The sequence below is a fragment of the Escherichia sp. WS1265 genome, from assembly GCF_046487585.1.
Lineage (GTDB): Bacteria > Pseudomonadota > Gammaproteobacteria > Enterobacterales > Enterobacteriaceae > Escherichia > Escherichia coli.
In genome coordinates, this window is sequence record NZ_JBJQJE010000006.1 from 1 (window position 1) to 57284 (window position 57284).

Genomic DNA, 57284 nt, shown 5'->3' on the forward strand with positions numbered 1-57284 from the left:
TCCGGTTTTTCAACAGCTGTTACAGTCGTTTCATGAGTGCTCTGGATGATGCTTCCAGCTCGGGTTGCCAATATTTACTTGTGGAAGAGATAAAGACAAAAAAGGCCGCAGACTGTTACCCCTGCGGCCGGTTTCGGGCGCATATTGCCATCACGGCAGCCTGACGCCCGTTTTCACCTTACTTCCGGTTACGCCACCAGCTGACAATCGCTGCGGTAATAATTCCCGCCAGGATCGGTGCTGCCAGGTCGTGCCAGAAAATCATGGCAAACTGCGCGAGCGTCATATAGCCGCCTTGTTGTAATGACAACATTTTGCGGCTATTCTTGAATTGTTGATGGTTCAAGATTAGCCCCCGTTCTGTTGTCAGGTTTTACCTCTCAACGTGCGGGGGTTTTCTCTTTCCAGCAACCAATGCCACCAGGGATAAAGCCCCCGCAACATTGCGCCTCACCGGATAACGCCGGCTTGGTGTGGATACTACGTCTCAATTCATCTTCACTTCATCCCTGAAATGTTTGCAATAAAGAGTACATTCCGGCTTTTCAACAGCTGTTGCAGTGGTTTCGTGCAGGTTCTGGTACAGGCTCGCAATTCTGATTAACAACCTGTTCAGGTAGTATGAAGAAATACAATAAGCAGGAATTTATATTATCTCCCCCGATTTCTGTCATCGGAGGAGATATAACTGTCAGGCAAATATCGTCATCAAATAGGCGGCAAACAGTGCGAGATGCGCTGCGCCATTGAGCACGTTAGTACGTCCGGTGGAGAAGGAGATATGGCACAGCACTAAAGAGGCCACCATCACCACCATTTCTGGCGCACCAAGTGCAAACTGCAATTCGTTACCCGTCATAAAGGCAATTAGCGTGACGACAGGTACGGTAAGCGAAATGGTTGCTAACACTGAACCAAAGAACAGATTCATCGCGCGCTGGACCTGGTTGTTCAACACTGCTTTTAACGCACCTAAACCTTCCGGCGACAGAATCAACAGAGCCACCAGGAAGCCAGTAAAGGCGACAGGGGCATTCATGCTGTCGAGCAATGTCTCCAGCGGGCTGGCGTTCATTTTGGTCACCGCAATAACGGCAATCAGATGGACAATCAACCAGATAGCATGCCACAGGCTGCTATGGGCAGACGGTTTACCGTGGTGCGGGTCGTCATCATCACTGTCATCTTCGTGCTCGTAGACAAATAAACTTTGATGCGTTTTGGTCTGGATCAGCAAAAATACGCCATACATTGCCGCAGAAATTAATGCTACCAGTAACGCCTGACCGGTTGAAAAATTCGCCGCAGGCAGAGCCATTGGAAATACCAGTACGATTATCGCCAGGGGGAACAGCGCAATTAAATACTGCTTGATACCAAACAGATTCATATATTGGGTGGCAAACTTGCGTCCGCCCAACAATAATGAAAAGCCAACCAGCCCACCGGTAACAATCATAATGATTGAATAGAGCGTATCACGCATTAGCGTTGGCGCGGCGTCGCCGGTTGCCATTAAAGCTGAAATCAAACTGACTTCAAGAATAACCACTGAAAGGCTAAGAATAAGCGAACCGTAAGGTTCTCCCAGGCGATGGGCTAATACGTCCGCATGACGGACAACACTAAAGGCGCTACTTAAAATACCAATAAGAGCAAGAAGATTGATGGCAATGACCACTGGTAGTGTCTGGCTGCTTCCCCACAGGAACAGCACTACCAGCGCCAGAACCGGGAAAATAAGCGAAGTCTCCTTGTGGCGGGTTTTTACCGCCTCTTGAGCATTTGACATTATGGTTATCCCTTTGCAGATGAATTTATCGAAAATGTAAAAAATAGGTAGGAAAAATAACAGAAAGTGTCTGGATATCGGTAACATTTTACGAATTTTTACCCCGCTGTCGATTTTTTACTCATCTGGCCATAAAAATAAGCAATGCGTTTAGACAATGTTTGTTTTAGCGTTTCTTAAGAAGAGTCTGACATGAAAATTCTTATGTTTTGGCAAGAGTGGATATTGTTGACCACACTTAATGTTCAACTTTGTAAAAGGAGTCAACGATGCCGTATAAAACGAAAAGCGATCTGCCGGAAAGCGTAAAGCACGTTCTACCGTCTCATGCCCAGGATATCTATAAAGAAGCGTTCAACAGCGCATGGGATCAATATAAAGATAAAGAAGATCGGCGTGATGACGCCAGTCGCGAAGAAACCGCGCATAAAGTGGCCTGGGCTGCTGTGAAGCATGAATATGCCAAAGGGGATGATGATAAATGGCATAAAAAGTCGTAAAACCGGCAGCTTAGTTAAAGCTATTCGTGCGGTGTTGCCTTGCAAGTGGTCCGTGGATTGCATATTGTCCCGTTAGTGGTTTCCAAATGAGCAGTAAAAATGTCCGGAAGACACCAAATAGTTGTCGCAGGGAAGTATGCAGTGGCGGAGGTGTAAGGTGATAACGCGTGATTTCTTGATGAATGCCGATTGTAAAACGGCATTTGGTGCCATTGAAGAATCACTCTTATGGTCAGCAGAACAACGGGCGGCTTCGCTGGCGGCGACGCTGGCTTGTCGACCTGATGAGGGACCGGTGTGGATCTTCGGTTATGGATCGTTGATGTGGAATCCGGCACTGGAGTTTACCGAGTCGTGCACCGGTACACTGGTTGGATGGCATCGCGCGTTTTGCCTGCGCCTGACCGCCGGGCGCGGGACTGCGCACCAGCCGGGACGGATGCTTGCACTGAAAGAGGGCGGACGCACCACAGGCGTCGCCTATCGACTGCCAGAAGAGACGCTGGAGCAGGAACTAACCCTGCTGTGGAAGCGTGAGATGATTACCGGTTGTTATCTGCCAACCTGGTGTCAGCTTGATCTTGATGATGGACGCACAGTAAACGCCATTGTGTTTATTATGGACCCGCGACATCCAGAATATGAATCTGACACTCGCGCTCAGGTCATAGCGCCGTTGATTGCGGCGGCGAGCGGTCCGCTGGGAACCAATGCACAATACCTGTTTTCACTGGAACAGGAGCTTATCAAACTGGGAATGCAGGACGATGGGCTGAATGATTTGCTGGTATCGGTAAAAAAACTGCTGGCGGAGAATTATCCGGATGGTGTGTTACGGCCAGGATTCGCCTGAGTAAACTTCCCTCATAGTGGGGCGTCGGACGCCCCCTCAAACATTAAAATGTGAGCACTTTATCGGCTGACAGCGTCCATTGCGCCAGTTCCACAAGCGTACCGATTTCCACCCCATCAATCAGAGGAAGTGTGCTAATCCCGCGCCCGTCGGTACAGGTTTTGCACAATTTCACCGGTACATTCTGAGCGGTAAGGATCTCCAGCATTTGCTGAATGTTGTAGCCTTCCCCTGGTTTTTGCCCGCGCAACCCGGCTGTGACCGCATCAGACATCAGGAACAGGCGCAGATCCAGATTGCTCTCCTGCTCTCGTAACGCAATGGCCAGCCGCAAGCTGTTAAACAAGGATTCGCTCCCGTAAGGTGCGCCATTGGCAACGATCACGATTTTTTGCATTATTTACTCCTGTATTCAGGGAATTAGACACTCATCTTCTATCTTACTGCTTCTGCAGCGTCTGACCAATCGGTCACATTTTTAAGGATTTTCCTGAAAGCGCGAGAAAATACGACAAAAGTTACCAGTAATCGTTATTCTTTAGGGCTATGGTTTTTCATTTTTTACCGGAAGTTACCGACGTTTTGAGCCGTTTCGTTCCTCGCATTATTCCGTTTTATTTACTCTTGCTGGCGGCAGGCGGTACCGCTAACGCACAATCTACCTTCGAGCAAAAAGCGGCAAATCCCTTTGATAATAACAATGATGGTCTGCCGGATTTAGGCATGGCACCTGAAAATCATGATGGGGAAAAACACTTTGCTGAAATTGTGAAAGATTTCGGCGAAACCAGTATGAATGATAACGGGCTGGATACTGGCGAGCAGGCAAAAGCTTTCGCATTGGGAAAAGTCCGCGACGCGCTTAGTCAACAGGTTAATCAGCACGTAGAGTCCTGGCTATCACCGTGGGGAAATGCCAGTGTTGACGTCAAAGTGGATAACGAAGGACATTTCACCGGCAGTCGTGGAAGCTGGTTTGTGCCGTTACAAGATAATGATCGTTATCTCACCTGGAGCCAGCTTGGTCTTACTCAGCAGGATGATGGGTTGGTGAGCAATGTGGGCGTTGGACAACGCTGGGCGCGCGGCAACTGGCTGGTGGGTTATAACACTTTTTATGACAACTTGCTGGACGAAAATCTTCAGCGAGCGGGCTTTGGTGCCGAAGCGTGGGGCGAATATTTGCGACTATCGGCAAACTTTTATCAGCCGTTTGCTGCATGGCATGAACAGACAGCCACGCAGGAACAACGGATGGCGCGCGGGTACGACCTGACAGCCCGGATGCGCATGCCGTTCTATCAACACCTCAATACCAGTGTCAGCGTAGAACAGTATTTTGGTGATCGTGTTGATTTGTTTAACTCTGGTACGGGTTATCACAATCCCGTCGCGTTGAGTCTGGGATTAAATTACACCCCTGTGCCATTAGTCACTGTGACGGCCCAGCATAAACAGGGTGAAAGTGGCGAAAATCAAAATAACCTCGGGCTGAATCTTAACTACCGCTTTGGTGTACCGCTCAAAAAACAACTTTCTGCGGGCGAGGTTGCCGAAAGTCAGTCATTACGTGGTAGTCGCTATGACAATCCGCAGCGAAATAATCTACCGACTCTTGAGTACCGACAGCGAAAAACGTTAACGGTGTTTCTGGCGACACCGCCGTGGGATCTAAAACCTGGCGAAACAGTGCCACTCAAATTACAAATCCGCAGTCGTTACGGTATTCGGCAACTGATTTGGCAGGGCGATACGCAGATATTAAGTTTAACGCCAGGCGCACAAGCCAACAGCGCGGAGGGCTGGACGCTGATCATGCCTGACTGGCAGAACGGGGAAAGGGCGAGCAATCACTGGCGATTGTCGGTGGTGGTGGAAGATAACCAGGGGCAGCGTGTCTCCTCCAATGAGATCACGCTAACGCTTGTCGAACCGTTCGACGCATTGTCAAACGACGAACTGCGCTGGGAACCGTAATCAGAAAATGCGCTCCTGATGCACCCATACCGCTGCTTCCACGCGAGACTTGAGCTTCATTTTCTTCAGCATGTGCTTGACGTGCACTTTTACTGTGCTTTCGGTGATGTCCAGGCGGCGGGCAATCATCTTGTTCGGCAAACCCTGGGCAATCAGCTTGAGAATATCGCGCTCGCGTGGGGTTAACTGGTTAACATCGCGTTCAGTAGTGGCACGGTTAGCGCGCAAGCTGGCGGCCAGAACCGGCGTTAATGCTTCGCTTAATACCATTTCGCCAGCAGCAGCCTGATGCAATGCTTTCAGCAGATCTTCCGGTTCCATATCTTTTAACAGATAGCCATCCGCGCCGCGTTTCAGTGCGGTGACCACATCTTCTTCATGGTTAGAGACGCTGAATACCACAATGCGCCCGGAGAGGGACTTTTCGCGCAGTTTATCCAGCGTTTCCAGACCGTTCATGCCGGGCATATTGAGATCTAACAGGATCAGATCGGGATCAAGAGACTCCGCCAGTTCAATACCCTGTTCGCCATTACTCGCTTCGCCAACCACGGTGATATCTGGTGCCATACTGATAAGCTGTTTTACGCCAGTTCGCAGCATCGGGTGATCGTCGATCAGCAGGATAGTAGCCGGTTCCTGATTACTCATGGGTATCTCCTTGGACGTCTGTGAAAGTTTTTTCGGGAATAAAGGTGACAACCACTTCGGTGCCACCTGATTCACGACGGCGGACGCGGCAATCGCCTCGTAAACTTTGCGCACGGTCGCGCATTATTATCATGCCGTAGTGATTGCTGCGGATGGCATTTTCAGGCACGCCGCAGCCGTTATCCTGGACGGTCAGTTTGACCTGATTATCGTTTTGCGCCACCGTCACCAAGACCTCACTCGCTTGCGAATGTTTGAGGGCGTTACTTAATGCCTCACGGGCAATTTGCAACAAGTGGATTGCCTGATGCGAAGGCACCAGACGAGGCGGCAATTGATAATCCAGCTTCACCGGGAAGCCAAATTTGGCGCTGTACTCTTCGCAACTCGCCTCCAGCGCCGGACGTAATCCAGGCTCGGTGAGCTGCAAACGGAATGTGGTGAGCAATTCACGCAACTGCGCCCAGGATGCATTCAGTTCGTTACGGATCTGACTTAACAGTTCGCGGCTGCTTTCTGGCAGCGCATCGCCCTGCATCTGTAAACAACTCACCTGCATCTTCATGCAAGAGAGAGATTGGGCAATAGAATCATGCAGTTCGCGCGCAATGGTGGCACGCTCTTCCATCACGATCAACTGTTGCTGACGTTCCTGATGGCGATCCAGCGCCAGCGTGGCGGTGAGTTGTTCAACCAGGGTATCCACCAGTTGTTGTTGATCATGGCTAAGATGACGCCCCTGCGGCAGAGTCGCCAGCAAAATACCGTACTGCGTATGAGAGTCAGCCAGCCGCCACTTCAGGGTTGTGCCGCGATCGCCAACGGGTAATACGCCGCGTGGGCAGAGCTGGCAGCCTTTATCATCACAAGTCATATCTGGCTGGCAGGTAAACTCCTGATGATTCTCTTCATCATCAGTGTCATACACCCGCAGTTCGATATCACGTAGCAGGGTCAAATTCTGTAAACCGTTGAGTACAGGTGACAGGCGTTCACACAGCGGGGCGCGGGAATGCAATCGGCGGTTGGCCTGCCATAAAAAAGAGAGGATCTGATTTTTATGCTCCAGCCCGGCGGTTTTCTCCTGAACCCGCTGCTCAAGTACGGCATAACTTTCGGCCAATTCTGCAGACATATTGTTCAACGCAGTTCCAAGCATCGCCATTTCGTTGCGCCCGCTGATGTTTGCGCGTTGGGTAAAATCGCGATGACTGACGGCACTCGCCATTGCCAGCAGTTGCCGCCACGGTTGTAGCAATCGCGCCCGCAACCAGATAATAGTGAACACCAGTAAAAGTGCCATAAATACCGCCATTACCCGATGGACCAGCACCACTGTTTCAATGCGCATTTCCGTGGTGCGGTCAAAACCAGATACCAGCTGATCAAGCCCGGCAACAAACTGGCTGACATCCGCTGACACCGTTTCGCGGTTTTGTGCACGCATCAGCGCAGGGATCAGTTCATTACGCCAGTAATCTTGTAAACCCTGTAATTGCGCCAGTTGTCCGTCTCGTTCCGCTGCTCGAGTCAACTCGGCGCTAAATGCCGTTTGTTCCATTTCTTTAATTAAGGGCTTGTCTTTCTCGCTTAATGGCACTGCTGCCAACAGACGGTAACTTTGCATGCGCAGCGATCCCGCTTTGTTGATCGCATGGGCGCTACCCTGAACGCCTTGCACCAGCCAGCCAGAAACCGCCATCCCTGCCAGTCCAATAGCAGTAGAAAGCAACACAATAAGCGCAACCTGATTAACCAGGGTGAGCGGAGAGAGACAACGTTTAAGCATGCAAACCTCTTCCTTCAGGCTTTAAATGAGCAATAACCTTAATGAATGTGACGATACATTCTGGAATGGCAGTATTCTCGGCTATTGGCTGAAGTATACCCATACCCGGAAAGAGTTACTCCTTATTTGCCGTGTGGTTAGTCGCTTTACATCGGTAAGGGTAGGGATTTTACAGCACCGTGAAAAATCTAATAATTTTTATGAAATCACTGTACTCACTATGGGTAATGATAAATATCAATGATAGATAAAGTTATCTTATCGTTTGATTTACATCAAATTGCCTTTAGCTACAGACACTAAGGTGGCAGACATCGAAACGAGTATCAGAGGTGTCTATGAGTCACTCATCCGCCCCCGAAAGGGCTACTGGAGCTGTCATTACAGATTGGCGACCGGAAGATCCTGCGTTCTGGCAACAACGCGGTCAACGTATTGCCAGCCGCAACCTGTGGATTTCCGTTCCCTGTCTGCTGCTGGCGTTTTGCGTATGGATGTTGTTCAGCGCTGTTGCGGTGAACTTACCGAAAGTCGGTTTTAATTTTACGACCGATCAGCTATTTATGTTGACTGCGCTGCCTTCGGTTTCTGGCGCGTTATTACGTGTCCCATACTCCTTTATGGTTCCTATCTTCGGTGGTCGTCGCTGGACGGCGTTCAGCACCGGTATTCTGATTATTCCTTGCGTCTGGCTGGGTTTTGCCGTGCAGGATACCTCCACGCCTTATAGCGTCTTCATCATCATCTCTCTGCTGTGCGGCTTTGCTGGCGCGAACTTCGCATCCAGTATGGCAAACATCAGCTTCTTCTTTCCGAAACAGAAGCAGGGTGGCGCGCTGGGTCTGAATGGTGGTCTGGGCAACATGGGCGTCAGCGTCATGCAGTTGGTTGCTCCGCTGGTGGTATCACTGTCGATTTTCGCAGTATTTGGTAGCCAGGGTGTCAAACAGCCGGATGGGACTGAGCTGTATCTGGCGAATGCGTCCTGGGTATGGGTGCCGTTCCTTGCCATCTTCACCATTGCGGCGTGGTTTGGCATGAACGATCTTGCTACCTCGAAAGCCTCCATCAAGGAGCAGTTGCCGGTACTCAAACGGGGTCATCTGTGGATTATGAGCCTGCTGTATCTGGCAACCTTCGGCTCCTTCATCGGCTTCTCCGCGGGCTTTGCGATGCTGTCAAAAACGCAGTTCCCGGATGTTCAGATTCTGCAATACGCTTTCTTCGGGCCGTTTATTGGTGCGCTGGCGCGTTCTGCAGGTGGTGCATTATCTGACCGTCTGGGCGGAACTCGTGTCACACTGGTGAACTTTATCCTGATGGCGATTTTCAGCGGCCTGCTGTTCCTGACCTTACCGACTGACGGACAGGGCGGAAGCTTCATGGCGTTCTTCGCAGTCTTCCTGGCGCTGTTCCTGACAGCTGGGCTGGGTAGTGGTTCCACTTTCCAGATGATTTCCGTGATCTTCCGTAAACTGACAATGGATCGCGTGAAAGCAGAAGGGGGTTCTGACGAACGTGCGATGCGTGAAGCGGCAACCGACACGGCGGCGGCGCTGGGTTTCATCTCTGCGATTGGCGCGATTGGTGGCTTCTTTATCCCGAAAGCGTTCGGTAGCTCGCTGGCATTAACGGGTTCGCCAGTCGGCGCAATGAAAGTATTTTTGATTTTCTATATCGCCTGCGTAGTGATTACCTGGGCGGTATATGGTCGGCATTCTAAAAAATAAATCTTAATATTTGATTATCCTTTGCGCGGCATGATGTCGCGCTTTTTTTTATCTGTCGTTTAGTTACAACATACTTATGTGTGAGTGGCTTATTTCGCCGGATTTCATTAAGAGCCATTAATATGTTACCCATGGGGAATACTCCTTAATACCCATCTGCATAAAAATCTTAATAGTTTAAATAACTACAGGTATAAAACGTCTTAATTTACAGTCTGTTATGTGGTGGCTGTTGATTATCCTAAAGGGGTATCTTAGGAATTTACTTTATTTTTCATCCCCATCACTCTTGATCGTTATCAATTCTCACGCTGTTTCAGAGCGTTACCTTGCCCTTAAACATTAGCAATGTCGATTTATCAGAGGGCCGACAGGCTCCCACAGGAGAAAACCGATGAGTAAATTCCTGGACCGGTTTCGCTACTTCAAACAGAAGGGTGAAACCTTTGCCGATGGGCATGGCCAGCTTCTCAATACCAACCGTGACTGGGAGGATGGATATCGCCAGCGTTGGCAGCATGACAAAATCGTCCGCTCTACCCACGGGGTAAACTGCACCGGCTCCTGCAGCTGGAAAATCTACGTCAAAAACGGTCTGGTGACCTGGGAAACCCAGCAGACTGACTATCCGCGTACTCGCCCGGACCTGCCAAACCATGAACCTCGCGGCTGCCCGCGCGGTGCCAGCTACTCCTGGTATCTTTACAGCGCCAACCGCCTGAAATACCCAATGATGCGCAAACGCCTGATGAAAATGTGGCGTGAAGCGAAGGCGCTGCATAGCGATCCGGTTGAGGCATGGGCTTCTATCATTGAAGACGCCGATAAAGCGAAAAGCTTTAAGCAGGCGCGTGGACGCGGTGGTTTTGTTCGTTCTTCCTGGCAGGAAGTGAATGAACTGATCGCCGCCTCTAACGTTTACACCATCAAAAACTACGGCCCAGACCGCGTCGCTGGCTTCTCGCCAATTCCGGCAATGTCGATGGTTTCTTACGCTTCCGGCGCGCGTTATCTCTCGCTGCTTGGCGGTACTTGCTTAAGCTTCTACGACTGGTACTGCGACCTGCCTCCTGCGTCTCCGCAAACCTGGGGCGAGCAGACTGACGTACCGGAATCTGCTGACTGGTACAACTCCAGCTACATCATCGCCTGGGGTTCAAACGTGCCGCAGACGCGTACCCCGGATGCTCACTTCTTTACTGAAGTGCGTTACAAAGGCACCAAAACTGTTGCCGTCACGCCAGACTACGCTGAAATCGCCAAACTGTGCGATCTATGGCTGGCACCGAAACAGGGCACCGATGCGGCAATGGCGCTGGCGATGGGCCACGTAATGCTGCGTGAATTCCACCTCGACAACCCAAGCCAGTATTTCACCGACTATGTGCGTCGCTACACCGACATGCCGATGCTGGTGATGCTGGAAGAACGCGACGGTTACTACGCTGCGGGTCGTATGCTGCGCGCTGCTGATCTGGTGGATGCGCTGGGCCAGGAAAACAATCCGGAATGGAAAACTGTCGCCTTTAATACCAATGGCGAAATGGTTGCGCCGAACGGTTCTATCGGCTTCCGCTGGGGCGAGAAGGGCAAATGGAATCTTGAACAGCGCGACGGCAAAACTGGCGAAGAAACCGAGCTGCAACTAAGCCTGCTGGGTAGCCAGGATGAGATCGCTGAGGTTGGCTTCCCGTACTTTGGTGGCGACGGTACTGAACACTTCAACAAAGTGGAACTGGAAAACGTGCTGCTGCACAAACTGCCGGTGAAACGCCTGCAACTGGCTGATGGCAGCACCGCCCTGGTGACCACCGTTTATGATCTGACGCTGGCAAACTACGGTCTGGAACGTGGCCTGAACGACGTTAATTGTGCAACCAGCTATGACGATGTGAAAGCTTACACCCCTGCCTGGGCCGAGCAGATTACCGGCGTTTCTCGCAGCCAGATTATTCGCATCGCCCGTGAATTTGCCGATAACGCTGATAAAACCCACGGTCGTTCGATGATTATCGTCGGTGCGGGGCTGAACCACTGGTATCACCTCGATATGAACTATCGTGGTCTGATCAACATGCTGATTTTCTGCGGCTGTGTAGGTCAGAGCGGTGGTGGCTGGGCGCACTATGTAGGTCAGGAAAAACTGCGTCCGCAAACCGGCTGGCAGCCGCTGGCGTTTGCTCTTGACTGGCAGCGTCCGGCGCGTCACATGAACAGCACCTCTTATTTCTATAACCACTCCAGCCAGTGGCGTTATGAAACCGTGACCGCAGAAGAGTTGTTGTCGCCGATGGCGGATAAATCCCGTTATACCGGACATCTGATCGACTTTAACGTCCGTGCAGAACGTATGGGCTGGCTGCCGTCTGCGCCGCAGTTAGGCACTAACCCGCTAACTATCGCTCGCGAAGCGGAAAAAGCGGGCATGAATCCGGTGGATTACACCGTGAAATCCCTGAAAGAGGGTTCTATCCGTTTTGCGGCAGAACAGCCGGAAAACGGTAAAAACCACCCGCGTAACCTGTTCATCTGGCGTTCTAACCTGCTTGGTTCTTCCGGTAAAGGTCATGAGTTTATGCTCAAGTACCTGCTGGGGACGGAGCACGGTATCCAGGGCAAAGACCTGGGGCAGCAAGGCGGCGTGAAGCCGGAAGAAGTGGACTGGCAGGACAACGGTCTGGAAGGCAAGCTGGATCTGGTGGTGACGCTGGACTTCCGTCTGTCGAGCACCTGTCTCTATTCCGACATCATTTTGCCGACGGCGACCTGGTACGAAAAAGACGACATGAATACTTCGGATATGCATCCGTTTATTCACCCGCTGTCTGCGGCGGTCGATCCGGCCTGGGAAGCGAAAAGCGACTGGGAAATCTACAAAGCCATCGCGAAGAAATTCTCCGAAGTGTGCGTTGGTCATCTGGGTAAAGAAACTGACATCGTCACGCTGCCTATCCAGCACGACTCTGCCGCTGAACTGGCGCAGCCGCTGGATGTGAAAGACTGGAAAAAAGGCGAATGCGACCTGATCCCAGGTAAAACTGCACCGCACATTATGGTCGTAGAGCGCGATTATCCGGCAACTTACGAACGCTTTACCTCTATCGGCCCGCTGATGGAGAAAATCGGTAACGGCGGTAAAGGGATTGCCTGGAACACCCAGAGCGAGATGGATCTGCTGCGTAAGCTCAACTACACCAAAGCGGAAGGTCCGGCGAAAGGCCAGCCGATGCTGAACACCGCAATTGATGCGGCAGAGATGATCCTGACACTGGCACCAGAAACCAACGGTCAGGTAGCCGTGAAAGCCTGGGCTGCCCTGAGCGAGTTTACCGGTCGTGACCATACGCATCTGGCGCTGAATAAAGAAGATGAGAAGATTCGCTTCCGCGATATTCAGGCACAGCCGCGCAAAATCATCTCCAGCCCGACCTGGTCTGGCCTTGAAGATGAACACGTTTCATACAACGCCGGTTATACCAACGTTCACGAGCTGATCCCGTGGCGTACGCTCTCTGGCCGTCAACAGCTGTATCAGGATCATCAGTGGATGCGTGATTTCGGTGAAAGCCTGCTGGTTTATCGTCCGCCGATCGACACCCGTTCGGTGAAAGAAGTGATGGGCCAGAAATCCAATGGCAACCCGGAAAAAGCGCTCAACTTCCTGACGCCGCACCAGAAGTGGGGTATCCACTCCACCTACAGCGACAACCTGCTGATGCTGACTTTAGGTCGCGGTGGTCCGGTGGTCTGGTTGAGTGAAGCCGATGCTAAAGAGCTGGGTATCGCCGATAACGACTGGATTGAAGTCTTCAACAGCAACGGTGCACTGACTGCCCGTGCGGTTGTCAGCCAGCGTGTTCCGGCAGGGATGACCATGATGTACCACGCGCAGGAACGTATCGTTAACCTGCCGGGTTCGGAAATTACCCAACAGCGTGGTGGTATCCATAACTCGGTCACCCGTATCACGCCGAAACCGACGCATATGATCGGCGGCTATGCCCATCTGGCATACGGCTTTAACTACTACGGCACCGTAGGTTCTAACCGCGATGAGTTTGTTGTGGTGCGTAAGATGAAGAACATTGACTGGTTAGATGGCGAAGGCAATGACCAGGTACAGGAGAGCGTAAAATGAAAATTCGTTCACAAGTCGGCATGGTGCTGAATCTCGATAAGTGCATCGGCTGCCACACCTGTTCAGTTACCTGTAAAAACGTCTGGACCAGCCGTGAAGGCGTGGAATACGCGTGGTTCAACAACGTGGAAACCAAGCCGGGCCAGGGCTTCCCGACTGACTGGGAAAACCAGGAAAAATACAAAGGCGGCTGGATCCGTAAAATAAACGGCAAACTGCAGCCGCGCATGGGTAACCGTGCCATGCTGCTGGGTAAAATCTTCGCTAACCCGCATCTGCCGGGGATCGACGATTATTACGAGCCGTTCGATTTTGACTATCAGAACCTGCATACCGCGCCGGAAGGCAGCAAGTCGCAGCCGATTGCCCGTCCGCGTTCACTGATTACCGGCGAACGGATGGCGAAAATCGAAAAAGGGCCGAACTGGGAAGATGACCTGGGCGGTGAGTTCGACAAGCTGGCGAAAGACAAGAACTTCGACAACATCCAGAAGGCGATGTATAGCCAGTTCGAAAACACCTTCATGATGTATTTGCCGCGCCTGTGCGAACACTGCCTGAACCCGGCATGTGTGGCGACCTGCCCGAGCGGTGCGATTTACAAGCGTGAAGAAGATGGCATCGTCCTGATCGACCAGGATAAATGCCGTGGCTGGCGTATGTGCATCACCGGATGCCCATACAAAAAAATCTACTTCAACTGGAAGAGCGGTAAGTCTGAGAAGTGCATCTTCTGCTATCCGCGTATTGAAGCCGGTCAGCCGACGGTGTGCTCTGAAACCTGTGTCGGTCGTATCCGTTATCTCGGCGTGCTGTTGTACGATGCGGACGCCATTGAACGTGCAGCCAGCACCGAGAACGAGAAAGATCTCTACCAGCGTCAGCTGGAGGTGTTCCTCGATCCGAACGATCCGAAAGTCATCGAGCAGGCAATTAAAGACGGTATTCCGCTGAGCGTTATTGAAGCCGCACAGCAGTCGCCGGTTTATAAAATGGCGATGGAATGGAAACTGGCGCTGCCGCTGCATCCGGAATATCGCACACTGCCGATGGTCTGGTACGTGCCGCCTCTGTCTCCGATTCAGTCTGCAGCAGACGCGGGTGAGCTGGGTAGCAACGGCATTCTGCCAGACGTCGAAAGCCTGCGTATTCCGGTACAGTATCTGGCGAATCTGCTGACCGCCGGTGATACCAAACCGGTACTGCGCGCGCTGAAACGTATGCTGGCGATGCGTCATTACAAACGTGCTGAAACCGTTGACGGTAAAGTTGATACCCGTGCGCTGGAAGAGGTCGGTCTGACCGAAGCCCAGGCACAGGAGATGTACCGTTATCTGGCGATTGCTAACTACGAAGATCGCTTTGTGGTGCCGAGTAGTCATCGTGAACTGGCACGGGAAGCCTTCCCGGAGAAAAATGGCTGCGGCTTTACCTTTGGTGATGGCTGCCACGGTTCAGATACCAAATTCAATCTGTTCAACAGCCGTCGTATCGATGCCATCGATGTGACCAGCAAAACGGAGCCGCATCCATGATCGAACTCGTGATTGTATCGCGTCTCCTTGAATATCCGGATGCTGCCTTATGGCAGCATCAACAAGAGATGTTTGAGGCGATTGCCGCGTCGAAAAATCTGCCAAAAGAGGATGCCCATGCGCTGGGCATTTTCCTGCGCGATTTAACGGCGATGGATCCGCTTGATGCTCAGGCCCAGTACAGCGAACTGTTCGACCGTGGTCGTGCCACGTCACTGTTGCTGTTTGAACATGTGCACGGTGAATCCCGCGACCGCGGTCAGGCGATGGTGGACCTGCTGGCACAGTACGAGCAGCACGGTTTGCAGTTAAACAGCCGCGAATTGCCGGACCACCTGCCGCTGTATCTGGAGTATCTGGCGCAGCTTCCGCAAAGCGAAGCCGTGGAGGGTTTGAAAGATATTGCGCCGATTCTGGCATTGCTGAGCGCGCGTCTGCAACAGCGTGAAAGCCGTTATGCCGTGCTGTTTGATCTGCTGCTGAAACTGGCCAATACCGCTATCGACAGTAACAAAGTGGCGGAAAAAATTGCCGACGAAGCGCGCGACGATACGCCGCAGGCGCTGGATGCTGTCTGGGAAGAAGAGCAGGTTAAATTCTTTGCTGACAAAGGCTGCGGTGATTCAGCCATCACTGCCCATCAACGTCGCTTTGCCGGTGCCGTCGCACCGCAATATCTGAATATCACCACCGGAGGACAGCACTAATGCAATTCCTGAATATGTTCTTCTTTGATATCTACCCGTACATAGCCGGGGCGGTCTTCCTGATTGGTAGCTGGCTGCGTTATGACTACGGGCAGTACACCTGGCGCGCGGCGTCCAGCCAGATGCTGGATCGCAAAGGGATGAACCTGGCGTCGAACCTGTTCCATATCGGTATTCTGGGGATTTTTGTCGGCCACTTTTTCGGTATGTTGACGCCGCACTGGATGTATGAAGCCTGGCTGCCGATTGAAGTGAAACAAAAAATGGCGATGTTTGCTGGTGGTGCCAGCGGCGTGCTGTGTCTGATTGGCGGCGTGCTGTTGCTGAAACGTCGTCTGTTCAGCCCACGCGTGCGTGCAACGACTACCGGAGCGGATATCCTGATCCTGTCGCTGCTCGTTATCCAGTGCGCGCTGGGCCTGTTGACCATTCCGTTCTCCGCCCAACATATGGACGGTAGCGAGATGATGAAACTGGTTGGCTGGGCGCAGTCGGTAGTGACCTTCCACGGTGGCGCTTCTCAACACCTTGATGGTGTGGCGTTTATCTTCCGTCTGCACCTGGTCCTGGGGATGACGTTATTCTTGCTGTTCCCGTTCTCACGTCTGGTACACATCTGGAGCGTACCGGTGGAGTATCTGACACGTAAGTATCAGCTGGTGCGCGCTCGTCACTAAGCGAATTTTAGTTTGCATAGACCCCGCTTCGGCGGGGTTTTTTTATGGGCACGGTACGGGGTGAGTTGTCGGATGCGCTTCGCTTATCCGACCTACAGGGGAGGATATTGTAGGTCCGGTAAACGCGGTGCCATCGGGCAGAATTAGCTCGGAGTAACAGGTTTTGAGTATTTCAGGAAGTAATGGTGGTGGGGGAAGGATTACTCAGCGCTGCGCGCTTCGCCCTTCGGGTCGTTGCCTGCGGCAACGCTCTCTCGCTGGCGCTCGAGTCGCACCTTGGTCGAAGCTTCTCATCCTTCCCCGCATGGGCAGAATATTTAATTGCGGATTCGTTTGAGAGTTCACGGACTTTTGAAAAGTGATGGTGGTGGGGGAAGGATTACTCAGCGCTGCGCGCTTCGCCCTTCGGGTCGTTGCCTGCGGCAACGCTCTCTCGCTGGCGCTCGAGTCGAACCTTGGTCGACGCTTCTCATCCTTCCCCGCATGGGCAGAATATTTAACCGCGGATTCGTTTGAGAGTTTACGGGCTTTTGAAAGTGATGGTGGTGGGGGAAGGATTCGAACCTTCGAAGTCGATGACGGCAGATTTACAGTCTGCTCCCTTTGGCCGCTCGGGAACCCCACCAGGGGTAATTCAAATTTTGAGGTAATGCTTGAGATGGTGGTGGGGGAAGGATTCGAACCTTCGAAGTCGATGACGGCAGATTTACAGTCTGCTCCCTTTGGCCGCTCGGGAACCCCACCACGGGGTAATGCTTTTTACTGGCCTGCTCCCTTATCGGGAAGCGGGGCGCATCATATCAAATGACGCGCCGCTGTAAAGTGTTACGTTGAGAAAAATGAACTGGTTGCGTAATTTTCATCCGTAACGGATTAAAGGTAACCAGTTATTTTTGCTGGCGATTAAAGAATAATCGTCCGATTACCGTAAACAAAGACGCGCTGCGCCAGTACTTTGTAGAGTGCGCGACTTAAGACGTTTTTCTCGACGTCACGACCTGCGCGCATCATATCTTCAGCTGTGTAGGTATGATCGACATGAATAACGTCCTGCATGATGATTGGACCTTCGTCCAGATTGTCATTCACATAGTGAGCGGTTGCGCCAATAATCTTCACGCCACGTTCATAGGCCTGGTGATAAGGACGTGCGCCGATAAACGCTGGCAGGAATGAATGGTGAATATTGATGATCTTATTCGGGAAGCGTGCCACAAATTCTGGCGTTAATACCCGCATATACTTCGCCAGCACCACGTAGTCAGGCTGATAAGCATCAATGGCATCCGCCATCTTTTGATCGTGCTCGTTGCGGCTTAATCCTTCATGACTTACCAGCTCAAACGGAATATCAAAACGCTCAACCAGAGAACGTAAAGTATCGTGGTTACCAATAACTGCCGCGATTTCGACATCCAGGCCGCCGTAATTGGCTTTCATCAACAAATCGCCAAGGCAATGCGCCTCTTTAGTGACCAGAATCACTATCCGGCGACGACCGGCAGGATTCAGCTCACGTACGGAGCCTTCTGGCAATGCGCTGTCGAGATCCGCCAGCAGGGTGGAATCATTAAAAATTCCTTCCAGTTCCGTGCGCATAAAAAAGCGCCCTGTACGGTGATCAACAAATTCATTGTTCTGCACGATATTTAACTCGTGCTTGTAGCAAATATTGGTAATACGTGCGATCAGACCTTTTTGGTCCGGACAAATAGTACGCAGAACTTTACGTTGGAGTGAATGCATTGCTGGAAAAACCTTGTTGAGAGTGTTTGCTAAACCGTACCGTCAACCATTATTAGCCGCAGCACTTTTTAAATTTTTTACCTGAACCACAAGGGCAGGGATCGTTGCGGCCAAACTGCGGACGTGTACCGTCAATATAGTACCATTGACCGTTTTCTTTCAAAAATCGCGAACGTTCAATTATTGCACCTGTTTTGCCACCTTCGGTAAATCGAGCAACAAAACTGACAAATCCGATATTGTCGCCGTCCTGCCAACAATGTTCAAATACGGTCAATCCCAACCATTCAGTATGCGCAAATCCGGCAATCAATTCGGCACGTAACGCCGCCGCTCCACAAGATGGATGCCAGGTCTTTATTAAATAATCTGCGTCTTGCATCACAAAAGCGCAGTAACGCGAACGCATGAGATGTTCTGGATCAGGTGCAACCTTTTCACCAGACACATAAGGGTGGCAACATAGGCTATACTCGACAGCACTACCACAGGGACAAAGCTGAGACACAAATAATCTCCCTGGAAACAATAACGGCGTATTAACCGCCTGAGTAGCACTATGTTAACCGAGCAGTAGCGATGTTGCTACGATTGCATTCCAGGGGAATCTTGCGGGAATAATGAGAAAGATAAAAATAGGGCTGGCGCTGGGATCTGGCGCGGCGAGAGGTTGGTCGCATATTGGCGTTATTAATGCGCTAAAAAAAGTGGGTATTGAAATTGATATCGTTGCAGGATGTTCAATTGGTTCGCTGGTGGGCGCTGCCTATGCATGCGATCGACTATCTGCGCTGGAAGATTGGGTGACCTCTTTCAGTTATTGGGATGTTTTACGCCTGATGGATCTCTCCTGGCAGCGCGGTGGGTTACTGCGCGGCGAGCGTGTCTTCAATCAATATCGCGAAATAATGCCGGAAACAGAGATCGAAAATTGTTCCCGTCGCTTCGCGGCTGTTGCCACCAATTTAAGTACTGGGCGCGAATTATGGTTTACTGAAGGCGATCTCCATCTTGCTATTCGTGCATCATGCAGTATTCCAGGACTAATGGCACCCGTTGCGCATAACGGCTACTGGCTGGTTGATGGCGCTGTAGTTAACCCAATTCCTATTTCGCTCACGCGTGCATTGGGTGCTGATATTGTGATAGCGGTCGACCTGCAGCACGATGCTCATTTGATGCAACAAGATCTGCTCTCCTTTAATGTCAGTGAAGAAAATAGCGAGAATAGTGATTCTCTGCCGTGGCATGCGCGTCTGAAAGAAAGGTTGGGCAGCATAACGACACGTCGGGCGGTGACAGCGCCAACGGCAACAGAGATTATGACCACTTCTATCCAGGTGCTGGAGAACCGCCTTAAAAGGAACCGCATGGCAGGTGATCCGCCCGATATTCTGATTCAACCTGTTTGCCCGCAAATATCTACGCTTGATTTCCATCGCGCGCACGCTGCCATTGCGGCCGGGCAGCTGGCAGTGGAAAAGAAAATGGACGAACTTTTGCCGTTGGTACGCACCAACATTTGACCAGAATTTTTATCTACACTTAAGTTAATTCTGACAGGCGCAGGTGGCAATAGCATGTCACTATTGAGTAAAGCCAGTCAGGGGAGAGAACATGACGCAGCCATTGGTCGGAAAACAGATTCTCATTGTTGAAGATGAGCAGGTATTTCGCTCGCTTCTGGATTCGTGGTTTTCCTCATTGGGAGCGACAACGGTACTGGCGGCTGATGGGGTGGATGCCCTTGAGTTGCTGGGAGGTTTCACTCCAGACCTGATGATATGTGATATCGCGATGCCACGAATGAACGGGCTTAAATTGCTGGAACATATACGCAACAGAGGTGACCAGACACCTGTTCTCGTGATATCTGCCACTGAAAATATGGCAGATATTGCCAAAGCGTTACGTCTGGGCGTTGAAGATGTTTTGCTGAAACCAGTTAAAGATCTGAATCGCTTGCGCGAGATGGTTTTTGCCTGTCTCTATCCCAGCATGTTTAATTCCCGCGTTGAGGAAGAGGAGAGGCTTTTTCGCGACTGGGATGCAATGGTTGATAACCCTGCCGCAGCGGCGAAATTATTACAGGAATTGCAACCGCCGGTTCAGCAGGTGATTTCCCATTGCCGGGTTAATTATCGTCAATTGGTTGCCGCGGACAAACCCGGCCTGGTGCTTGATATTGCCGCACTTTCGGAAAACGATCTGGCATTTTATTGCCTTGATGTCACCCGAGCTGGACATAATGGCGTACTTGCTGCCTTGTTATTACGCGCATTGTTTAACGGATTATTACAGGAACAGCTTGCACACCAAAATCAACGGTTGCCAGAGTTGGGCGCGTTATTGAAGCAGGTAAACCATTTACTCCGTCAGGCCAATCTGCCGGGGCAGTTTCCGCTATTAGTTGGCTATTATCATCGCGAACTGAAAAATCTCATTCTGGTTTCTGCGGGGCTGAATGCGACGTTAAATACCGGCGAACACCAGGTGCAAATCAGTAATGGTGTTCCGTTAGGCACTTTAGGTAACGCTTATTTGAATCAATTGAGCCAGCGATGCGATGCCTGGCAATGCCAAATATGGGGAACCGGTGGTCGGCTGCGCTTGATGTTGTCTGCAGAATGAGCAAACGATAACGCGGGCTAAATTTGCATTACCAGCTAATGTCGGCTGGTGGTACTATCGTCGCCATTCGTATAAGTAATTGTCTTAATTATGCTAACTCGCATCCTTTTCAGAACTTAGCCCCTTCGGGGTACTGATATACTGGGATGCGATACAGAAATATGAACACGTTCAAAACACGAACAGTCCAGGAGAATTTAAATGGCTGCCATTAATACGAAAGTCAAAAAAGCCGTTATCCCCGTTGCGGGATTAGGAACCAGGATGTTGCCGGCGACGAAAGCCATCCCGAAAGAGATGCTGCCACTTGTCGATAAGCCATTAATTCAATACGTCGTGAATGAATGTATTGCGGCTGGCATTACTGAAATTGTGCTGGTTACTCACTCATCTAAAAACTCTATTGAAAACCACTTTGATACCAGTTTTGAACTGGAAGCAATGCTGGAAAAACGTGTAAAACGTCAACTGCTTGATGAAGTGCAGTCTATTTGTCCGCCGCACGTGACTATTATGCAAGTTCGTCAGGGGCTGGCGAAAGGCCTAGGACACGCGGTATTGTGTGCTCACCCGGTAGTGGGTGATGAACCTGTGGCTGTTATTTTGCCTGACGTTATTCTGGATGAATATGAATCCGATTTGTCACAGGATAACCTGGCAGAGATGATCCGCCGCTTTGATGAAACGGGTCATAGCCAGATCATGGTTGAACCGGTTGCTGATGTGACCGCATATGGCGTTGTGGATTGCAAAGGCGTTGAATTAGCGCCGGGTGAAAGCGTACCGATGGTTGGCGTGGTTGAAAAACCAAAAGCGGATGTTGCGCCGTCTAATCTCGCTATTGTGGGTCGTTACGTTCTTAGCGCGGATATTTGGCCGTTGCTGGCGAAAACACCTCCGGGTGCTGGTGATGAAATTCAGCTCACCGACGCAATTGATATGCTGATCGAAAAAGAAACGGTGGAAGCCTATCATATGAAAGGGAAGAGCCATGACTGCGGTAATAAATTAGGTTACATGCAGGCCTTCGTTGAATACGGAATTCGTCATAACACCCTTGGCACGGAATTTAAAGCCTGGCTTGAAGAAGAGATGGGCATTAAGAAGTAACTTCTGTATCGGTGTTATCCACGAAACGGCGTTGAGCAATCGACGCCGTTTTTTTATAGCTTATTCTTATTAAATTGACTTAAACCGGACAATAAAAAATCCCGCCGATGGCGGGATTTTAAGCAAGTGTAATCTACAAAAGATTATTGCTTGATCAGGAAATCGTCGAGGGATTTACCTTGCTCATCCATTGCTTTTTTGATTACAGCTGGAGTACGGCCCTGGCCAGTCCAGGTTTTAGTTTCGCCGTTTTCGTCAACGTAGCTATATTTTGCCGGACGCTGAGCACGTTTAGCTTTGGTGCCAGATTTAACGGCAGCAAGGCTATTCAGCAGTTCGTTCGGGTCAATACCGTCAGCGATCAGCATTTCGCGATATTGCTGCAGTTTACGAGTGCGCTCTTCAACTTCAGCAGCAGCCGCGCTTTCTTCTTCGCGACGTTCGTTAACAACAACTTCTAATTTTTCCAGCATTTCTTCCAGCGTTTCAAGTGTACATTCTCTTGCCTGCGCACGAAGAGTACGGATGTTGTTCAGAATTTTAAGTGCTTCGCTCATTGTAGTAATCTCAAACTTATATTGGGGTGGTTTGTTGAGGTAATAATAGAGCCTTAAATTCAGTTGTGCAATAGCCAGGAATGTAAGGAATTCAAAATTGTTCTTTATTTTGTGCCGCCAATAAATATCTTTTCATAAAATTAGCCAGAAAAGACGCGGCATATAGCCCTATTTGCGCCGATGATTTCGCAGCACGTGAGGTTAAAACTTCCTGATTCATGTCACATTTTATGGGGAGATTATCGTAGGCTGACGACCTTTCAGTCTTCTGTATTAGTCGTGTTTACGAGAATTCCCTATTAAGCGAATGATGAAAAGTAGAACAGTCGCAATAAGAGCAGGGACTTAGTATTGCACTATCTCCAGGAGGTCAACAGAGGGCTATTACTTGCACAACAGGTTAAAGATTGTGAATAGTTACCAGCAGTCATTTACCCGCTTATAACAAGCGAGGCAGTTGTAATGATAGCTCAGAAGGATTATGCAAGGCTTCGTAAGGGAGAACGCATATACTACTTCTATGCATACTGTTGAGCTGAAAAACTGACGAATTATGATAAACTCCAGCCAACTTTAATTCATATCATTGAGGGCCTGTGGCTGATGGCACAGCTATATTTCTACTATTCCGCAATGAATGCGGGTAAGTCTACAGCATTGTTGCAATCTTCATACAATTACCAGGAACGCGGCATGCGCACTGTCGTATATACGGCAGAAATTGACGATCGCTTTGGTGCCGGGAAAGTCAGTTCGCGTATAGGTTTGTCATCGCCTGCAAAATTATTTAACCAAAATTCATCATTATTTGATGAGATTCGTGCGGAACATGAACAGCAGGCAATTCATTGCGTACTGGTTGATGAATGCCAGTTTTTAACCAGACAACAAGTATATGAATTATCGGAGGTTGTCGATCAACTCGATATACCCGTACTTTGTTATGGTTTACGTACCGATTTTCGAGGTGAGTTATTTATTGGCAGCCAATACTTACTGGCATGGTCCGACAAACTGGTTGAATTAAAAACCATCTGTTTTTGTGGCCGCAAAGCAAGCATGGTGCTGCGTCTTGATCAAGCAGGCAGACCTTATAACGAAGGTGAGCAGGTGGTTATTGGTGGTAATGAACGCTACGTTTCTGTATGCCGTAAACACTATAAAGAGGCGTTAGAAGTCGGCTCATTAACGGCTATTCAGGAAAGGCATCGCCACGATTAATAAGAATTTCTTTACTGACAGGGTGAGCAGGGCGCTTTTATCCTGTCAGTTCGTTTTACTCACTTCATCCGGTGTATATACCCTTCTCGACAGTTCTTTAACGCTACTATACCCCTCACAGAGCGCTTTACAGTGACGTTGACTTGTGACCTGTAAAGTACAATATCGCTGTGTGTAGGCGTTATACATCGCCGTAAATATGATGAAGGCAAATGCTGTCGGTTTATGGGAAAGTTGCTTTGGGTAAAACAAAAAAACGGCCCCAGAAGGGACCGTTTATGTTGCCAGACAGCGCTACTGATTAAGCGGATTTCTTCGCTTTTTTCTCAGCTTTAGCCGGAGCGGCTTCTTTTTTCGCTGCAGTTTCACCTTCTACATAATCACGACCGTAGTAGGTATCCAGCAGAATCTGTTTCAGCTCGGAGATCAGTGGGTAACGCGGGTTAGCACCGGTGCACTGGTCATCGAATGCATCTTCAGACAGTTTATCCACATTCGCCAGGAAGTCTGCTTCCTGAACGCCAGCTTCACGGATAGATTTCGGAATACCCAGTTCAGCTTTCAGCGTTTCCAGCCATGCCAGCAGTTTCTCGATCTTAGCAGCAGTACGGTCGCCCGGTGCGCTCAGACCCAGGTGGTCAGCAATTTCAGCATAACGACGGCGAGCCTGCGGACGGTCATACTGGCTGAATGCAGTCTGCTTGGTCGGGTTGTCATTCGCGTTGTAGCGAATAACGTTACAAATCAGCAGGGCGTTTGCCAGACCGTGCGGAATATGGAACTGGGAACCCAGTTTGTGCGCCATTGAGTGACATACACCCAGGAAGGCGTTCGCAAACGCGATACCCGCGATAGTTGCTGCACTGTGAACACGTTCACGCGCTACCGGATTTTTAGATCCTTCGTGGTAGGACGCTGGCAGATATTCTTTCAGCAGTTTCAGCGCCTGCAGAGCCTGACCATCAGAGAACTCAGATGCCAGTACAGAAACATAAGCTTCCATGGCGTGAGTTACTGCGTCCAGACCACCGAAAGCACACAGGGACTTCGGCATGTCCATAACCAGGTTGGCATCGACAATCGCCATATCCGGGGTCAGCGCATAGTCTGCCAGCGGATATTTCTGACCAGTAGCGTCGTCAGTTACAACCGCAAACGGAGTGACTTCAGAACCTGTACCAGAAGTGGTGGTGACAGCGATCATTTTCGCTTTCACGCCCATTTTCGGGAACTTGTAGATACGTTTACGGATATCCATAAAGCGCAGCGCCAGTTCTTCGAAGTGAGTTTCCGGATGTTCGTACATGACCCACATGATCTTCGCGGCGTCCATCGGGGAACCACCACCCAGCGCGATAATCACGTCTGGTTTGAAGGAGTTTGCCAGTTCTGCACCTTTACGAACGATGCTCAGGGTCGGGTCAGCTTCTACTTCGAAGAAGACTTCAGTTTCAACGCCTGCTGCTTTCAGTACGGAAGTGATCTGATCAGCATAACCATTGTTGAACAGGAAGCGGTCAGTCACGATGAGCGCACGTTTGTGGCCATCAGTAATCACTTCATCCAGCGCGATTGGCAGAGAGCCACGGCGGAAGTAGATAGATTTCGGAAGTTTGTGCCACAACATGTTTTCAGCTCGCTTAGCAACGGTTTTCTTGTTGATCAGGTGTTTCGGACCAACGTTTTCAGAGATGGAGTTACCACCCCAGGAACCACAACCCAGAGTCAGGGAAGGTGCGAGTTTGAAGTTATACAGGTCACCGATACCACCCTGAGAAGCCGGGGTGTTAATCAGGATACGAGCCGTTTTCATTTTCTGACCGAAGTAAGAAACGCGAGCCGGTTGGTTATCCTGGTCAGTGTACAGGCAAGAGGTATGACCGATACCGCCCATAGCTACCAGTTTCTCTGCTTTTTCTACCGCGTCTTCGAAATCTTTAGCGCGGTACATTGCCAGAGTTGGGGACAGTTTTTCATGTGCGAACGGTTCGCTTTCATCAACAACGGTCACTTCACCGATCAGAATCTTGGTGTTTTCTGGTACAGAGAAGCCTGCCAGTTCAGCAATTTTATAGGCTGGCTGACCAACGATAGCCGCGTTCAGCGCACCGTTTTTCAGGATAACATCCTGAACAGCTTTCAGCTCTTTACCCTGCAACAGATAGCCGCCGTGGGTTGCGAAACGTTCACGTACTGCGTCATAAACAGAGTCAACAACAACAACAGACTGTTCAGACGCACATATTACGCCGTTGTCGAAGGTTTTGGACATCAGCACAGATGCAACTGCACGTTTGATATCAGCAGTTTCATCGATAACAACTGGCGTGTTACCCGCGCCTACACCGATAGCTGGTTTACCGGAGCTGTATGCGGCTTTAACCATGCCCGGACCACCAGTCGCGAGGATCAGGTTGATGTCTGGGTGGTGCATCAGTGCGTTAGACAGTTCAACAGAAGGTTGATCGATCCAGCCGATCAGATCTTTCGGAGCACCGGCAGCGATAGCAGCCTGCAGAACGATATCAGCCGCTTTGTTGGTTGCATCTTTTGCACGCGGGTGCGGGGAGAAGATAATGGCGTTACGGGTCTTCAGGCTGATCAGCGATTTGAAGATAGCAGTTGAAGTCGGGTTAGTGGTCGGAACGATACCGCAAATAATACCGATTGGTTCAGCGATAGTGATGGTACCAAAAGTGTCGTCTTCAGACAGAACACCACAGGTTTTTTCATCTTTATAGGCGTTATAGATATATTCAGAAGCAAAGTGGTTTTTGATCACTTTATCTTCGACGATACCCATGCCGGATTCGGCAACGGCCATTTTCGCGAGTGGGATTCGAGCATCTGCAGCAGCCAGAGCGGCGGCGCGGAAGATTTTGTCTACTTGCTCTTGAGTGAAACTGGCATATTCACGCTGGGCTTTTTTTACACGCTCTACGAGTGCGTTAAGTTCAGCGACATTAGTAACAGCCATAATGCTCTCCTGATAATGTTAAACTTTTTTAGTAAATCATCTGCTCGAATACGAGAGTATAGTCAGTGCGGTGATGATTTGCTTAACCGATGAAAATCAAAAGCTTACTCGCGCTCACACTCACTGTGATTTACTAAAAGAGTTTAAACATTAGAGTTATTATCTCTAATGCGTCACTTCCAGGTGGCGTAAGCAAGATTACTCACTTCTGGGTACTGATTACGTGATCCAAATCAAATTTTTGCAAAGCTGACACCTTTCAGCATCGCTTTTCGCCATTATAGCTAACAGTTAATAAATTGTAGTATGATTTGTTGGCTACATTATCATGTTTTGCACAACTAGATAACAATAACGAATGATAGCAATTTTAAGTAGTTAGGAGGTGAAAAATGCTGTCAAAAGGCGTATTGTCAGCGCGTCTTTTTAACCTTATTTATGGCTAACATTATCCGGCTTTTGCTTCGGAGCTAACCGTGATTCAGACCCTTTTTGATTTTCCCGTTTACTTCAAATTTTTCATCGGGTTATTTGCGCTGGTCAACCCGGTAGGGATTATTCCCGTCTTTATCAGCATGACCAGTTATCAGACAGCGGCAGCGCGAAACAAAACGAACCTTACAGCCAACCTGTCTGTGGCTATTATCTTGTGGATCTCGCTTTTTCTCGGCGACACGATTCTGCAACTTTTTGGTATATCAATTGATTCGTTCCGTATCGCCGGGGGCATCCTGGTGGTGACGATAGCGATGTCGATGATCAGCGGCAAGCTTGGCGAGGATAAACAGAACAAGCAAGAAAAATCAGAAACCGCGGTACGTGAAAGCATTGGTGTGGTGCCACTGGCGTTGCCGTTGATGGCGGGGCCAGGGGCGATCAGTTCTACCATCGTCTGGGGTACGCGTTATCACAGCATTAGCTATCTGTTTGGTTTCTTTGTGGCTATTGCATTGTTCGCTTTATGTTGCTGGGGATTGTTCCGCATGGCACCGTGGCTGGTACGGGTTTTACGCCAAACCGGCATCAACGTGATCACGCGTATTATGGGGCTATTGCTGATGGCATTGGGGATTGAATTTATCGTTACTGGTATTAAGGGGATTTTCCCCGGCCTGCTTAATTAATTCCTTTCAAATGAAACGGAGCTGCCATGCTCCGTTTACTTCGTCATTATTTTTACTTTGTACCCGCGCAGTTATCAAAAGCAAAAGGAATAGGTAAAAATATTCTTCTCAAATTACAGTTAGTTATAAGGATTTCCTTAACTGCTTCTCCTCACCATCATGTTATTTTCGCCACATCATAATCCTGGGCTTGCTGAAGAATAATTGAAATGATATTAGTAATTCCACTGCCTTTGGTAGAGGAAAGTGCTAAATAATAATCAATTGTTAAATTATTGTGCATTTCACTACTGGAACTGTAATCAGAAAAGAGAGACATGCTTAACCAATCTCTATTTGATTGAATTAAAAGATGTTTGTTAAGACATGGATGCAAGCTATAGATTCTGATACGGTCAATAAAAGAGAATTGCTTAACAATTTTGCAAAATGTATTGGCGAGTAAGAAGCGCATTTGGTACTTTCCGGGCAACCGCCAGACGATTCTTTATTGGTAATGAGAATAATTAACAATTAAAGAGCGTCGCGAAAGAATAATGTGTCTCGACAGGGGAGACACAGTACGAATCGACATAAGGTGATCGTCTGAATCACCAGAATAAATAAAGTCGGTGATAGTAATACGTAACGATAAAGTAACCTGACAGCAGAAAGTCTCCGAGCCTGTGCAGGGTCCCAATCCGGGATTACACATGCTGGTTAATACCAGTAATTATAATGAGGGAGTCCAAAAAACAATGACCAACATCACCAAGAGAAGTTTAGTAGCAGCTGGCGTTTTGGCTGCGCTTATGGCAGGGAATGTCGCGCTGGCAGCTGATGTACCCGCAGGCGTCACACTGGCGGAAAAACAAACGCTGGTACGTAACAATGGTTCAGAAGTTCAGTCATTAGATCCGCACAAAATTGAAGGTGTTCCGGAGTCTAATATCAGCCGAGACCTGTTTGAAGGCTTACTGGTTAGCGATCTTGACGGCCATCCGGAACCTGGCGTCGCTGAATCCTGGGATAATAAAGACGCGAAAGTCTGGACCTTCCATTTGCGTAAAGATGCGAAATGGTCTGATGGCACGCCAGTCACAGCACAAGACTTTGTGTATAGCTGGCAACGTTCTGTTGATCCGAACACTGCTTCTCCGTATGCCAGTTATCTGCAATATGGGCATATCGCCGGTATTGATGAAATTCTTGAAGGGAAAAAACCGATTACCGATCTCGGCGTGAAAGCTATTGATGATCACACACTAGAAGTCACCTTAAGTGAACCCGTTCCGTACTTCTATAAATTACTTGTTCACCCATCAACTTCACCGGTGCCAAAAGCCGCTATCGAGAAATTCGGCGAAAAATGGACCCAGCCTGGTAATATCGTCACCAACGGTGCCTATACCTTAAAAGATTGGGTCGTAAACGAACGAATCGTTCTTGAACGCAGCCCGACCTACTGGAACAACACGAAAACCGTTATTAACCAGGTAACCTATTTGCCTATTGCTTCTGAAGTTACCGATGTCAATCGCTACCGTAGTGGTGAAATCGACATGACTTATAACAACATGCCGATCGAATTGTTCCAGAAGCTGAAAAAAGAGATCCCGGACGAAGTTCACGTTGATCCATACCTGTGCACTTATTATTACGAAATTAACAACCAGAAACCGCCATTTAACGATGTACGTGTGCGTACCGCACTGAAACTGGGTATGGACCGCGATATCATTGTTAATAAAGTGAAAGCGCAGGGCGACATGCCCGCCTATGGTTACACTCCACCGTATACTGATGGCGCAAAATTGACTCAGCCGGAATGGTTTGGCTGGAGCCAGGAAAAACGTAACGAAGAAGCGAAAAAACTGCTGGCTGAAGCGGGTTATACCGCAGACAAACCGTTAACCATCAACCTGTTGTATAACACCTCCGATCTGCATAAAAAGCTGGCGATTGCTGCCTCTTCATTGTGGAAGAAAAACATTGGTGTAAACGTCAAACTGGTTAACCAGGAGTGGAAAACATTTCTCGACACCCGTCACCAGGGCACTTTTGATGTGGCCCGTGCAGGCTGGTGTGCAGACTACAACGAACCAACTTCCTTCCTGAACACCATGCTGTCGAACAGCTCGATGAATACCGCGCATTATAAGAGCCCGGCCTTTGACAGCATTATGGCGGAAACGCTGAAAGCGACTGACGAGGCGCAGCGCACAGCTCTGTACACTAAAGCAGAACAACAGCTGGATAAGGATTCGGCCATTGTTCCTGTTTATTACTACGTGAATGCGCGTCTGGTGAAACCGTGGGTTGGTGGCTATACCGGCAAAGATCCGCTGGATAATACCTACACCCGGAATATGTACATTGTGAAGCACTAATGGCAATACGTGGGGCAGGCGTGTCCTGCTCCACGGTGTCTGATTTTTATCGCATTACAGAAGGCACAGGCCAGAAGGTAGGGCAATGTTAAAATTTATTCTACGTCGCTGTCTGGAAGCGATTCCGACGCTATTTATTCTTATTACTATTTCGTTCTTTATGATGCGCCTCGCGCCGGGAAGCCCTTTTACCGGCGAACGTACTTTACCGCCGGAAGTGATGGCCAATATCGAAGCGAAATATCATCTTAATGATCCGATCATGACACAGTATTTCAGCTACCTGAAACAACTGGCGCATGGCGATTTCGGTCCATCGTTTAAATATAAAGATTATTCGGTCAACGACCTGGTTGCATCCAGTTTTCCCGTTTCTGCCAAACTGGGAGCCGCAGCATTTTTCCTTGCGGTAATACTGGGTGTTAGTGCTGGCGTTATTGCCGCATTAAAACAAAACACCAAATGGGACTATACCGTGATGGGGCTGGCAATGACCGGGGTTGTTATCCCCAGTTTTGTGGTTGCGCCATTATTAGTCATGATATTTGCGATCATTTTGCATTGGCTGCCGGGCGGTGGCTGGAATGGTGGGGCGCTTAAATTCATGATATTGCCGATGGTGGCGTTGTCACTCGCCTATATCGCCAGTATTGCGCGTATTACCCGTGGCTCTATGATTGAGGTTTTACACTCCAACTTTATTCGTACTGCCCGGGCGAAAGGGTTACCTATGCGGCGGATCATTTTACGCCACGCATTAAAACCTGCTCTGTTACCCGTGCTCTCCTATATGGGCCCCGCATTTGTCGGCATTATTACCGGTTCTATGGTTATCGAAACCATTTATGGTTTACCGGGGATTGGGCAATTGTTCGTTAATGGCGCATTGAACCGTGACTATTCCTTAGTGTTAAGTCTGACCATTCTGGTTGGCGCGTTAACCATTTTGTTTAATGCCATTGTCGATGTGCTATATGCGGTTATCGACCCGAAAATACGTTACTGATACTGGAGCTCGCGATGATGTTAAGTAAGAAAAACAGCGAGACGCTGGAAAATTTCAGTGAAAAGCTGGAGGTCGAAGGGCGCAGCTTGTGGCAGGACGCACGTCGACGTTTTATGCATAACCGTGCGGCGGTTGCCAGTCTGATAGTGCTGGTGCTAATCGCGTTATTTGTCATCCTGGCACCGATGCTTTCGCAGTTTGCCTATGACGATACTGACTGGGCGATGATGTCCAGCGCCCCAGATATGGAGTCCGGTCACTACTTTGGTACTGACTCATCCGGTCGCGATCTGCTTGTGCGCGTTGCGATTGGCGGGCGTATCTCACTCATGGTCGGTGTTGCTGCGGCACTGGTGGCAGTGGTCGTCGGGACACTTTATGGTTCGCTTTCCGGTTATCTGGGCGGTAAAGTGGATTCGGTAATGATGCGTCTGCTGGAAATCCTCAACTCCTTCCCATTCATGTTCTTCGTCATTTTGCTGGTGACCTTTTTCGGCCAAAACATCCTGCTGATTTTCGTGGCGATTGGCATGGTTTCCTGGCTGGATATGGCTCGTATTGTGCGTGGGCAAACCCTGAGTCTGAAGCGCAAAGAGTTTATTGAGGCGGCACAAGTTGGCGGTGTATCGACGCCGGGCATTGTTATTCGCCACATTGTGCCGAATGTACTCGGTGTGGTGGTGGTCTACGCATCACTACTGGTGCCCAGCATGATCCTCTTTGAATCTTTCCTTAGCTTCCTGGGGTTGGGTACGCAAGAGCCGTTAAGCAGCTGGGGGGCATTGCTGAGTGATGGCGCGAACTCGATGGAAGTCTCTCCATGGTTACTGTTGTTCCCAGCGGGATTCCTCGTGGTGACGCTATTTTGTTTCAACTTTATCGGCGATGGCTTGCGTGATGCCCTCGACCCGAAAGATCGTTAAGGAGTGCAGCCATGAGCGTAATTGAAACTGCAACTGTGCCGCTCGCACAACAACAGGCTGACGCACTGCTGAACGTGAAAGATTTGCGTGTCACCTTTAGTACCCCGGACGGCGACGTCACGGCGGTCAATGATTTGAATTTTTCCCTACGTGCCGGAGAAACGCTGGGCATTGTAGGTGAGTCTGGTTCGGGTAAATCGCAAACTGCATTTGCGTTGATGGGCCTGTTGGCTGCCAACGGACGTATTGGCGGATCGGCAACCTTCAATGGGCGTGAAATCCTCAATTTGCCAGAGCGTGAACTCAATAAACTGCGCGCTGAACAAATCTCAATGATTTTTCAGGACCCAATGACTTCGTTGAATCCCTATATGCGCGTCGGTGAGCAGTTGATGGAAGTGCTGATGCTGCATAAGAACATGAGCAAAGCTGAGGCGTTTGAAGAGTCGGTGCGGATGCTCGATGCGGTAAAAATGCCGGAAGCGCGTAAACGCATGAAAATGTACCCGCACGAATTTTCTGGCGGCATGCGTCAGCGAGTTATGATTGCGATGGCATTGCTATGTCGACCTAAGCTGCTGATTGCGGATGAACCCACTACTGCGCTGGACGTCACCGTACAGGCGCAGATCATGACGCTATTGAATGAACTGAAGCGGGAATTTAATACCGCCATCATTATGATCACCCACGATCTTGGCGTGGTTGCGGGGATCTGCGACAAAGTGCTGGTAATGTACGCCGGGCGCACGATGGAATATGGCAACGCGCGCGATGTCTTTTATCAACCCGTTCATCCTTATTCTATCGGTTTGCTCAACGCGGTGCCGCGTCTCGATGCGGAAGGTGAAACAATGTTGACCATCCCTGGTAATCCGCCAAACCTGCTGCGATTACCGAAAGGTTGCCCGTTCCAGCCACGTTGTCCGCATGCGATGGAAATTTGTAGTAGCGCACCGCCGCTGGAAGAGTTTACGCCTGGCCGTCTGCGTGCTTGCTTTAAACCGGTGGAGGAACTGTTATGAATGCTGTAACCGAAGGAAGAAAAGTCCTCCTCGAAATCGCCGATCTGAAAGTGCACTTTGAAATCAAAGATGGCAAACAGTGGTTCTGGCAACCGCCGAAAACGCTCAAAGCCGTCGATGGTGTCACTCTTCGCCTGTATGAAGGGGAAACATTAGGTGTGGTAGGGGAATCGGGATGCGGTAAGTCCACCTTTGCTCGCGCCATCATTGGCCTGGTTAAAGCGACCGACGGTCATGTTGCCTGGTTAGGTAAAGAGTTGTTGGGCATGAAGCCCGATGAATGGCGTGCCGTTCGCAGTGATATTCAGATGATTTTCCAGGATCCATTGGCATCGCTAAACCCGCGTATGACCATCGGCGAGATCATCGCTGAACCACTGCGTACCTATCATCCGAAAATGTCACGCCAGGAAGTTCGCGAGCGCGTGAAGGCGATGATGCTGAAAGTCGGGTTATTGCCTAACCTGATTAACCGCTATCCGCATGAGTTCTCCGGTGGGCAGTGCCAGCGTATCGGGATTGCTCGTGCTCTTATTCTTGAACCGAAGCTGATTATCTGTGATGAGCCGGTGTCGGCGCTGGACGTGTCAATTCAGGCGCAGGTGGTCAACCTGCTCCAGCAGCTGCAACGCGAGATGGGATTGTCATTAATTTTTATCGCTCACGACCTGGCCGTGGTAAAACACATTTCCGATCGTGTGCTGGTGATGTATCTCGGCCATGCGGTAGAACTGGGGACCTATGATGAGGTCTACCACAATCCACTACATCCTTACACCAGGGCATTGATGTCGGCAGTCCCCATACCTGATCCGGATCTGGAGAAGAACAAAACCATCCAGTTACTGGAAGGGGAATTACCGTCGCCGATCAACCCGCCTTCCGGTTGTGTTTTCCGTACCCGTTGCCCGATTGCCGGTCCGGAGTGCGCCAAAACACGTCCTGTTCTGGAGGGGAGTTTCAGACACGCCGTTTCTTGCCTGAAAGTCGATCCGCTTTAAACACAATAAGGGCTGACAGTTGTCAGCCCTTTTTCACGCCGAAAGCGATTATTTATTCCCGCCAGATGATATGGCAAAGTTTGTGATCTTTTTCGCGGCATAACAGAATGCGGGCGAAAACATCGTTGATTTCACCATCTTCACTGTCCGCCAGACCAATCACCACTTCGGCAAAAAAGTCCGGGTTCAAATCGAAATCAACATGTTCCTGCCAGTCTTCTGCCGGATCGAATAACTCCGCGCCGCCGCGCTCTTCAAACTGAAGATTGAACAGCAGAACATCAGCTGGATCGAGATTGTCGGCAGCCAGTTCGAGAAAAATATCGTAGGCCTGCTCAAGCGTTTCATCTTCAGTCAGGCGATTGTTTAGATCCATATCCATAGTCACTACCTGTTTAACCTCTGTTGGCGACGTTTTACAGCAACGGGCTGAAGAAGTAAAACAGTCGCTCGGCGACACGTTGCCATAATGGGCGTTTTAGCCATAAACGGGCATCGAGCAGACGTGAACGCGAAATATAATCGTCCTGAACAGCGGCGAGGTCAGCACCAAACCCTTTATCGTCGATTGCCAGGGTAATCTCGAAATTCAGCCACAGACTACGCATATCAAGGTTAACGGTACCAACCAGACTTAATTCGCCATCGACCAGCACACTCTTGGTATGCAATAACCCGCCTTCAAACTGATAAATTTTAACCCCAGCAGCCAGCAGTTCCGTAAAGAACGCGCGACTGGCCCAGCCAACCAGCATTGAATCATTTTTTCGCGGAAGGATAATACTGACATCCACTCCGCGCTGTGCCGCCGTGCAAATCGCATGAAGTAAATCATCGCTGGGCACAAAGTAGGGCGTTGTCATGATCAAATATTCACGTGCCGAATAAGCCGCAGTCAATAATGCCTGGTGAATGAGATCTTCCGGAAAGCCGGGGCCAGAAGCAATTGTGTGAATGGTGTGACCGCTGGCCTGCTCAAACGGCATAATATTGACATCTGGTGGTGGCGGCAGAATACGTTTCCCGGTTTCAATCTCCCAGTCGCAGGAATAAATAATCCCCATCGCGGTAGCGATGGGACCTTCCATACGCGCCATCAGATCAATCCATTGCCCTACGCCCGCATCTTGTTTGAAGTAGCGAGGGTCGACCATATTCATGCTGCCGGTGTACGCGATGTAATTATCGATCATGATCATCTTGCGATGTTGGCGCAGGTCCATACGGCGTAAAAACACACGCATCAGATTGACCTTTAAGGCTTCGACAACTTCAATACCGGCATTACGCATTAGCTCGGGCCACGGGCTGCGGAAAAAAGCCACACTGCCGGCGGAGTCGAGCATCAATCGGCAATGAATGCCGCGTCGTGCAGCGGCCATTAATGATTCAGCCACCTGGTCCGCCATGCCGCCGGGCTGCCAGATATAAAACACCATCTCAATATTATGGCGCGCGAGCTGGATGTCGCGGATTAACGCCTGCATCACATCATCTGACTCGGTCATCAGTTGTAGCTGATTCCCTTTGACCCCTGCGATCCCCTGACGACGCTCGCAAAGCTTGAATAATGGCGCAGCGACACTGCTATTTTCTTCGGCGAAGATATGCTTACAGGCTTTAAGGTCGTTAAGCCATTTTGCGGTGGAAGGCCACATCGCTCTGGCGCGCTCAGCGCGGCGTTTGCCTAAATGGAGCTCGCCAACGGCAAGATAGGCAATAATTCCGACTAACGGCAGAATGTAAATAATCAACAGCCAGGCCATCGCGGAGGGAACTGCGCGTCGTTTCATTAGAATGCGTAAAGTTACGCCTGCAATGAGCAACCAGTATCCCAGAATGGCCAACCAACTCACCAACGTATAAACGGTTGTCATAGATTAGAAATCCTTTTGAAAGCGCATTGTTATGAGTTTACGCATATGGATTCATCTGGCAAATAAAAACGCGGGAAAAGCACTGGTCAGCGTCGGGGGCGGGGGTATAATGACCATTCTGTTATTGCATAGAGTAGTTAACATGAAGCGGAGTAGAACGGAAGTGGGGCGCTGGCGCATGCAGCGTCAGGCTAGCCGACGTAAATCGCGTTGGCTTGAGGGGCAGTCGCGCCGAAATATGCGTATCCACAGCATCAGGAAGTGCATTCTAAACAAACAGCGTAACTCGTTATTGTTTGCGATCTACAATATCTAAATGTACTGGGCACCATTGCGGTGCCCAATAAGTTTACTCTTCCGTCTTTAAAGTCTATTTTTGCGCCGATTCTTTATTGTCAGCTTTCGTTTCTTGTTCATCGTTATCGCTGAAAATACCATGACCGGAGTTCAACAACATTGAAACGAGCATATCATTATTAATCTCTTCACCATTTAAAACTCGCGCCAGAATTTCGCTGCCAAACAGTTGCGGTGAGAGAATGATATCCGGATGTACCATCTTAATCTTATTCAGGTTTTTGCTATCACTGACGGCGAGAACTGTTTTGACATCACTGCTCATATCTTTTGCCGAGAGTACAACAAACGCGTTATCTGCATCGTTATCACTCAGCGCCAGAATGGCCCGGCATCGATCGATTCCCGCTTTCTTTAATACTGAACTGTCATTACTGTCACCGGGGATAACATCAGCGTTATCGCCTAAGCGTTGCTCAAGTTGCTTGATATCATCTTCAGGCAAGTTGCTGATAACCGTTACGTTTTGTCCGCGTTGATTCAGTTGCAGGATCGTATTGATGGCGAGAATCGAATGTCCGCAAACAATAAAATGATCTTTACGATGCATTGTATGATTGTTTCCTTTTACAAGTTTGTTGAATCCCCCGCGGATAAGCGGACCAAAAATTGAGGTCATAGAGGTGGCAAAAACGGTAATGCCGGAAATAATGACCGAAATAGTGAACAATCGTGCTGATTCAGAAACAGGGACAATATCGCCATAGCCGACGGTTGACATGGTTTCTATCGAAAAATAGAAAGCGGTCATCAAACTTTCTATTCGCGGATTAAAACCTTCGCTTAAATAAAGCGCACCGTAGGTGGAGTAAAACAGTAACGTCGTGAAACTAATAAATGCGAAAATTGTCCCGGCTGCGGCGCTACTGTGGGAGAAGTCTTTGCGCAGTATCAGCAAAAACACCAGCGTAAAAATGCAAAATCCAATACTAAATTTCAGCCAGGGATAAAAATGCAGGGTGTAAATTAGCGCTATCAACAACAAAATGATACTGATTGCCCATGCGAGCTTTGCCCGGAACAGTAAGCCAATGGAGTTCAGGACAAGAAAGACGCCGAGCATAAAGAGTGGGGCGTTTGCCAGCAAGGAGAGATCCAACTCTGAAAATGCTTTGATATGGAAAATATCTAGCAAATTGACCGACATACCATAGATTGTTTTAAAAATAAGCAATCCATTTAAAAAGACGGCCAGCGCGAGAATGTCGTGCCGTAGGGTCACCCATAAATTAGTTGCTGTTTGTTTGAATGTAGCCCAGTGACTCACTGATACCTCTGTAACCACAATTTTGTTTAATTATCTTAGCGTGCACATTTTCTGAACATACATGCAGCGCGTGAATGTGTTAAACAATAGTAGATGACTTTATCCGCAGTAATCAAAGGTTTTGAGTGAGCAACTCTGCGTCAGGAAAGGGCATTTTTCCTGAATATGCTCACATCATATAAAGAAATACAGATAAAGTTATTATCTGCTTGTAGGGGTGAATGCACTGACCGACCTATAAGGAAAGGCCAAACAAGAACACGGTTGCAAAAACCGTGCCCTTAAATATTGAATCTCTATTCAGAACACTTTCTTAAATGGTTTCACTGAAACGTATTCATAGACTCCTGCCGCTACGTACGGGTCAGCATCGGCCCAGGCCTGAGCTGCTTCCAGCGATTCAAATTCAGCAATAACGGTTGAGCCAGTAAATCCCGCAGCCCCTGGATCGTTACTGTCTACTGCTGGCATTGGACCGGCGGTCAACAATCGACCTTCATCATGCAGTAACTGTAAACGTGCTAAATGTGCCGGACGAACGGAAAGGCGTTTTTCGAGGCTATCAGCTTTGTCTTGAGCGTAAATAACATACAACACGGGCACAACTCCTTGTTCGGGAAAGTTGTAAAGTACGTTATTTGAAAGGGCGAAGATCTGCAACGGAAAGATGATGTCTTTGTTAAGACCATTTAAAAAGTAAGGTCAATTACGCCAAAAATGACATTTTCACTGATCCTGATCGTCTTGCCTTATTGAATATGATTGCTATTTGCATTTAAAATCGAGGCCTGGTTTTTCTACTGAAATGATTATGACTTCAATGACCCTTGATTTACCTCGCCGCTTCCCCTGGCCGACGTTACTTTCGGTCTGCATTCATGGTGCTGTTGTGGCGGGTCTGCTCTATACCTCGGTACATCAGGTTATTGAACTACCTGCGCCTGCGCAGCCAATTTCTGTCACGATGGTTGCGCCTGCGGATCTCGAACCGCCACAAGCCGTTCAGCCGCCACCGGAGCCGGTGGTAGAGCCAGAACCGGAACCTGAGCCGATCCCCGAACCGCCAAAAGAAGCACCGGTGGTCATTGAAAAGCCGAAGCCGAAACCTAAGCCAAAACCGAAGCCGGTGAAAAAGGTACAGGAGCAGCCAAAACGCGATGTCAAACCCGTAGAGTCGCGTCCGGCATCACCGTTTGAAAATACGGCGCCCGCGCGCCCGACATCAAGTACGGCGACGGCTACAACCAGCAAGCCGGTTACCAGTGTGGCTTCAGGACCACGCGCATTAAGCCGCAATCAGCCGCAGTATCCGGCACGAGCACAGGCATTGCGCATTGAAGGGCAGGTTAAAGTTAAATTTGATGTCACGCCGGATGGTCGCGTGGATAACGTGCAAATCCTCTCAGCCAAGCCTGCGAACATGTTTGAGCGTGAGGTGAAAAATGCGATGCGCAGATGGCGTTATGAGCCGGGTAAGCCAGGCAGTGGGATTGTGGTGAATATCCTGTTTAAAATTAACGGCACCACCGAAATTCAGTAAGCAGAAAGTCAAAAGCCTCCGACCGGAGGCTTTTGATTATTACTCAACAGGTAAGGCGCGAGGTTTTCCTTCAGGATCAACCGCGACATACTTAAATAATGCTTCTGTCGCTTTATAACGTTGCCCGATGGGTTCAGACGCGACCTTTTTCACCCACACTTCAATATTAATGCTGACCGATGTCGTCCCTTTCTGGACACAGCGTGCATAGCAGCACACTACATCGCCGACCGCAACCGGTCGTAAGAAAGTCATTCCTTCAACCCGCACGGTCACTACGCGACCGTGGGCAATTTCTTTCGCCAGAATAGCGCCGCCAATATCCATTTGTGACATTAACCAACCACCAAAGATGTCACCATTGGCATTGGTATCGGCGGGCATGGCTAAAGTACGTAAAACAAGATCGCCCTGAGGGACGTTATGTGTTGTAGACATGGTAAAACCGACTTAAAAGGAAAATCACAGGCGCGATGCTACTATGATTTTCCTGAGGAGAACAGAGGAGATACAGCGCCAGCCCCGAAGGACTGGCAGTCTGGTTAGGATTTATCTTCCTGCGGCATGTGGCGGTAGATATAGATACCGCTTAACAATGTGAAGATTAAGGTAAGAGCGGTCAGGCCAAACACTTTAAAGTTGACCCAAATATTTTGCGGCAGCCAGAATGCGATGTAGATGTTTGCCAGACCGCAAAGGATAAAGAAAACAGCCCAGGCCAGATTCAGCTTCGACCATACCGGTTGCGGCAGCGTGAGTTCTTTACCCAGCATCCGCTGAATTAGCGGCTTTTTCATCACCCATTGGCTGACTAACAGGGCACCTGCAAACAGGGCATAAATGACAGTAACCTTCCATTTAATAAACTCATCATTGTGGAAGAACAGGGTTAAGCCACCGAAGACGACCACCAGAACAAAAGTGATCAGGGCCATCTTCTCAACCTTACGAAAGCGAACCCAGCTATATATAAGCACAATCGCCGTGGCGACGATCAGCGCCGCAGTAGCCGCATAGATGTCATAAATCTTGTAAAACGCGAAAAAGACAACCAGCGGTAAAAAATCAAGAAACTGCTTCATTTTACGATTCCGTAATCAAATGCTTAAGGTTATTGGCGAATCAACATATACAGGCGGAACAGATAGATGAGCAGTACGGCTGAAATCAGGTTGCTCAAGGTGTTCGCCAGTACGGCACCAATTTCCGGGGTTAATGCGGCAAAAGAAGAGGCAAAAAGCAGCAACAGTGTTTTTGCCAGCAACCAGCTCAGTACTGCGGGTGCCACCAGACGCATATTCGCCCAAGTCAGCCGCATACTGCTACGCATCGAGGCAAAAACGCCCATTTTGTCCTGTACCAACATCACCGGTGCCAGGGCCAGTAAAATAGCCATGATAATTCCCGGAACGACCACCAGCATGATGCCAATCTGTACTAAAAGGGTAGTCAGAAAAATCAGAATAAATAACTTTGGCAATATCGGCGCACTGGCACCAATACCTCGCAGCGCACTGACTCTCTGACCCGCAGACACCAGCTGGATAATTAATATTACGCCTCCGGCGAGAATGGCGTTACCGATTAATCCTGAAAAAGTGGACGCCGCTGAAGCCTGCAGCAAAATTTGTTGCTGTTCCGGTGACATATTCTGAACCAGGTCGAACAACCCACTACTGCCGCTAACGGGCACGCCGTCATTGAGCTGCGCAAGCTGTGCATCACTGGGTGAGAAAACATGCCCTAACACCACTGTGATAAACGCACATAGCAACGATACCAACAGAATGGTCATAAATTGATTACGGAAGAAATTTCCGGTGTCACGGTATACGGACTGCGCCGTGATAGACATGCACTCTCCTTGAGTTTTATGCAGGTGTTAATTAGCGGGCAATTGTACCCTGGTTAAGCCTCGGGTGGCAGCATCAGGTCTTGTATGGAAAAGCATATCTTTGTAAAGCGGAGGTAATTGCTGGCCTTCAGGCGTGGGCAAACCGCGGCAAGTGGCGATCGAGTTAACATTTGCGTAGCGAAAATATTTAAAAATTGATTTAAATCACATTAACCAGGATTCTCAATGCAACTTCTAAATTAATCCAGATCAATAAATGGTGAATTATCATATGTAATGTGATCTATGTAGGATCATTTGTTACTCCAATGTAGGTATATTCGTCACGTTTTTATAACCATAACGACGGAGCGGATATGAAAAAGTTAACAGTGGCGGCTTTGGCAGTAACAACTCTTCTCTCTGGCAGTGCCTATGCGCATGAAGCAGGCGAATTTTTTATGCGTGCAGGGTCTGCAACCGTACGTCCAACAGAAGGTGCTGGTGGTACGTTAGGAAGTCTGGGTGGATTCAGCGTGACCAATAACACGCAACTGGGCCTGACGTTTACTTATATGGCGACCGATAACATTGGTGTGGAATTGCTGGCAGCGACGCCGTTCCGCCATAAAATCGGCACCCGGGCGACCGGCGATATTGCAACCGTTCATCATCTGCCGCCAACACTGATGGCGCAGTGGTATTTTGGTGATGCCAGCAGCAAATTCCGTCCTTACGTTGGGGCAGGTATTAACTACACCACCTTCTTTGATAATGGATTTAACGATCATGGCAAAGAGGCGGGGCTTTCCGATCTCAGTCTGAAAGATTCCTGGGGAGCTGCCGGGCAGGTGGGGGTTGATTATCTGATTAACCGTGACTGGTTGGTTAACATGTCAGTCTGGTACATGGATATCGATACCACCGCCAATTATAAACTGGGCGGTGCACAGCAACACGATAGCGTACGCCTCGATCCGTGGGTGTTTATGTTCTCAGCAGGATATCGTTTTTAATTCCGCACAAAAACGACCCCGTAATATACGGGGTCAATAAGGACATGGCATAAAGGGTATTATTTCTTCGCTTCTACGCCATCAGTTTCAGAGCGAATTAAAAATTTCTCAGTTGTTTGCGGAATATGCTGAATCAGCCAGTCGGCCATTTCTTTTTCCTCATTTAAAATCGCTTCGATGGTTGGAATTGAAGCTGTATCACCGGCATTTTTTGCTGCTGCTAATAGTGAGGTGTAACAGGCGATTTCAAATTGCTCGAAGACATATCCGCTAATAGAGCCTTTGACTATTTCATCAGAAGGGAATATACCACCGATTGACTGCCCAAGCGCAGCCATTTTACTCATGGAATCTTTAATGACTGAACGTGAAATGTCATTACGATCAAGAATAGTTTCCAGTTGAACAATCTGGTTTTTGGTTTCACTAAGATGTTGTTCAATACGAGCGCGTAGTTCAGGATAATTATCTATACGACTAGCCATGGATTCAAGCATAGATTCGGCTTGCTTTTCCATTGCGTGGGCGTCACGTAACCAGTCATGATAATGTTCAATACGATTCATGAAAATGTCCTCTTTATAAAATGACTAAAAGTTAAAGTTCATATTTCAGGCTTTATTTTCGGCTTTCTTATTTACGTTATTGAGGGCCAGATCAGTCAGTTTGATGTCGGTGGCCTTTTCTTCTTCCAGGGTCTCTTTCAGAAGCTTCGCTGCTTTACGATAACCTAATTGTTCAGCCAGCGTTGCTAATGTCCCGTAACTGGCGATCTCATAGTGCTCGACTTTCTGTGCAGCGGCAATCAGTGCGGCATCACGCACTTCGTTTTTCTCGGTGCTTTCGATAACCTCATTAGCTTCTTCAATGAGACCTTCCATTGCCACACATTTCATGCGCTTAATTTTCAGGTTCGATTCAGATTCCACAACTTGATCAATTCGTTCAATCTGTCCATGAGTTTCCTCGAGGTGCGCATGAAAAGCCTGACTTAATTTTTCGTTTGATGTTGCTCTTGCGAGTTTTGCCAGTGCCCGGGTTAATTGTTTTTCTGCACTGTAGGTATCTGAAAGCAGGTGAATAAATACATCTTCAATGGTCTTCATATTCATATTTTTCTCCAGTGAAATCACTGCGAGCCATACGGCCCGCAGATGCAATTATCTTTATCAGCTGATATTAATAATTAACGGTGAATCAGGATTTTCCTGATTTATTACCACCGCTTTGTTGACCGCCTTTTTTACCCGCTTCAGATGCGCGTTGCGGATCATTTTTAAAATTACCGCCGCTATGCTGACCGCCTTTACGGCCTGCGTCGGATGCCTTTTCACGGTCTTCGGCGAAATTTCCTGAACCACCACGATGTTCGGCCATGTTATTTCTCCCGTTGCGTTGCATTGTTTCATTAATATGAGTGTTGTGTGTCGACACTCATTAAAATTAGTCGCTAATGAAATTTAGTCAAATTAAGCGCAACGAGAAGAAAGAGGGAAAATATATTATGAGGAACATTCTGGATATATTAACAATTGCCTGAGGAATAAGTGACTTAGAGAAAATTATTGATTTTACTGGTGTTATGTTGCGGGATTAATTTGTTTGATTATATTACTGTTGGGCGGAAAAAAGACGTAAGTTTACGTTCGACAGGGGTAAGCGAAACGGTAAAAAAATAAATAATAAATGAATTTAGGATTTTTCCAGCTTCGTTAAAGACAGTTAAAATGCCGCCAGCGGAACTGGCGGCTGTGGGATTAGCTGCGCGTCGCCGCTTTCATCGGTTGTACAAAAGCTTTCAGTGCCGCCAGCATTTTCTCTGGCTCATTAATATGTTGCTCGATGATTTTAACGATGGCCGAACCAGAAATCGCGCCCGCAGCTCCTGCATCAATCGCTGCTTTTACCTGATCCGGGGCGGAAATACCAAAGCCCTGCAATGGAGGCGCAGCATTGTATTCTTTCAGCTTCGTGACCAGATGATTGAGGGGTAACGCGGCGCGGTTTTCTGCGCCGGTCACGCCCGCACGTGACAATAAATAGGTGTATCCACGACCGTAGGAGGCTATCTGGCGCAGCAAATCATCGTCGGCATTCGGCGGGCAAATAAAGATAGGTGCGACATTATGACGCAACGCGGCCTGGCGGAAGGGCGCGGACTCTTCCACTGGCACATCGGCAACCAGCACCGAATCGACGCCGACTTTCTCGCACTGGGCATAAAACTCATCAATGCCTTTGTTAAACACCAGGTTGGCATACATCAAAAGGCCGATGGGAATGGTCGGGTGCTTCTGGCGAATCAGTGCCAGCATCTCAAAGCACTGCGCCGGGGTTACTCCCGCCGCAAAAGCACGCAGTGTGGCGTTTTGAATCGTCGGGCCATCTGCCAGCGGGTCGGAGAAGGGGATGCCTAACTCCAGCGCGTCAGCACCGGCTTCAATTAGCGCATCGATAATTTTCAGCGACTGCTCAATGCCCGGATCACCGAGCGTGACGAAAGGAACGAATGCGACTTCTTTGCGCTCCTTCAACTGGGCAAACAGAGATTCGTAGCGTTCCATCAGATTTCCCCTCGTGCTTTCAAAATATCGTGAACGGTGAAGATGTCTTTATCGCCGCGACCGGAAAGGTTAACCACCAGTAGCTGTTCTTTTTCCGGGTTTTCGCGCATCATTTTCAGCGCATGGGCCAGGGCGTGTGAGGACTCCAGCGCCGGGATAATCCCTTCGTGCAGGCACAGCGTTTTGAAGGCTTCCAGTGCTTCATCATCGGTAATTGACACGTAATCAGCGCGTCCAGTGCTGTTAAGATACGCGTGTTGTGGGCCGACAGACGGGAAATCCAGTCCGGCGGAGATGGAGTAAGATTCTTCAATCTGCCCGTCTTCGGTTTGCATCATCGGCGCTTTCATACCGAAATAGATGCCCACGCGACCATGTTTTAACGGTGCGCCGTGCTCGCCGGTTTCGATCCCGTGACCGCCAGGCTCCACACCAATCAGGCCGACGTCGGTTTCGTTGATGAAATCTGCAAACATGCCGATGGCATTCGAACCGCCGCCAACACAGGCGATAACCGCATCCGGCAGGCGACCTTCTCTTTCCAGAATCTGTGCTTTGGTTTCTTCGCCAATCATTCGCTGAAACTCACGGACAATGGTCGGATAAGGATGTGGGCCAGCTGCGGTGCCCAGCATATAGTGCGCGGTTTCATAACTGCCGGACCAGTCGCGCAGCGCCTCGTTACAGGCATCTTTCAGCGTCGCGGAACCGCTATGTACCGGGATCACTTCCGCACCCATTAAGCGCATACGAAAAACGTTTGGCGACTGGCGTTCAACGTCTTTGGCACCCATATAAATACGGCATTTCAGGCCGAGCAGGGCACTGGCAAGGGCCGACGCCACGCCATGCTGACCGGCACCGGTTTCGGCGATGATTTCGGTTTTACCCATCCGCTTCGCCAGTAAAGCCTGACCGAGCACCTGGTTGGTTTTATGCGCGCCGCCGTGCAGCAAATCTTCGCGCTTGAGATACAGCGTGGTGTTAGTGCCAGCCGTAATGTTCTGGCATTTGGTGAGTGCGGTTGGACGCCCGGCATAGTTTTTCAGCAGGTCGTTGAACTGAGCCTGAAATTCAGAATCTTTTTGCGCGCTGACAAAAGCTTCTTCCAGCTGGCGCAGAGCAGGCATCAGGATTTGTGGCACGTACATGCCGCCAAACTCACCAAAATACGGGTTAAGTAATGTTGTCATTGTTCCTTTCCTTAATATGCGCGCAGCGTCTGGAAAACCGAGGCCAAAAGACGTGCGTCTTTGATGCCCGGCTGCGACTCTACAGCAGAATTAAAATCAAGTCCGGCGCAGCCGGTTTGTGCCGCTTCCACGCAGTTATCTGCGCCTAAGCCCCCCGCCAGCAGAACGTTGCCAAGCGATTGACCGTTTAACAGTGACCAGTCGAAACGTTGCCCGCTTCCACCCTGGCCGTTGTCTAAAACATATTTATCAACGTGCTGAAGCTCGCGGGCGGGCAGGGTTTCACCGACGCTTAATGCTTTCCAGATGGCAATGTTTGCGGGCAGCGCGCCACGCAATGTGTCGATATATTGTTGATCTTCATTACCATGCAGTTGCACTGCCGCAAGTGATAACACCTTAGCTTTGTCCACCACATCGGCAATATCGTGATTGCGGAACACGCCAACATATTGCAACGGTGCCGCAGCCATCACTTCCTGCGCCTGTTCAACGTTGACGCAACGCGGTGATGTCGCAACAAAAATCAACCCACCGTAAATCGCGCCCGCGTCATAAGCTGCTTTAGCATCTTGCCCACGCGTCAGGCCACATACTTTATTCTCACCCAGCAACACCCGGCGCACGGCGGCGTTCAAATCGTCATGGGCCATCAACGCCGAACCAATCAGAAAACCGTTAGCGACGTGGCTTAACTCGCGCACCTGAGCGTAAGTATTGATGCCGGATTCGCTGATTACCGTCACGTTGTGCCCCAGTTTCGGCGCAAGCTCGCGGGTACGGTTGAGATCAATCGACAAATCACGCAGATCGCGGTTGTTGATGCCAACGACCTTTGCCCCCAATGCAATGGCACGCTCCAGTTCCTCTTCATTACTGACTTCGGTCAGCACACCCATCTCCAGACTGTGGGCGACGGCAGCAAGCTGGCGATATTGTTCGTCATCCAGTACTGAAAGCATTAATAAGCAGGCATCGGCCTGGTAATAGCGCGCCAGATAGATCTGGTAAGGATCGATAATGAAGTCTTTACATAAAATCGGCTGCGGGGCGATTTGGCTGACGATGGGGAGGAAATCAAAGCTCCCCTGAAAATATTTCTCATCAGTCAGCACCGAAATTGCCGAAGCGTAATGTTTATAAATGGCGGCAATGCGTGCCGGATCAAAATCATCGCGGATCACGCCTTTTGACGGTGATGCTTTTTTACACTCCAGAATAAACGCCGTGCGTGCACCCTGTAGCGCATCATAAAAATGTCGCGTGCTCGGCTGAACCTCATTCTGAAAACTGGCCAGCGGTTGCTGCTGTTTGCGGGCTTCTACCCAAATCGCCTTGTCTGCGACGATTTTCGCTAAAACGGTTTGCATCATTTACCCTCGTGCCGCCAGTGCGGTGACTCTGTCGTAAGCAGAACCACTGCGCAGTACCTCAAGAACGGTTTGCGCATTGGCTTGCAGATCTTCATGGCCATGCAGGCGCATTAACATGGCGACGTTCGCCGCGACGGCTGCTTCATGGGCGGCGTCGCCTTTACCTTGTAACAAGCGTGTTAAAATGTCACGGTTTTCTTCCGGTGTTCCGCCTGCCAGTTGCTCCTGGTGGTAGGGTGTCAGGCCAAAATCTTCAGCGGTCAATTGATAGCTCTTAATTTCGCCGTCATGCAGTTCGGCAACGATTGTCGGCGCGTGTAATGAAACTTCATCCATCCCGCCGCTGTGCACCACTGCCGCGCGTTGATACCCCAGCACGCGCAAGGTTTCGGCAATCGGTAGCACCAGTTCCGGACTATAAACACCAATTAACGCCAGCGGAGGATGCGCCGGGTTAATCAGTGGCCCCAGCACGTTGAACAGGGTGCGGGTTTTCAGTTGCTGGCGAACCGGCATCGCGTGGCGGAATCCGGTGTGATATTTCGGCGCAAAGAGGAAACAGACGCCTAACTCATCCAGCGCCTGGCGCGATTTATCGGCGTTCATATCAAGATTAATACCGAATGCCGCCAGCAGATCTGACGAGCCGGATTTACTGGAGACGCTACGGTTGCCGTGTTTCGCCACTTTCAGCCCACAGGCCGCGGCGACAAACGCACTGGCGGTGGAAATATTGATGCTGTTACTGCCGTCACCGCCGGTGCCGACGATATCGGCAAACAGATAATCCGGGCGCGGGAACGGCGCGGCGTTTTCCAGTAGCGCGGTTGCTGCTCCGGCGATCTCGTTCGGGTGCTCGCCGCGAATTTTCATGCTCACCAGCGCCGCCGCCAGTTGTTCCGGTTTCAGTTCGCCACGTACCACCGCTGAAAATAGCTGATGACTTTCCTGCTGGCTAAGGGTCTGCGCCTGATACAGTTTTTCCAGAATCGGTTGCAGCGTGTTGGTTGGCTCAAGTTTCTGCTGCGCCCAGGCCAGCGTTTGTTCCAGCAGGCGAGCGCCCTGGGTAGTAAGAATGGATTCCGGATGGAACTGGAAACCGCAAACGCGATCTGCATCGTGACGCACCGCCATCACCATGCCATTAAAATGGGCGTTGATGGTTAAACCGGCCGGGATATTACTGCCAACCAGCGAGTGATAACGCGCCACCGGCAGCGGGTTTGTTAATCCGGCAAACATCGCCTGACCGTCATGTACAATGCTGGAGGCTTTACCGTGAAGAATTTCGCCCGCCTGACCGACATACCCCCCATAAGCTTCGACAATCGCCTGATGACCGAGGCAAATGCCAATAATTGGCAGCTTGCCGCGCAGGCGGGTGAGGAGTTCTGGCATACAACCGGCTTCGCTTGGCACACCGGGGCCAGGAGAAAGCATCAGCACCGGATTGCTCATTGTCGCCAGGCGTTCAATTAAGGTCTGCGCCGGAATATGGTTGCGGTAAATCACCACGTTATGCCCATTGCTGCGCAACTGATCTGCCAGGTTGTACGTAAAAGAGTCGATATTATCGAGCAGCAGAATGTCAGCCATCAGAACGTCTCCTGTGCATGATGCGCGGTGGCAATAGCGCGCAGTACAGCGCGGGCTTTATTACGGGTTTCGTCGGCTTCCGACTGCGGAACAGAATCAAGGACTACGCCAGCACCGGCTTGCACGGTGGCGATACCGTTTTCCACCAGCGCCGAGCGGATCACAATGCAGGTGTCGAGATCGCCATGCGCGGTGAAATAACCTACCGCGCCGCCGTAGCTGCCGCGGCGACGACCTTCCGCCCCGGCAATTAACTGCATAGCGCGTACTTTCGGCGCACCGCTTAACGTCCCCATATTCATACAGGCGCGGTAAGCGTGCAGGGCGTCGAGATCGTGGCGCAGCTCACCAACAACGCGGGAGACCAGGTGCATCACGTAAGAGTAACGGTCAACTTTTGTAAGATCGGCGACGTAGCGGCTGCCGGGTGTGCAAATGCGTGCCAGATCATTACGGGCGAGATCCACCAGCATCAGATGTTCAGAAAGCTCTTTATGATCGGTACGCATTTCCAGTTCGATGCGGCTGTCGAGGTCTCTGTCCAGTGAACCATCGGCACGACGACCGCGTGGACGTGTTCCGGCAATCGGGTAGATCTCAATCTGGCGGCTGGTGGCGTCATACTTGAGCGAACTTTCCGGCGACGCGCCAAACAGGGTGAAATCATTATCCTGCATAAAAAACATGTACGGGCTGGGATTACTCTTTTTCAGCACGTAATAGGCCGCCAGTGGTGACGGGCAGGGCAGAGAGAAACGGCGAGATGGCACCACCTGGAAAATTTCTCCGGCGCGAATCGCTTTTTGCAACAAACGCACTACGCCACCGAACTCTTCATCGCTCTGGTTACATTCACAACGCATATGCGGCACGGAAACCACCGGCAGCGGTGGCGCGGTTTCGGTCAGCTGCTGGCGAAGATCGTTCAGGCGAGCACTGAGACGTTGTTTTTCTTCTTCATTCGGAGCAAAAAGACTGGCCTGAATGCGGGTGCTTTTTTTCTGATGGTCAATCACCATCAGCGTTTCAGCGAGATAAAAACAGAAATCAGGACAGTTATTTTCCGCTGCCAGTTGTGGTAAATCTTCAAATCCCGCCACAAGGTCATAAGAGAACAGGCCGCCGAAGAACATTGCTTCTCGTTCTTCCTTCGGTACATTCAACAGATTCTGCAATAAGCGGAAAGCGTCAAAAACCGAAAGGGAGCATAAGCGGGCGTCTTCATCCAGCAGTGGGCTGACAGGGGGGAAGCGCAGCACACGGCAGTTTGGTAATTGTTCATTTTCCACACCCACAGGCAGGGCGTTATCCAGTAGTGTCAGCAGGGCTTCGCCGTTGCCGGAAAGTGCCTGGATTGTGACAGTGTCACCTAAAGCTGTAATGCGCAGCGCACTGTCTACCAGCAGCAGGCTTTTTAAATCATCTTTGCTGTCGATATCTGCGGATTCCAGCAGCAGCGTTGCCGGACGAGCCCCACACAACTGGTGAAAAAGCGCAGTCGGGTTGTCGCGATAAGCGCCTTCGCAGGTTAGTAGTTCGAGAGTCGGTTTTTGTGTTTGCATTGTTATTCTCTAATTTTGTTCAAAAAAAAGCCCGCTCATTAGGCGGGCTGGGTATCTGATTGCTTTACGCATGGTGAATACACTGCCCGTTTCAGGAAGTGCGCCACCAACCTTTCAGTACGAAAATTGCTTTCATTGTCGATACCCTTTTTACGTGAACTTGCGTACTAGTTAACTAGTTCGATGATTAATTGTCAACAGCTCATTTCAGAATATTTGCCAGAACCGTTATGATGTCGGCGCAAAAAACATTATCCAGAACGGGAGTGCGCCTTGAGCGACACGAATTACGCAGTGATTTACGACCTGCACAGCCATACCACAGCTTCCGATGGCTGCCTGACGCCAGAAGCATTGGTGCACCGTGCAGTCGAGATGCGCGTCGGCACCCTGGCGATCACCGACCATGACACCACAGCTGCAATCTCACCAGCAAGAGAGGAAATTTCACGTTCGGGACTGGCGCTGAATCTTATTCCCGGCGTGGAAATCTCCACGGTCTGGGAAAATCATGAAATTCATATTGTCGGGCTGAATATTGATATTACTCATCCGCTAATGTGTGAGTTCCTCGCGCAGCAGACAGAACGGCGCAATCAGCGGGCGCAGCTGATTGCCGAAAGACTTGAAAAAGCGCAGATACCAGGTGCGCTGGAAGGCGCGCAACGACTGGCGCAGGGCGGTGCGGTGACGCGCGGTCATTTTGCTCGTTTCCTTGTGGAGTGCGGCAAAGCCAGTTCAATGGCGGATGTCTTTAAAAAATATCTGGCGCGCGGGAAAACCGGATACGTTCCGCCACAGTGGTGTACAATAGAACAAGCTATTGATGTCATTCATCATTCTGGCGGTAAGGCGGTGCTAGCTCATCCTGGGCGGTACAATCTTAGTGCTAAATGGCTGAAAAGATTGGTTGCGCATTTTGCTGAACACCACGGCGACGCGATGGAAGTCGCGCAGTGCCAGCAATCGCCCAATGAACGCACCCAGCTGGCGACACTTGCGCGTCAGCATCATTTATGGGCATCACAAGGATCTGATTTTCATCAGCCGTGCCCGTGGATTGAACTGGGTCGTAAACTCTGGCTGCCTGCGGGCGTTGAAGGCGTCTGGCAGCTATGGGAACAGCCGCAGAACACCACAGAGAGGGAATTATGAGCCAGTTTTTTTATATTCATCCTGATAACCCGCAGCAACGTCTGATCAACCAAGCGGTGGAGATCGTGCGTAAAGGCGGGGTGATTGTTTATCCAACCGATTCCGGCTATGCGCTCGGCTGTAAAATTGAAGATAAAAACGCCATGGAGCGTATTTGTCGAATTCGCCAGCTGCCGGACGGTCACAACTTTACCCTGATGTGTCGCGATCTTTCTGAGCTCTCGACCTATTCATTCGTGGATAACGTTGCGTTTCGTTTGATGAAAAACAACACGCCGGGCAACTACACCTTCATCCTGAAAGGGACGAAGGAGGTGCCACGCCGTCTGTTGCAGGAAAAACGCAAAACCATCGGTATGCGTGTGCCTTCTAACCCGATTGCGCAGGCGTTGCTTGAAGCACTGGGCGAACCGATGCTTTCCACTTCGCTAATGCTGCCAGGCAGCGAATTTACCGAATCCGATCCGGAAGAAATTAAAGACCGTCTGGAAAAACAGGTGGACTTGATTATTCACGGCGGCTATCTCGGGCAGAAACCAACAACGGTTATTGATCTTACTGATGATACGCCGGTCGTGGTGCGTGAAGGCGTAGGTGATGTGAAGCCTTTCTTATAACAAATTGCGTTCCACGGATGGAAGACTATGGCAGGGATATATCGCTGCATTTTGCTGTTGATAGTTGGGCTTTTTTTCTCTTCGTTGAGTTATCCGAAAAACACGGAGATCCCTTTTTATGAAGAAGGGATCTCGCTCTTTGATGTTGAAGCCACTCTGCAACCGGATGGGGTGCTCGACATCAAAGAAAATATTCATTTTCAGGCGCGAAATCAGCAGATTAAGCACGGATTTTATCGTGATTTACCACGACTCTGGATGCAGCCTGATGGGGACGCTGCACTGCTGAACTATCATATTGTTGGCGTCACCCGTGATGGTATTCCTGAACCCTGGCATCTTGACTGGCATATCGGGTTAATGAGTATTGTCGTGGGCGATAAACAACGTTTCTTGCCTCAAGGCGGCTATCATTATCAAATTCATTATCAGGTTAAAAATGCTTTCCTGCGTGAGGGAGATTCAGATCTGTTAATCTGGAACGTGACTGGTAACCACTGGCCGTTTGAAATCTATAAGACCCGATTTTCACTCAAGTTCCCTGATATCGCGGGTAATCCATTTAGCGAAATCGATCTCTTTACTGGAGAAGAGGGCGACACATATCGAAATGGCCGCATCCTTGAGGACGGAAGAATTGAATCCCGCGATCCGTTTTATCGTGAAGATTTCACGGTACTCTACCGCTGGCCTCACGCTTTACTTAGCAATGCCCCGGCTCCACAAACGACGAATATTTTCAGCCATCTTCTTTTACCCTCCACGTCATCGTTGTTAATTTGGTTTCCGTGTCTATTCCTGGTTTGTGGATGGTTATATCTCTGGAAGCGCAGGCCGCAATTTACGCCGGTAGATGTGATTGAAACCGATGTCATTCCGCCAGATTACACGCCCGGCATGTTACGTCTCGATGCGAAGCTGGTTTACGACGATAAAGGTTTTTGTGCCGATATCGTAAATCTGATTGTGAAAGGAAAAATTCATCTGGAAGATCAGTATGATAAGAACCAGCAAATCCTGATTCGTGTTAATGAAGGCGCGACCAGAAATAATGCGGTATTACTGCCCGCAGAGCAGTTATTACTGGAAGCGTTATTTCGTAAAGGCGATAAGGTCGTTCTTACGGGGAGACGCAACAGAGTCTTACGCAGGGCATTTTTACGGATGCAGAAATTTTATCTGCCGCGTAAAAAGTCTTCGTTTTACCGGCCTGATACGTTTTTGCAATGGGGCGGAATGGCGATATTGGCGGTCATTCTCTATGGTAACCTGAGTCCCGTAGGTTGGGCAGGAATGAGTCTGGTTGGCGATATGTTTATTATGATCTGCTGGCTTCTTCCTTTTTTATTTTGTTCCCTTGAGCTTTTGTTTGCCCGCGATGATGACAAGCCTTGCGTTAATCGTGTAATCATCACTTTGTTTTTACCGCTGATTTGTTCAGGCGTGGCCTTTTACTCTCTCTATATCAATGTCGGAGATGTATTCTTTTACTGGTATATGCCAGCGGGTTATTTTAGCGCTGTTTTCCTGACCGGTTATCTCACTGGCATAGGGTATATTTTTCTGCCAAAGTTTACCCAAACTGGGCAGCAACGTTATGCCCACGGTGAAGCTATCGTTAACTATCTTGCGGGTAAAGAGGCAGCAACACACAGTGGGCGGCGGCGGAAAGGGGAAACACGGAAACTGGATTACGCGTTGTTAGGTTGGGCGGTCTCGGCAAACCTTGCCAGAGAATGGGCAGCACGTATCACCCCATCACTCACAGCGGCTGTTTGCGCCCCGGAAATTGCCCGTAGTGGCGTTTTATTCTCATTGCAGATGCACCTGAGTCTGGGGGCCAATACCAGTTTGTTGGGGCGAAGTTATTCCGGTGGTGGTGCTGGCGGCGGGGCGGGTGGCGGAGGCGGTGGTGGCTGGTAATTAAGCTGATGTTAATCGAAACAAGCTTTAACCATAAAGATAGTGTAGTATGTTGCGCCTCAAAGCCAGGCCGATAAACGTCGAGTCGTTTACTTAAGTACTTAAGGCCTGAAGAGTTCAAACAGACTTTACTATCAGTGAGTCAGATGTAAGTTCTGACTCACTGTTGCACAAAAGCATATCAGACGCCTGGGAAGGCGACACCAAAAGGAAGCTCTATGAGCGAAAAGCTACAGAAAGTGCTGGCGCGTGCCGGCCACGGCTCTCGCCGTGAAATCGAATCTATTATTGAAGCCGGTCGTGTGAGTGTTGATGGCAAAATTGCTAAACTCGGCGATCGCGTTGAAGTTACCCCTGGATTGAAAATCCGTATCGATGGTCACCTGATTTCGGTACGTGAGTCCGCTGAACAAATTTGTCGCGTTCTGGCCTATTACAAACCGGAAGGTGAGTTGTGTACCCGTAACGATCCGGAAGGACGTCCAACGGTGTTTGACCGTCTGCCAAAACTGCGTGGCGCACGCTGGATTGCCGTGGGTCGCCTGGACGTTAATACCTGTGGTCTGCTGCTGTTCACCACCGATGGTGAACTGGCAAACCGTTTAATGCACCCAAGCCGTGAAGTTGAACGTGAATATGCCGTGCGTGTATTTGGTCAGGTTGACGACGCGAAACTGCGTGATTTGAGTCGTGGCGTGCAGTTGGAAGATGGTCCGGCAGCCTTTAAAACCATCAAGTTCAGCGGCGGCGAAGGGATCAACCAGTGGTACAACGTTACTCTGACCGAAGGCCGTAACCGTGAAGTTCGTCGTCTTTGGGAAGCGGTTGGTGTGCAGGTAAGCCGCCTGATTCGTGTTCGTTACGGTGATATCCCACTGCCAAAAGGTCTGCCACGCGGTGGCTGGACGGAGCTGGACCTCGCCCAGACTAACTATCTGCGCGAACTGGTGGAGCTACCGCCAGAAACCAGCTCTAAAGTTGCCGTAGAAAAAGACCGTCGTCGTATGAAGGCGAATCAGATTCGTCGTGCGGTGAAACGTCATAGCCAGGTGAGCGGTGGTCGCCGTTCTGGCGGACGTAATAATAACGGTTAATTTAAGATAAGTATAAAATAAAGGCCCTGCGGGGCCTTTTCTTCATTTGAAGCATGATAAATAGTCGCAGTATTTTAATTTAATTTCATACTTGCTTATGAATAATACCCAGAAATAGCCACGTTACTATTTAATTATCTGAGATAAACTCAACGTCAAGAGGTGGGTTATGATTAGATATAGTGGAATATTTCTATCGCTGTTAATGCTTTCAGGTTGTGCAACCGATGCATTGAAAAATGAACAAGCCGAAACTGTTATTACTGCGGGTAACAAGGCGGTGGCGGCGAATGCAAGTTTCTTTAAACAATACTATGCTTCTCGTGAAAACTTCCTTGTTAATTTTTATGCGACTAATCCGGAGTGTGCACCTCGACCAGATTATGAGGTAGTTATTGAAAACAGTACCAGTGATGAGTCATTATGTCAGCAACCTGGAGATAAGCACAAAAAATCTCAAGAAGATCTTTTTACTACAAAGATAGTCGCTACTGAAAAAGAAAGATTGCTGGCTTCTATGGAAATCATTAGCAGTATGAGTTCTTATGTCGAACTTTTGAATGAGGATTTAGATGTTAAAGACAGCAAACAGTTCATATTGCTTAAACAAGCTCTGGATCACGCGAATAATGCGGGGGCACTTCTGGGCATCAATGATGGTGGAACATTAACAAAATCTGCAGCAGCGGTTAAAGATTTAGTGGTTTATTTCAATGGGTTGTATAATACAAGGGTAAGCGCAGGGAATATAGGTAGTACGGTAAATAAACATTGGCAAAGAATAAAAAATGATCTAACTGATATACGAAACGATATCGCGACAAAAGGTAAACAAACTGGAAGAAATACCTTTGCGACGGTACATAATAATCTCGTTTATTACAATGCCTCCTTAAAAAAAGGAGGAGGTAATGAATTTAAGACATTGAAGAGCAGACAAGAATTCCTGGCTGCGATTATCAGTATTAATGAAACACGTCTTCGTGCAGCAGATCCAGCTATTCCAGCAATACAAGCACTGAACTCATTTCTTGACGAGGGAAATCACCTTAAGGATTTATACACTAATAAAATACGCACAGCGGCTGAACAAAAAAGATTAAATGAAATATTACGCGCACAGGTCATTAGTGGGTTAAAGGCGTCTGAGGGGCTGGCGAAATTACTTATTGCCAGCGGAATAATGTTATAGGAGGGGCATTTTATGAACGATGTACAAAACCGTAGAATACTGGCATTACTTGATATGCTGTATAATACTCTGGGCAACCAAACCACATGCAAGGTTTGTCATAAATATTTTATCCTTATCCTCACGGTGATGAACAATCTGACGATTAACTACGGTACTGAAACTTCGCCAGAGTTAAGCGCAATCAGTTATGAAGATGCCAATGCGTTAATTACTGAACTGATATTATTTATTGAAGATGTTGACGCTGAGAATCATGAAGCATATCCGGGACATTTGAATGAGATAAAACGGATTCTGAGTTTTGCTATTGCCGCTTGAATATAATTATGATTAAAGCACCTCAAGAGGCGATCTTTTGAGGTGCTTTCTCTTAATAATCAATCCCTATTTGCGCCTTAACACCGGCATCAAACGCATGTTTCACGGGGCGTAATTCACTCACCGTATCCGCCAATTCAAGAATATCCCGATGACAACCACGACCCGTGATAATCACCGTCTGTTGATGTGGACGTTCATTTAACGCCTGCACCACTTCTTCCAGTGGCAAATAGTCATACGCCACCATATAAGTTAGCTCATCGAGCAAAACCATATCCAGTGAAGGATCGGCCAGCATTCGTTTGGCATGTTGCCAGACTTCACGGCAGGCCGCGGTATCAGATTCGCGATTTTGTGTATCCCAGGTAAAGCCCGTTGCCATCACCTGAAACTCAACGCCATGTGGCTCCAGTAGATTGCGCTCGCCATTAGGCCAGGTGCCTTTAATAAACTGCACGATACCCACATTTTTGCCATGGCCTACTGCACGAGTTGCCGTACCAAATGCCGCGGTGGTTTTGCCTTTTCCATTGCCGGTAAAGACGATGATAATACCGCGTTCATCCTGGGACTGGGCCACACGGGCATCTACTTTTTCTTTCACTCGCTGCTGACGCTGTTGGTAGCGTTCATCACTCATTGGGAAATTCCTGGTTTACGGCCCGGTTGGGCGTCAAAGGTCATGCCGGTTTTACGGCGGCTGTCATCACCCATCAGCCAGAGGTAGAGCGGCATGATATCAGCGGGTGTTTTAAGTTTCT

56 protein-coding genes, 2 tRNA genes, 2 other RNA genes, 1 pseudogene and 1 other annotated feature (1 of these 62 running past the window's edge) are annotated in these 57284 nt (G+C 49.4%); of the genes and pseudogenes, 28 read left to right on the forward strand and 33 right to left on the reverse strand.

Going from position 1 to position 57284, the window contains the following annotated elements; genetic code table 11:
• Positions 1-178 precede the first annotated feature (178 nt).
• The gene (locus tag ACJHX3_RS07670) at positions 179-286 is read right to left on the reverse strand and encodes a type I toxin-antitoxin system toxin Ldr family protein (protein WP_000170955.1); all 108 of its coding nucleotides are present in this window, start codon (positions 284-286) and stop codon (positions 179-181) included.
• A gap of 405 nt (positions 287-691) precedes the next feature.
• Positions 692-1792: a sodium-potassium/proton antiporter ChaA gene (gene chaA / locus ACJHX3_RS07675; RefSeq protein WP_000063608.1), complete on the reverse strand. Its 1101-nt coding sequence runs from the start codon at positions 1790-1792 to the stop codon at positions 692-694.
• A 269-nt stretch (positions 1793-2061) separates the two neighbouring features.
• Between chaA and chaB the strand changes: the two genes are divergently transcribed.
• The gene (chaB, locus tag ACJHX3_RS07680; RefSeq protein WP_001146444.1) at positions 2062-2292 is read left to right on the forward strand and encodes a putative cation transport regulator ChaB; all 231 of its coding nucleotides are present in this window, start codon (positions 2062-2064) and stop codon (positions 2290-2292) included.
• A gap of 157 nt (positions 2293-2449) precedes the next feature.
• Positions 2450-3145, forward strand: a complete 696-nt coding sequence (chaC, locus tag ACJHX3_RS07685; RefSeq protein WP_001295621.1) for a glutathione-specific gamma-glutamylcyclotransferase — start codon at positions 2450-2452, stop codon at positions 3143-3145.
• Between the two features lie 43 nt (positions 3146-3188).
• Here chaC and ychN read toward each other — a convergent pair whose 3' ends face one another.
• Positions 3189-3542: a DsrE/F sulfur relay family protein YchN gene (gene ychN, locus ACJHX3_RS07690; RefSeq protein ID WP_001169669.1), complete on the reverse strand. Its 354-nt coding sequence runs from the start codon at positions 3540-3542 to the stop codon at positions 3189-3191.
• Positions 3543-3727: 185 nt separating this feature from the next.
• Here ychN and ychO point away from each other — a divergent pair, with 185 nt between their 5' ends.
• A complete protein-coding gene (gene ychO / locus ACJHX3_RS07695; protein WP_024180286.1) occupies positions 3728-5122 on the forward strand; it encodes an inverse autotransporter invasin YchO in 1395 nt (464 codons plus the stop codon).
• On the opposite strand, the gene narL is transcribed toward ychO, so the two are convergent.
• Together narL and narX are read right to left on the reverse strand one after the other, a co-directional pair.
• Positions 5123-5773 carry a two-component system response regulator NarL gene (narL, locus tag ACJHX3_RS07700; protein ID WP_000070491.1) on the reverse strand — a complete coding sequence of 217 codons (651 nt, stop codon included), beginning with the start codon at positions 5771-5773 and terminating at the stop codon, positions 5123-5125.
• Positions 5766-7562, reverse strand: a complete 1797-nt coding sequence (gene narX / locus ACJHX3_RS07705; protein WP_000918071.1) for a nitrate/nitrite two-component system sensor histidine kinase NarX — start codon at positions 7560-7562, stop codon at positions 5766-5768. The genes narL and narX overlap by 8 nt, the downstream gene beginning before the upstream one ends.
• 338 nt (positions 7563-7900) lie before the next feature.
• Here narX and narK point away from each other — a divergent pair, with 338 nt between their 5' ends.
• The 5 genes from narK (at position 7901) to narI (ending at position 16349) form a co-directional block, all read left to right on the forward strand.
• Entirely contained in the window at positions 7901-9292 is a 1392-nt protein-coding gene (narK, locus tag ACJHX3_RS07710; RefSeq protein WP_000019836.1) for a nitrate transporter NarK, read from the forward strand.
• 394 nt (positions 9293-9686) lie between these two features.
• On the forward strand, positions 9687-13430 hold the full coding sequence (locus tag ACJHX3_RS07715; RefSeq protein WP_077557273.1) for a nitrate reductase subunit alpha: 3744 nt from the start codon (positions 9687-9689) through the stop codon (positions 13428-13430).
• The gene (gene narH, locus ACJHX3_RS07720; protein ID WP_000702660.1) at positions 13427-14965 is read left to right on the forward strand and encodes a nitrate reductase subunit beta; all 1539 of its coding nucleotides are present in this window, start codon (positions 13427-13429) and stop codon (positions 14963-14965) included. The genes ACJHX3_RS07715 and narH overlap by 4 nt, the downstream gene beginning before the upstream one ends.
• Positions 14962-15672, forward strand: a complete 711-nt coding sequence (narJ, locus tag ACJHX3_RS07725; protein WP_094308261.1) for a nitrate reductase molybdenum cofactor assembly chaperone — start codon at positions 14962-14964, stop codon at positions 15670-15672. The genes narH and narJ overlap by 4 nt, the downstream gene beginning before the upstream one ends.
• Positions 15672-16349, forward strand: coding sequence for a respiratory nitrate reductase subunit gamma (narI, locus tag ACJHX3_RS07730; protein WP_001160110.1), 678 nt, complete (start codon positions 15672-15674; stop codon positions 16347-16349). The genes narJ and narI overlap by 1 nt, the downstream gene beginning before the upstream one ends.
• Before the next feature lie 183 nt (positions 16350-16532).
• Here the strand turns inward: narI and ACJHX3_RS07735 are convergent.
• From ACJHX3_RS07735 to ACJHX3_RS07760, 6 genes are all read right to left on the reverse strand, one after another.
• Positions 16533-16664, reverse strand: a non-coding RNA gene (locus tag ACJHX3_RS07735) — RtT sRNA.
• Positions 16665-16711: 47 nt separating this feature from the next.
• Positions 16712-16843: non-coding RNA, RtT sRNA (locus ACJHX3_RS07740), on the reverse strand.
• Positions 16844-16889: 46 nt separating this feature from the next.
• Positions 16890-16974, reverse strand: a tRNA-Tyr gene (locus ACJHX3_RS07745).
• Between the two features lie 34 nt (positions 16975-17008).
• Positions 17009-17093 (reverse strand) — tRNA-Tyr (locus ACJHX3_RS07750).
• 159 nt (positions 17094-17252) lie between these two features.
• Complete coding sequence (gene purU, locus ACJHX3_RS07755) at positions 17253-18095, reverse strand: formyltetrahydrofolate deformylase (protein ID WP_000555849.1); 843 nt, start codon at positions 18093-18095, stop codon at positions 17253-17255.
• Positions 18096-18147: 52 nt separating this feature from the next.
• On the reverse strand, positions 18148-18603 hold the full coding sequence (locus tag ACJHX3_RS07760; protein WP_042097756.1) for a YchJ family protein: 456 nt from the start codon (positions 18601-18603) through the stop codon (positions 18148-18150).
• 112 nt (positions 18604-18715) lie between these two features.
• Here ACJHX3_RS07760 and rssA point away from each other — a divergent pair, with 112 nt between their 5' ends.
• The 3 genes from rssA (at position 18716) to galU (ending at position 21836) form a co-directional block, all read left to right on the forward strand.
• Positions 18716-19621 carry a patatin-like phospholipase RssA gene (gene rssA, locus ACJHX3_RS07765; RefSeq protein WP_001599742.1) on the forward strand — a complete coding sequence of 302 codons (906 nt, stop codon included), beginning with the start codon at positions 18716-18718 and terminating at the stop codon, positions 19619-19621.
• A 91-nt stretch (positions 19622-19712) separates the two neighbouring features.
• Entirely contained in the window at positions 19713-20726 is a 1014-nt protein-coding gene (rssB, locus tag ACJHX3_RS07770) for a two-component system response regulator RssB (protein ID WP_000193447.1), read from the forward strand.
• A gap of 201 nt (positions 20727-20927) precedes the next feature.
• Complete coding sequence (galU, locus tag ACJHX3_RS07775; RefSeq protein WP_000718995.1) at positions 20928-21836, forward strand: UTP--glucose-1-phosphate uridylyltransferase GalU; 909 nt, start codon at positions 20928-20930, stop codon at positions 21834-21836.
• A gap of 143 nt (positions 21837-21979) precedes the next feature.
• Here galU and hns read toward each other — a convergent pair whose 3' ends face one another.
• Complete coding sequence (gene hns / locus ACJHX3_RS07780; protein ID WP_001287378.1) at positions 21980-22393, reverse strand: histone-like nucleoid-structuring protein H-NS; 414 nt, start codon at positions 22391-22393, stop codon at positions 21980-21982.
• Positions 22394-22996: 603 nt separating this feature from the next.
• Between hns and tdk the strand changes: the two genes are divergently transcribed.
• Positions 22997-23614 carry a thymidine kinase gene (gene tdk / locus ACJHX3_RS07785; RefSeq protein WP_000068076.1) on the forward strand — a complete coding sequence of 206 codons (618 nt, stop codon included), beginning with the start codon at positions 22997-22999 and terminating at the stop codon, positions 23612-23614.
• A gap of 301 nt (positions 23615-23915) precedes the next feature.
• Here the strand turns inward: tdk and adhE are convergent, their stop codons facing one another.
• The gene (gene adhE / locus ACJHX3_RS07790) at positions 23916-26591 is read right to left on the reverse strand and encodes a bifunctional acetaldehyde-CoA/alcohol dehydrogenase (RefSeq protein WP_000301651.1); all 2676 of its coding nucleotides are present in this window, start codon (positions 26589-26591) and stop codon (positions 23916-23918) included.
• Between the two features lie 392 nt (positions 26592-26983).
• Between adhE and ychE (ACJHX3_RS07795) the strand changes: the two genes are divergently transcribed.
• Positions 26984-27037, forward strand: coding sequence for a protein YchT (gene ychE / locus ACJHX3_RS07795; RefSeq protein ID WP_211180492.1), 54 nt, complete (start codon positions 26984-26986; stop codon positions 27035-27037).
• A 30-nt stretch (positions 27038-27067) separates the two neighbouring features.
• Complete coding sequence (ychE, locus tag ACJHX3_RS07800) at positions 27068-27715, forward strand: NAAT family transporter YchE (RefSeq protein WP_000616773.1); 648 nt, start codon at positions 27068-27070, stop codon at positions 27713-27715.
• Between the two features lie 157 nt (positions 27716-27872).
• Here the strand turns inward: ychE (ACJHX3_RS07800) and ACJHX3_RS07805 are convergent, their stop codons facing one another.
• Positions 27873-28169, reverse strand: coding sequence for a hypothetical protein (locus ACJHX3_RS07805; RefSeq protein WP_001211512.1), 297 nt, complete (start codon positions 28167-28169; stop codon positions 27873-27875).
• A 283-nt stretch (positions 28170-28452) separates the two neighbouring features.
• Between ACJHX3_RS07805 and oppA the strand changes: the two genes are divergently transcribed.
• The 5 genes from oppA to oppF all read left to right on the forward strand — a co-directional run bounded on the left by oppA (position 28453) and on the right by oppF (position 34039).
• Complete coding sequence (oppA, locus tag ACJHX3_RS07810; RefSeq protein ID WP_024185227.1) at positions 28453-30084, forward strand: oligopeptide ABC transporter substrate-binding protein OppA; 1632 nt, start codon at positions 28453-28455, stop codon at positions 30082-30084.
• A gap of 85 nt (positions 30085-30169) precedes the next feature.
• Positions 30170-31090 carry an oligopeptide ABC transporter permease OppB gene (gene oppB, locus ACJHX3_RS07815; protein ID WP_000911112.1) on the forward strand — a complete coding sequence of 307 codons (921 nt, stop codon included), beginning with the start codon at positions 30170-30172 and terminating at the stop codon, positions 31088-31090.
• Positions 31091-31104: 14 nt separating this feature from the next.
• Complete coding sequence (gene oppC, locus ACJHX3_RS07820; RefSeq protein WP_000979659.1) at positions 31105-32013, forward strand: oligopeptide ABC transporter permease OppC; 909 nt, start codon at positions 31105-31107, stop codon at positions 32011-32013.
• An 11-nt stretch (positions 32014-32024) separates the two neighbouring features.
• Entirely contained in the window at positions 32025-33038 is a 1014-nt protein-coding gene (oppD, locus tag ACJHX3_RS07825) for a murein tripeptide/oligopeptide ABC transporter ATP-binding protein OppD (RefSeq protein ID WP_000110954.1), read from the forward strand.
• Positions 33035-34039: a murein tripeptide/oligopeptide ABC transporter ATP-binding protein OppF gene (gene oppF, locus ACJHX3_RS07830; RefSeq protein WP_000994905.1), complete on the forward strand. Its 1005-nt coding sequence runs from the start codon at positions 33035-33037 to the stop codon at positions 34037-34039. The genes oppD and oppF overlap by 4 nt, the downstream gene beginning before the upstream one ends.
• A 52-nt stretch (positions 34040-34091) precedes the next feature.
• Here the strand turns inward: oppF and ACJHX3_RS07835 are convergent, their stop codons facing one another.
• Both ACJHX3_RS07835 and cls read right to left on the reverse strand, forming a co-directional pair.
• On the reverse strand, positions 34092-34421 hold the full coding sequence (locus ACJHX3_RS07835) for an HI1450 family dsDNA-mimic protein (RefSeq protein WP_000366959.1): 330 nt from the start codon (positions 34419-34421) through the stop codon (positions 34092-34094).
• A 34-nt stretch (positions 34422-34455) separates the two neighbouring features.
• Positions 34456-35916, reverse strand: a complete 1461-nt coding sequence (gene cls, locus ACJHX3_RS07840; protein ID WP_000214516.1) for a cardiolipin synthase — start codon at positions 35914-35916, stop codon at positions 34456-34458.
• A 142-nt stretch (positions 35917-36058) separates the two neighbouring features.
• Between cls and ACJHX3_RS07845 the strand changes: the two genes are divergently transcribed.
• Positions 36059-36232: a YciY family protein gene (locus tag ACJHX3_RS07845; RefSeq protein WP_001309467.1), complete on the forward strand. Its 174-nt coding sequence runs from the start codon at positions 36059-36061 to the stop codon at positions 36230-36232.
• Positions 36233-36286: 54 nt separating this feature from the next.
• On the opposite strand, the gene kch is transcribed toward ACJHX3_RS07845, so the two are convergent.
• The gene (gene kch / locus ACJHX3_RS07850; RefSeq protein WP_001306570.1) at positions 36287-37540 is read right to left on the reverse strand and encodes a voltage-gated potassium channel protein; all 1254 of its coding nucleotides are present in this window, start codon (positions 37538-37540) and stop codon (positions 36287-36289) included.
• Between the two features lie 300 nt (positions 37541-37840).
• On the reverse strand, positions 37841-38137 hold the full coding sequence (locus ACJHX3_RS07855) for a YciI family protein (RefSeq protein WP_001590083.1): 297 nt from the start codon (positions 38135-38137) through the stop codon (positions 37841-37843).
• A 223-nt stretch (positions 38138-38360) separates the two neighbouring features.
• On the opposite strand from ACJHX3_RS07855, the gene tonB reads away from it, so the two are divergent.
• Entirely contained in the window at positions 38361-39080 is a 720-nt protein-coding gene (gene tonB, locus ACJHX3_RS07860) for a TonB system transport protein TonB (protein WP_001590084.1), read from the forward strand.
• A gap of 39 nt (positions 39081-39119) precedes the next feature.
• On the opposite strand, the gene yciA is transcribed toward tonB, so the two are convergent.
• The 4 genes and pseudogenes from yciA to ACJHX3_RS07880 all read right to left on the reverse strand — a co-directional run.
• Entirely contained in the window at positions 39120-39518 is a 399-nt protein-coding gene (gene yciA, locus ACJHX3_RS07865; protein ID WP_000108160.1) for an acyl-CoA thioester hydrolase YciA, read from the reverse strand.
• 104 nt (positions 39519-39622) lie between these two features.
• Entirely contained in the window at positions 39623-40162 is a 540-nt protein-coding gene (locus tag ACJHX3_RS07870) for a septation protein A (protein WP_000808667.1), read from the reverse strand.
• Between the two features lie 29 nt (positions 40163-40191).
• Entirely contained in the window at positions 40192-40935 is a 744-nt protein-coding gene (locus ACJHX3_RS07875; RefSeq protein ID WP_001590085.1) for a YciC family protein, read from the reverse strand.
• 27 nt (positions 40936-40962) lie between these two features.
• Positions 40963-41052, reverse strand: a pseudogene (locus ACJHX3_RS07880) (YkgJ family cysteine cluster protein); the annotation flags it as partial.
• A 239-nt stretch (positions 41053-41291) separates the two neighbouring features.
• Between ACJHX3_RS07880 and ompW the strand changes: the two are divergent.
• Positions 41292-41930 (forward strand): outer membrane protein OmpW, encoded by a 639-nt coding sequence (gene ompW / locus ACJHX3_RS07885; protein ID WP_000737245.1) that lies wholly within the window; start codon positions 41292-41294, stop codon positions 41928-41930.
• A 59-nt stretch (positions 41931-41989) separates the two neighbouring features.
• Here the strand turns inward: ompW and ACJHX3_RS07890 are convergent, their stop codons facing one another.
• From ACJHX3_RS07890 to trpL, 9 genes are all read right to left on the reverse strand, one after another.
• Entirely contained in the window at positions 41990-42496 is a 507-nt protein-coding gene (locus ACJHX3_RS07890; protein ID WP_001079500.1) for a ferritin-like domain-containing protein, read from the reverse strand.
• Between the two features lie 45 nt (positions 42497-42541).
• On the reverse strand, positions 42542-43042 hold the full coding sequence (locus ACJHX3_RS07895) for a ferritin-like domain-containing protein (protein WP_001056491.1): 501 nt from the start codon (positions 43040-43042) through the stop codon (positions 42542-42544).
• An 85-nt stretch (positions 43043-43127) separates the two neighbouring features.
• A complete protein-coding gene (locus ACJHX3_RS07900) occupies positions 43128-43307 on the reverse strand; it encodes a general stress protein (RefSeq protein WP_000807651.1) in 180 nt (59 codons plus the stop codon).
• A gap of 380 nt (positions 43308-43687) precedes the next feature.
• Positions 43688-44494 (reverse strand): tryptophan synthase subunit alpha, encoded by an 807-nt coding sequence (gene trpA / locus ACJHX3_RS07905; RefSeq protein ID WP_087890826.1) that lies wholly within the window; start codon positions 44492-44494, stop codon positions 43688-43690.
• Positions 44494-45687: a tryptophan synthase subunit beta gene (trpB, locus tag ACJHX3_RS07910; RefSeq protein ID WP_087890827.1), complete on the reverse strand. Its 1194-nt coding sequence runs from the start codon at positions 45685-45687 to the stop codon at positions 44494-44496. The genes trpA and trpB overlap by 1 nt, the downstream gene beginning before the upstream one ends.
• A gap of 11 nt (positions 45688-45698) precedes the next feature.
• Positions 45699-47060: a bifunctional indole-3-glycerol-phosphate synthase TrpC/phosphoribosylanthranilate isomerase TrpF gene (gene trpCF / locus ACJHX3_RS07915; protein ID WP_170933292.1), complete on the reverse strand. Its 1362-nt coding sequence runs from the start codon at positions 47058-47060 to the stop codon at positions 45699-45701.
• Positions 47061-48656, reverse strand: a complete 1596-nt coding sequence (gene trpD / locus ACJHX3_RS07920; protein WP_087890828.1) for a bifunctional anthranilate synthase glutamate amidotransferase component TrpG/anthranilate phosphoribosyltransferase TrpD — start codon at positions 48654-48656, stop codon at positions 47061-47063.
• Complete coding sequence (gene trpE / locus ACJHX3_RS07925; RefSeq protein ID WP_042097759.1) at positions 48656-50218, reverse strand: anthranilate synthase component I; 1563 nt, start codon at positions 50216-50218, stop codon at positions 48656-48658. The genes trpD and trpE overlap by 1 nt, the downstream gene beginning before the upstream one ends.
• A 21-nt stretch (positions 50219-50239) precedes the next feature.
• Positions 50240-50333 (reverse strand) — a sequence feature (Trp leader region).
• Positions 50310-50354, reverse strand: a complete 45-nt coding sequence (trpL, locus tag ACJHX3_RS07930; RefSeq protein WP_001700591.1) for a trp operon leader peptide — start codon at positions 50352-50354, stop codon at positions 50310-50312. It overlaps the preceding feature by 24 nt.
• Positions 50355-50491: 137 nt before the next feature.
• On the opposite strand from trpL, the gene rnm reads away from it, so the two are divergent.
• From rnm to ACJHX3_RS07960, 6 genes are all read left to right on the forward strand, one after another.
• On the forward strand, positions 50492-51373 hold the full coding sequence (rnm, locus tag ACJHX3_RS07935) for an RNase RNM (protein ID WP_001285692.1): 882 nt from the start codon (positions 50492-50494) through the stop codon (positions 51371-51373).
• Positions 51370-51990, forward strand: a complete 621-nt coding sequence (locus ACJHX3_RS07940) for an L-threonylcarbamoyladenylate synthase (protein ID WP_001295575.1) — start codon at positions 51370-51372, stop codon at positions 51988-51990. Before rnm ends, ACJHX3_RS07940 begins: the two co-directional genes overlap by 4 nt.
• A 27-nt stretch (positions 51991-52017) precedes the next feature.
• A complete protein-coding gene (locus ACJHX3_RS07945) occupies positions 52018-53913 on the forward strand; it encodes a DUF2207 domain-containing protein (protein WP_206310206.1) in 1896 nt (631 codons plus the stop codon).
• 218 nt (positions 53914-54131) lie between these two features.
• Positions 54132-55007 carry a 23S rRNA pseudouridine(2605) synthase RluB gene (gene rluB / locus ACJHX3_RS07950; RefSeq protein ID WP_001291217.1) on the forward strand — a complete coding sequence of 292 codons (876 nt, stop codon included), beginning with the start codon at positions 54132-54134 and terminating at the stop codon, positions 55005-55007.
• A gap of 169 nt (positions 55008-55176) precedes the next feature.
• Positions 55177-56199 carry a hypothetical protein gene (locus tag ACJHX3_RS07955; RefSeq protein WP_042097762.1) on the forward strand — a complete coding sequence of 341 codons (1023 nt, stop codon included), beginning with the start codon at positions 55177-55179 and terminating at the stop codon, positions 56197-56199.
• Positions 56200-56211: 12 nt separating this feature from the next.
• Complete coding sequence (locus ACJHX3_RS07960; RefSeq protein ID WP_001000714.1) at positions 56212-56520, forward strand: hypothetical protein; 309 nt, start codon at positions 56212-56214, stop codon at positions 56518-56520.
• A gap of 52 nt (positions 56521-56572) precedes the next feature.
• On the opposite strand, the gene cobO is transcribed toward ACJHX3_RS07960, so the two are convergent.
• Together cobO and ACJHX3_RS07970 are read right to left on the reverse strand one after the other, a co-directional pair.
• The gene (cobO, locus tag ACJHX3_RS07965; RefSeq protein WP_001278909.1) at positions 56573-57163 is read right to left on the reverse strand and encodes a cob(I)yrinic acid a,c-diamide adenosyltransferase; all 591 of its coding nucleotides are present in this window, start codon (positions 57161-57163) and stop codon (positions 56573-56575) included.
• Positions 57160-57284: the final stretch of a YciK family oxidoreductase gene (locus ACJHX3_RS07970; RefSeq protein ID WP_000559277.1), read on the reverse strand. 634 nt of this gene lie beyond the right edge of the window; 125 of the gene's 759 nt are visible here — the last part of the coding sequence; its start codon lies off the right edge, out of view — the gene reads right to left on this strand; it ends in the stop codon at positions 57160-57162. Before ACJHX3_RS07970 ends, cobO begins: the two co-directional genes overlap by 4 nt.

Excerpts from the sequence above, each read along its gene's own strand:
- ACJHX3_RS07670 (WP_000170955.1), bottom strand. The coding sequence starts at position 286 with ATGACGCTCGCGCAGTTTGCCATGATTTTCTGGCACGACCTGGCAGCA.
- chaA (WP_000063608.1), bottom strand. The coding sequence starts at position 1,792 with ATGTCAAATGCTCAAGAGGCGGTAAAAACCCGCCACAAGGAGACTTCG.
- chaB (WP_001146444.1), top strand. The coding sequence starts at position 2,062 with ATGCCGTATAAAACGAAAAGCGATCTGCCGGAAAGCGTAAAGCACGTT.
- ychN (WP_001169669.1), bottom strand. The coding sequence starts at position 3,542 with ATGCAAAAAATCGTGATCGTTGCCAATGGCGCACCTTACGGGAGCGAA.
- narL (WP_000070491.1), bottom strand. The coding sequence starts at position 5,773 with ATGAGTAATCAGGAACCGGCTACTATCCTGCTGATCGACGATCACCCG.
- narX (WP_000918071.1), bottom strand. The coding sequence starts at position 7,562 with ATGCTTAAACGTTGTCTCTCTCCGCTCACCCTGGTTAATCAGGTTGCG.
- narK (WP_000019836.1), top strand. The coding sequence starts at position 7,901 with ATGAGTCACTCATCCGCCCCCGAAAGGGCTACTGGAGCTGTCATTACA.
- ACJHX3_RS07715 (WP_077557273.1), top strand. The coding sequence starts at position 9,687 with ATGAGTAAATTCCTGGACCGGTTTCGCTACTTCAAACAGAAGGGTGAA.
- narH (WP_000702660.1), top strand. The coding sequence starts at position 13,427 with ATGAAAATTCGTTCACAAGTCGGCATGGTGCTGAATCTCGATAAGTGC.
- narJ (WP_094308261.1), top strand. The coding sequence starts at position 14,962 with ATGATCGAACTCGTGATTGTATCGCGTCTCCTTGAATATCCGGATGCT.
- narI (WP_001160110.1), top strand. The coding sequence starts at position 15,672 with ATGCAATTCCTGAATATGTTCTTCTTTGATATCTACCCGTACATAGCC.
- purU (WP_000555849.1), bottom strand. The coding sequence starts at position 18,095 with ATGCATTCACTCCAACGTAAAGTTCTGCGTACTATTTGTCCGGACCAA.
- rssA (WP_001599742.1), top strand. The coding sequence starts at position 18,716 with ATGAGAAAGATAAAAATAGGGCTGGCGCTGGGATCTGGCGCGGCGAGA.
- rssB (WP_000193447.1), top strand. The coding sequence starts at position 19,713 with ATGACGCAGCCATTGGTCGGAAAACAGATTCTCATTGTTGAAGATGAG.
- galU (WP_000718995.1), top strand. The coding sequence starts at position 20,928 with ATGGCTGCCATTAATACGAAAGTCAAAAAAGCCGTTATCCCCGTTGCG.
- hns (WP_001287378.1), bottom strand. The coding sequence starts at position 22,393 with ATGAGCGAAGCACTTAAAATTCTGAACAACATCCGTACTCTTCGTGCG.
- tdk (WP_000068076.1), top strand. The coding sequence starts at position 22,997 with ATGGCACAGCTATATTTCTACTATTCCGCAATGAATGCGGGTAAGTCT.
- adhE (WP_000301651.1), bottom strand. The coding sequence starts at position 26,591 with ATGGCTGTTACTAATGTCGCTGAACTTAACGCACTCGTAGAGCGTGTA.
- ACJHX3_RS07805 (WP_001211512.1), bottom strand. The coding sequence starts at position 28,169 with ATGCGCTTCTTACTCGCCAATACATTTTGCAAAATTGTTAAGCAATTC.
- oppA (WP_024185227.1), top strand. The coding sequence starts at position 28,453 with ATGACCAACATCACCAAGAGAAGTTTAGTAGCAGCTGGCGTTTTGGCT.
- oppB (WP_000911112.1), top strand. The coding sequence starts at position 30,170 with ATGTTAAAATTTATTCTACGTCGCTGTCTGGAAGCGATTCCGACGCTA.
- oppC (WP_000979659.1), top strand. The coding sequence starts at position 31,105 with ATGATGTTAAGTAAGAAAAACAGCGAGACGCTGGAAAATTTCAGTGAA.
- oppD (WP_000110954.1), top strand. The coding sequence starts at position 32,025 with ATGAGCGTAATTGAAACTGCAACTGTGCCGCTCGCACAACAACAGGCT.
- oppF (WP_000994905.1), top strand. The coding sequence starts at position 33,035 with ATGAATGCTGTAACCGAAGGAAGAAAAGTCCTCCTCGAAATCGCCGAT.
- ACJHX3_RS07835 (WP_000366959.1), bottom strand. The coding sequence starts at position 34,421 with ATGGATATGGATCTAAACAATCGCCTGACTGAAGATGAAACGCTTGAG.
- cls (WP_000214516.1), bottom strand. The coding sequence starts at position 35,916 with ATGACAACCGTTTATACGTTGGTGAGTTGGTTGGCCATTCTGGGATAC.
- ACJHX3_RS07845 (WP_001309467.1), top strand. The coding sequence starts at position 36,059 with ATGAAGCGGAGTAGAACGGAAGTGGGGCGCTGGCGCATGCAGCGTCAG.
- tonB (WP_001590084.1), top strand. The coding sequence starts at position 38,361 with ATGACCCTTGATTTACCTCGCCGCTTCCCCTGGCCGACGTTACTTTCG.
- yciA (WP_000108160.1), bottom strand. The coding sequence starts at position 39,518 with ATGTCTACAACACATAACGTCCCTCAGGGCGATCTTGTTTTACGTACT.
- ACJHX3_RS07870 (WP_000808667.1), bottom strand. The coding sequence starts at position 40,162 with ATGAAGCAGTTTCTTGATTTTTTACCGCTGGTTGTCTTTTTCGCGTTT.
- ACJHX3_RS07875 (WP_001590085.1), bottom strand. The coding sequence starts at position 40,935 with ATGTCTATCACGGCGCAGTCCGTATACCGTGACACCGGAAATTTCTTC.
- ompW (WP_000737245.1), top strand. The coding sequence starts at position 41,292 with ATGAAAAAGTTAACAGTGGCGGCTTTGGCAGTAACAACTCTTCTCTCT.
- ACJHX3_RS07890 (WP_001079500.1), bottom strand. The coding sequence starts at position 42,496 with ATGAATCGTATTGAACATTATCATGACTGGTTACGTGACGCCCACGCA.
- ACJHX3_RS07895 (WP_001056491.1), bottom strand. The coding sequence starts at position 43,042 with ATGAATATGAAGACCATTGAAGATGTATTTATTCACCTGCTTTCAGAT.
- ACJHX3_RS07900 (WP_000807651.1), bottom strand. The coding sequence starts at position 43,307 with ATGGCCGAACATCGTGGTGGTTCAGGAAATTTCGCCGAAGACCGTGAA.
- trpA (WP_087890826.1), bottom strand. The coding sequence starts at position 44,494 with ATGGAACGCTACGAATCTCTGTTTGCCCAGTTGAAGGAGCGCAAAGAA.
- trpB (WP_087890827.1), bottom strand. The coding sequence starts at position 45,687 with ATGACAACATTACTTAACCCGTATTTTGGTGAGTTTGGCGGCATGTAC.
- trpCF (WP_170933292.1), bottom strand. The coding sequence starts at position 47,060 with ATGATGCAAACCGTTTTAGCGAAAATCGTCGCAGACAAGGCGATTTGG.
- trpD (WP_087890828.1), bottom strand. The coding sequence starts at position 48,656 with ATGGCTGACATTCTGCTGCTCGATAATATCGACTCTTTTACGTACAAC.
- trpE (WP_042097759.1), bottom strand. The coding sequence starts at position 50,218 with ATGCAAACACAAAAACCGACTCTCGAACTACTAACCTGCGAAGGCGCT.
- ACJHX3_RS07940 (WP_001295575.1), top strand. The coding sequence starts at position 51,370 with ATGAGCCAGTTTTTTTATATTCATCCTGATAACCCGCAGCAACGTCTG.
- ACJHX3_RS07945 (WP_206310206.1), top strand. The coding sequence starts at position 52,018 with ATGGCAGGGATATATCGCTGCATTTTGCTGTTGATAGTTGGGCTTTTT.
- rluB (WP_001291217.1), top strand. The coding sequence starts at position 54,132 with ATGAGCGAAAAGCTACAGAAAGTGCTGGCGCGTGCCGGCCACGGCTCT.
- ACJHX3_RS07955 (WP_042097762.1), top strand. The coding sequence starts at position 55,177 with ATGATTAGATATAGTGGAATATTTCTATCGCTGTTAATGCTTTCAGGT.
- ACJHX3_RS07960 (WP_001000714.1), top strand. The coding sequence starts at position 56,212 with ATGAACGATGTACAAAACCGTAGAATACTGGCATTACTTGATATGCTG.
- cobO (WP_001278909.1), bottom strand. The coding sequence starts at position 57,163 with ATGAGTGATGAACGCTACCAACAGCGTCAGCAGCGAGTGAAAGAAAAA.